The following is a 57,671-nucleotide window of genomic DNA, read 5'->3' as shown; positions in this document are numbered from 1 at the left end:
ACCAGGCCGATACCGATCAGCGCGCCCTGGATCTGGTCCATCGACTTGCGCGTGGCCTCCACCGGCGACAAACCTTCCTCGGCCATCACCCGTTCGACGTTCTCCACCACCACGATGGCATCGTCCACCAGCAGACCGATGGCCAGCACCATGGCGAACATGGTCAGGATATTGATGCTGAAGCCGAACGCCGACAGCACACCGAAGGTCCCCAGCAACACCACCGGCACCGCCAGGGTCGGGATCAGGGTGGCACGGAAGTTCTGCAGGAACAGGTACATCACCAGGAATACCAGCACGATGGCTTCCATCAGCGTATGCACTACCCCGCTGATGGACTCGGAGACCACCGGGGCGGTCTCGAAGGGGTAGACCACATCGACGCCCTGCGGGAAATACGGCCGCAAATCGGCAATGGTCTGCTTGACCGCCTTGGTGGTCTCCAGCGCGTTGGCGCCAGTGGCCAGCTGGATCGCCATACCGGTCGCCGGCTGGCCATTGTAGAGCGCGCGGAAGGCCGAGTTCTGCGCACCCAGCTCGACCCGCGCGACGTCACCCAGGCGCACCTGGGAGCCGTCACTGTCCACCTTCATCAGGATGTCGCGAAACTGCTCCGGCGTCTCGAAGCGGGTCTTGCCGATGATGGTCGCGTTGAGCTGCTGGCCGGGCACCGCCGGCGCACCGCCGAGCTGCCCGCCGGACACCTGGACGTTCTGCGCAGCAATGGCGTTGCGCACATCGATGGGCGTCAGCTGGAATTTATTCAGCTTTGCCGGATCCAGCCAGATACGCATGGAATAGGCCGAACCGAACACCTGGAAGTCGCCCACCCCACTGGTCCGGGAGATCGGGTCCTGGATGGTGGAAATGATGAAATCGGACAGGTCTTCGTTGTCCATGGAGCCGTCAGTGGAGATCAGACCGACGACCATCAGGAAGTTGGAGGATGCCTTGGTAACCCGGATCCCCTGCTGCTGCACTTCCTGTGGCAGCATTGGCGTGGCCAGCTGCAGCTTGTTCTGCACCTGGACCTGGGCAATATCCGGATCGACGCCCTGGTCGAAGGTGACGGTGATCCGCATGCTGCCGTCCGAGCCGCTCTCGGAGCGCATGTAGCGCAGCCCGTCGATCCCGTTCATCTGCTGCTCGATGACCTGGGCCACGGTGTCCTGCACCGTCTGGGCCGACGCACCCGGGTAGTTGACGGCGATGTTGACCGCCGGTGGCGCAATGCTCGGATACTGGTTGACCGGCAACCCGAGGATCGCCAGCCCGCCCATCAGCATCACCAGGATGGCCAGCACCCAGGCGAAGATCGGACGATCGATAAAATAGCGTGGCATGGGTGATTATCCTTCCTGTTCGGCAGTGGCGGGCGCGGCGGCCGGCTCGGCATTCTCGACATTGGCCGCGGGGACCGCTTCGACCTGCATGCCCGGCTGCACCATATGCAGCCCTTCGGTGATCAGCCGATCACCGACGTTCAAGCCTTCACTGACCAGCCAACGGTTACCAACCGTGCGTTCGGTCTGGATGATGCGCTGCTCCACCTTGTTGTCCGCGGTAACCAGCATGGCCACCGCCTGGCCACGTGGGTTGCGGGTCACGCCCTGCTGCGGCGCCAGGATGGCATCGCTGCGCGAGCCGGCGACCAGCTGCGCATGCACGAACATGCCAGGCAGCAGGATGCGGTCGGGGTTGGGGAACACCGCCCGCAGGGTTACCGAACCGGTACCGGCGTCCACCGACACCTCGGAGAATTCCAGCTTGCCGTCGTGCTCATACTGGGAGCCGTCTTCCAGCTGCAGGGTCACCTTGGCCGCGTTATCGCCAGCGCGTTCCAGCCGACCGGCGTCCAGATCCCGGCGCAACGCCAAGAGGTCCCGCGACGGCTGGGTCACGTCCACATAGATGGGGTCCAGCTGCTGGATAGTCGCCAGTGCCTGGGCCTGGCCGCTGCTGACCAACGCCCCTTCGGTTACCGCCGAACGGCCGATACGGCCGGAAATCGGCGCCAGCACACGGGTGTAACGCAGGTCGATCTTGGCCCGTTCCAACGCCGCATCGGCCTGCAACCGCGCCGCCCGCGCCTCGTCATAGGCCTGCTGGCTGACGGCGCGATCCTTGACCAGGATTTCGTAGCGATCAGCCAGGGTGCTGGCGGACAGCCGCGTCGCCTCTGCGCTCTTCAGCGCCGCTTCATATACCGCCGCATCGATCTGGTACAGCTGATCGCCGGCCTTGACCTCAGAGCCCTCGTCGAACAACCGCTTCTGGATGATGCCATTGACCTGGGGCCGCACTTCGGCCATGCGGAACGCCTTGGTACGCCCAGGCAACTCCGTGGTCAGCAAGAAGTCCTGAGCACTGATGGTGACCACCCCCACCTGCGGGACCTGGGGCGCCTGGGCGGTGGGTTCAGCCGAATCACCGCAGGCGCTGAGCAGCGCCGTGACCGTGAGCAGGGGGATCAGGGCAGCGCGAACTGACTTGACAGGCATGGGCGGGGCACCTCTATGGAACATAGGATCAGTTGAAAAGACGATGACAGAATACGAAACCGACTCATGGGATAACGGGTAATAATACTTACATCCACGAATGTTTGTAAGTTGTTTTCACATTGGCTAACATCTTTGGCGCTTGCGGCCTTGCTCATTTCCGAGCCTCCCCTGTCAAGCGCTACCCAGGTCAATCAGAGGGCTACATGGCCAGACGCACCAAGCAGGAAGCTCAGGAAACCCGCACCCAGATCATCGACGCGGCGGAACTCTGCTTCTTCAAGAAAGGTGTTTCCCACACCTCACTGGCCGAGATTGCCAAGACCGCCGGGGTTACCCGCGGCGCCATCTACTGGCACTTCGAGAACAAGGGCGAAGTGCTGGATGCCCTGTTGCTGCGCGCCAAGATACCGATCCAGCATCTGGAGCAAGCCAGCCGCGCCGACGATGAGCCCGATCCACTGGGCCGCCTGCAGGCCATGGTCGCGACCGTGTTTCGCCAGGCCGAACGCGACCCTTCCACCCGGCGCGTCAATGAGATCATTTTTCACAAATGCGAATATACCGACCAAATGTGCGATCTGCGTGAACATATGCGCCAGCTGCGGTTGCAATCGGACACCAAGCTGGAAAGCGCGCTGCGCAACGCCATCGCCAAGGGTCAACTACCACCCCGGATGGACGTCCCCATTGCGGCGCGCTGCCTGCATGCCTTCGTCGCCGGCACACTCGATCTGTGGCTGCTGCGCCCTGAAGACTTCTCCCTGGCCGAGCGGGCCGATCAGCTCGCCGCAACCGCCATCGAGATGCTGAAAAACAGCGAGGCCCTGCACTCGCCGCCGGCGGCACCCGCGGTGTCGCCGGCCTGACCGACGCGGAGTCCCCTTGCGTTGCCAGCGGTCTTGATTCTGCATCGCTGGCCAAAGATTATCCTGCCCGCAAGCCAAAGGCATTCCTGCCGGAAGGAGGCCGCATGACCACTCACCCGTTGCCACCCAGCCCCCGCGCCGTCGCCCTGTGCCGGGTCGACGAGCTCGCCGATCCCGGCAGCAAGGGATTTGTGGTAGCCGGCAAACAGGTGTTTGCGGTACGCCAGGGGCAGCAGTGCTTTGTCTACCTCAACCGCTGCCCGCACCGCGGCATTCCCCTGGAATGGGTGCCCGACCAGTTTCTCGACAGCTCGGGCCGGCTGATCCAATGCGCCAGCCATGGTGCGCTGTTTCTGCCCGAGTCCGGCGAATGCGTCGCTGGCCCCTGCAGCGGCCAGCAATTGGTCGCCCTGCGCAGCCACATCGACGCTGGCCAACTTTGGCTGAGCGAGCCGCTATAAAACGACCGGCAGCTGGCCGACCACGGACAACCCCTCCGGGCTGGGATGCACTGCCCAGGCCAGCACCAGCACCCCGGCGGCCACCGCTTCGCGCAGCAGTCGCCCATACACCGGATCAATTTGATCGGCTGGCTGCACGCAGCGGATGCCGCTGTGCATCACGCAAAACAGCAGGCAGGCGCGCTGCCCCGCCTGGGCCAGTTGCGTCAACTCGCGCAGGTGTTTCTGGCCGCGCAGGCTGACCGCATCCGGAAAGGCGCCCACCCCGTCCCCCAGCGCCAGGGTGACGCTCTTCACCTCCAGCACACAGGTGTCACCGGGGCCCTCCAGCAGGAAGTCGAAGCGACTGCCGCCCGGCGCCAGGGTCACCTCGCGCCGCACCATGGGGTAGGTCGCCAATGGGGGGATCAGCCCGGCCACCAGGGCGGCGGCCACGACCGTATTGGCGCGGGCGCTATGGATGCAGGCCAGCTCGCCGGGCAGAGTCTCCACCAGCTCCCAGGTGCCGGGCAGCTTGCGCCCGGGACGCTGCTCCAGATTAACCCAGACCCGGCTGCCCGGCCCGCCGCAGTTTTTCATCGACCCAGTGTTGGGGCAATGCACCGTGAGCTCGCGGCCATCATCCAGCCGGATGTCGGCGAGAAAGCGCTTGTAGCGCTGTATCAGGGTGGCGCCCACCAGGGCCGGCGCATAGGGAATCAGCATGCCGGCCAGCTGCCCAGCCCGCGGGCGATACGCTCGACCGCCTGCTCCAGGCGCTCCAGGGAATTGGCATAGGCGAAGCGGACGTGCTCGGTGGCGCGGTGATGGCCGAAATCCAGACCCGGGGTAATGGCCACATGCTCGGTTTCGATCAGGTGCTGGCACAGGCCCTGGCTATCGCTACCGAAGGCGGTGCTGTCGGCGTACAGGTAAAAGGCACCGTCGGGCGTCTGGGGGATGCCGAAGCCCAGCTCGCGCAGCGCCGGCAGCAGAAAATCCCGGCGCCGGTGGAAGGCGGCCCGGCGCGATTCGCAGATGGCCAGGCTTTCTTCGCTGAAGGCCGCCAGTGCGGCCCGCTGGGAAAGGTGGGGCGCGCAGATGTACAGGTTCTGCGCCAGCTTTTCCAATTCAGGAATGGCGTCTTCCGGGGCGATCAACCAACCCAGGCGCCAGCCGGTCATGCCGAAATACTTGGAAAAACTGTTAAGCACCCAGGCGTCCGGAGCCACTTCCAGTACCGAGGTGGCATCGCAACCGTAGGTCAGACCGTGGTAGATCTCATCGACCACCAGCTGGCCACCCAGGCGCCGGGTGGTATCGGCCAGCGCCTGCAGCTGCCCGCGGCTGAGTACACTGCCCGACGGGTTGGCGGGCGAGGCGCAGAGCACCGCCGCGCTGGCAACATCCCAGTACTGTTCCACCAGCTCCGGCGTCAATTGATAGCCCGTATCCGCCCCGGTGGGAATCAGCGTCGCCTGCCCCTCGACCAGCCGCAGGAAATGGCGGTTGCACGGGTAGGCCGGATCCGCCATCAGCACCTTGCTGCCGGGGTTGACCAGCAGGGCGCTGATCAACAGCAGCGCACCGGACCCACCCGGGGTGATCACTACCCGGCGCGGATCGATACTGATGCCGTAACGCTGCTCATAGAAGCCGGCCACCGCCTCCCGCAGGGCCGGCAGCCCCAGTGCCGGCGTATAGTCGGTACAACCCTCGGCCAGGGCCGCCTGCCCGGCCCGCACGATGGGTTCGGGGGTAGCAAAATCCGGTTCGCCGATTTCCATGTGAATGACATCGCAGCCCCGGGCCTGCAGCGCCTTGGCCCGTTCCAGCACCGCCATCACATGGAAAGGTTCGATCTCCGCGATTCGCCGCGCCCAACGCTGCTCTACCATGACATCCTCCACCGCAACCACCGGCAAAAAGGGTGATGATACCTGCCGCTGCTGACACAGGGCCAACCAAATCCCGACTATGCTGTCGAAGTGAAAATATCTTAAGTCGGCAAAAAGTAGCTTCGCAGATCGGGTTCTGGTAGTTTTGCCCGCTTGCAGGCCACCGGCCGCACCCCCCGCCGGTCAGTAGTGGTGTCGACCTGGCACAGGATGATTGAGCTAAAAGTGAGGCTGTTCACATGCCCAGCAATACCAAAGAAAAGAATGCATTGTTGATTCGCGGTTTCGTTCCGTACAAGGAAGAGAAGGGCGAGGAGTACATGAACGAGCGCCAGCTCGAGCATTTCGCCAACATCCTCAATGGCTGGAAACGCGAACTGATGGAAGAAGTGGACCGCACCGTATCCTACATGCAGGACGAGGCCGCCAACTTCCCCGATCCCGCTGACCGTGCCAGCCAGGAAGAGGAATTCAGCCTGGAACTGCGGACCCGCGATCGCGAGCGCAAGCTGATCAAGAAGATCGATCAGACCCTGCAGCGCATCGAGGATGAAGACTACGGTTTCTGCGATTCCTGTGGCGTCGAAATCGGCATCCGCCGCCTCGAAGCCCGCCCCACGGCCACCCTTTGCATCGACTGCAAGACCCTGGCCGAGATCAAGGAAAAGCAGATCGGCGGCTGATAGCCCTCAGCCCTGAGGCAGACAGCCCGCCTGCAGACTGTCTGCCCCAGCGCGATCTCCGCAAGGCCCCGCTGCCATGCCCTCCCCCTATATCGGGCGTTTCGCCCCCACCCCCAGTGGTTATCTGCACTTTGGCTCGCTGCTGGCTGCCGTCGCCAGTTACCTGGACGCGCGCCATCACCGCGGGCGATGGCTGGTCCGCATTGAGGACCTGGATACGCCGCGCAATATTCCCGGTGCCACCGAGCACATCCTGCGCACCCTCGACGCCTACGGCCTGCATTGGGACGGTGAGGTGGTCTGGCAGAGCGAGCGCCTGGCGCTTTACCAGCACGTTATCGACCATTGGCTGGCTACCGGTCAGGCTTACCATTGCGACTGCTCGCGCAGGACCATCCTTGCCCACGGTGGTGGCTACCCGGGCACCTGCCGCGAACGCGGGCTGCCCGCAGCACCCGATCACGCGGTGCGGGTGCGGGTCGAAAGCCAACCGATCGTCTTCCGGGATCGGTTGCAGGGCGAGTTCCGGCAAGCCGCAGACGATCTGTCCGGCGATTTCATCATCCGGCGCCGCGACGGCATCATTGCCTATCAGCTGGCCGTGGTGGTCGACGACATTGCCCAGCAGGTAACGGATATCGTCCGCGGCGCCGACCTGCTCGACTCCACCCCCCGCCAGCTCTGGCTCTATCACCTGCTGCAGCAACCCGCCCCGCGCTACCTGCACGTGCCGCTGGTGATGCGCCAGGACGGCGAGAAGCTCAGCAAGCGCTTGGGTTCGGCGCCGCTGGAGGCCAGCCAGGCCGCTGCTACGCTGTTCCGGGCATTGCAGGTGCTCGCGCAAGAGCCGCCAGCCGAGCTGGCGCAGGCGCCGGTCGGCGACCAACTGGCCTGGGCTGTGGCACACTGGCAACCAGATAAGCTCCCGGCCAAACGGCAGATCCCGGAGCCAAGGACCTGATCCATGTACATCTATCGCCTGGTATTGCTGCTGGTCATCGGCATCTACCTGTTCTCACCAGCCATCATGGACTGGTGGATCGAGCCCATGGGCGCCTGGTACCGGCCCTATGTGCTATGGCTCATTCTGATCATCGCCGGCATGCTGCTGCAGAGCCCAAGGGATACCGATGAGTTTTGAACTCAGCCTGCTGATACTGCTCAGCGTTGCCTACCTCGTCATCCTGTTCAGCGTCGCCTGGGCCACCGAGCGGGGCTTGCTGCCCAGCGCCGTCGTCCGTCACCCGGCGATCTACACCCTGTCCATCGGCGTCTACGCCAGCGCCTGGGCCTTCTATGGCACCGTCGGCCTGGCCTACCAGTACGGCTACGGTTTTCTCACCTATTACCTGGGGGTATGCGGCGCCTTTCTGCTGGCGCCGGTACTGCTCAACCCGATCCTGCGCATCACCCGGACCTACCAGTTATCGTCGCTGGCGGACCTGTTCGCCTTCCGCTTTCGCAGCACCTGGGCCGGCACCCTGACCACCCTGTTCATGCTGCTGAGCATGTTGCCGCTGCTGGCGTTGCAGATTCAGGCGGTTACCGACTCGGTGCAGATCCTCACCCATGATCCGCGCCAGCGCCCGGTGGCCCTGGGCTTCTGCCTGCTGATCGTGCTATTCGCCATCCTGTTCGGCGCCCGGCATATCTCCGCCAGGGAAAAACACGAAGGTCTGGTGATCGCCATTGCCTTCGAATCACTGGTCAAGCTGATCTGCCTGTCCGCCGTCGGCCTCTACGCCCTGTTCGTGGTGTTCGAGGGTCCATCGGGCCTGGAGCTGTGGCTGAGCCATAACCAGGAAGCGCTGAAAACCCTGCACAGTCCGCTGCAGGAAGGTCCCTGGCGCACCTTGCTGCTGGTGTTCTTCGCCGCCGCCATCGTCATGCCCCACATGTACCACATGGCCTTCACCGAGAACCTCAACCCCCGGGCGCTGAGCGCAGCGAGCTGGGGCTTGCCGCTGTTCCTGCTGCTGATGAGTCTGGCCATCCCGCCAATTCTATGGGCGGGCCTGTATCTGCGGGTGCCGACCAGCGCCGAGTACTACACCCTGGGCCTGGGGGTTGCCGCCGGCGCCGATTGGCTCACGTTGGTCGCCTTTATTGGCGGCATCTCGGCAGCCAGCGGCCTGATCATCGTGGTGACCCTGGCCCTGTCGGGCATGGTGCTCAACCACCTGGTGCTGCCGGTCTACCAACCGAGCGCCGACAACAACGTCAACATCTACCGCTGGCTGCTGTGGACCCGGCGCAGCCTGATTGCCGCCATCATCATGGCCAGCTACGGCTTCTATCACCTGTTGGGCACCGACCAGCCGCTGACCAATCTGGGCATTACCTCCTTTGTCGCCACGGTGCAGTTCCTGCCTGGGGCGCTGTCGGTGCTGTACTGGCCGCAGGCTAATCACCGCGGCTTCATCTGTGGCCTGATCGCCGGCATGAGCATCTGGGCCAGCACCATGTTGCTGTCGATGATTACCGGGTTCGATACCTTGCAGGTGATGGGCCTGCAGCTGCACCTGGACTCCGAGTCCTGGCACATCGCGGCGATCGCCTCGCTCACGGTGAATATCGTGGTGTTTACCCTGGTGTCCCTGTTCACCCGCCGCTCCGATGAGGAAATCAGCGCCGCCGAGGCCTGCCTGGTGGACAATGTCCGGCGCCCACAGCGCATGGAGCTGGTGGCCTCCTCGCCCCAGGAGTTCGCCCAACAACTGGCCAAGCCCCTGGGCAACAAGGCCGCGCAACAGGAGGTCGAGCAGGCGCTACGCGATCTCAAGCTGCCCTTTGACGAGCGTCGGCCCTATGCCCTGCGGCGCCTGCGCGACCGGCTGGAGGCCAACCTCTCGGGCTTGATGGGTCCGGCCGTGGCCCAGGAGATGATCGAGACCTTCCTGCCCTTCAAGCTGGCGCGCAGCGGCTATGTGACCGAGGACATCCACTTCATCGAGAACCGGCTGGAGGATTATCACTCGCGGCTGACCGGCCTGGCCGCCGAACTGGACGCCCTGCGCCGGTATCACCGCCAGACGCTGCAGGACCTGCCCATGGGTGTGTGCTCCCTGGCCGAAGACCGGGAGGTGCTGATGTGGAACCGCGCGCTGCAGACCCTGACCGGTATTCCCGCCGACAGCGTGGTGGGCTCGCGTCTGGAAAGCCTGCCGGCGCCCTGGAATGAACTGCTGGAACGGTTCGTCAGCGACGAATCGGCGCACCTGCATAAACAGAAGCTGAACAATCACGGCCAGACCCAGTGGCTGAACCTGCACAAGGCGGCGATCGACGAGCCGGGCAATGCCCGCGGCGGGCTGGTGCTGCTGATCGAGGACCAGACCGAGACCCAGATGCTGGAAGAGGAACTGATCCATTCTGAGCGCCTGGCCTCCATCGGCCGGCTGGCCGCGGGGGTGGCCCACGAGATCGGCAACCCGATTACCGGCATCGCCTGTCTGGCGCAGAACCTGCGCGAGGAGGCCGTGCAGGCAGAAACCCTGGAGGCGGCCGAACAGATCCTCGAGCAGACCCGCCGGGTCTCGCGGATCGTCCAGTCCATGGTCAACTTTGCCCATGTCGGCAGCCGCCACAACAACGCCAACGACGAGGTCGACCTGGCGGCCTGCACCAACGAGGCCATCCACCTTCTATCGCTCAACCGCCAGGGGCCCGAGGTCATCTATGTTAACCTGTGCGATACCGCTCACCGGGTAGCCGGTGACAGCCAGCGGTTGGTGCAGGTGCTGATCAACCTGCTGGGCAACGCCCGGGATGCCAGCCGCAGCGGTGACAGCGTCACCATTCGCACCTTTGCCGATGAGCACCAGATATTGCTGACGGTCGAGGACCAGGGCAGCGGCATCGAGCCCGAACTCAAGGATCGGTTGTTCGAGCCGTTTTTCACCACCAAGGAGCCGGGTGCAGGTACCGGGCTCGGGCTGGCGCTGGTGTACTCGATCATCGAGGAGCATTATGGTCAGATAACGGTAGACAGCCCCATCGATGATGCAACTCAGCGGGGAACCCGGTTCACCATTACCCTGCCCCGCTATGGCGTCTTTTAGTTTCGACAGCCGCTGACCCCGTCGGCGGCTGCCGCAAGAGGTAGATATGTCGCATATTCTGGTTGTTGAAGACGAGCCCATCATTCGCACAGCATTACGGCGGCTGCTGGAACGCCACCAATACCAGGTCAGTGAAGCTGGCGCCGTGCATGAAGCCGTCGAAAACCACAATCTGGACGATTTCGCGCTGATCATCAGTGACCTGCGCCTGCCCGGCGAGCCTGGTACCGAGCTGATTCGCCGCGCGCCCAATACGCCGGTGCTCATCATGACCAGCTACGCCAGCCTGCGCTCGGCCGTGGACTCGATGAAACTCGGCGCCGTGGACTACATTGCCAAACCCTTTGACCATGACGAGATGCTGCAGACGGTAGCGCGGATCATCCAGGCTAACCAGCAGGCCCGCAGCGCGCCGGCCAGCCCCGCAGCAGTAGCCGCCGACACCCCGGGCGAGGGCGACGACGATACCCAATCCATGGGTATCATCGGTGCCAGCCCGGCCATGCTCACGCTGTTCAAGCGTATCCGCAAGGTCGCGCCCACCATGTCCACGGTGCTTATCCAGGGCGAGTCGGGTACCGGCAAGGAACTGGTCGCCCGCGCCCTGCATGAAAACTCCCCCCGGGCCCGCGCACCGATGATCTCGGTCAACTGTGCGGCGATCCCCGAAACGCTGATCGAGTCGGAGCTGTTCGGCCATGAAAAGGGCGCCTTTACCGGTGCCGTCGCCGGGCGTACCGGCCTGGTCGAGGCCGCCGATGGTGGCACCCTGTTCCTGGATGAAATCGGCGAGCTGCCGCTGGAAGCCCAGGCGCGCTTACTGCGGGTATTGCAGGAAAGCGAGATCCGCCGGGTCGGCTCCGTCCAGTCGCAGAAGGTTGACGTGCGCCTCGTCGCGGCAACCCACCGGGATCTCAAGACGCTCGCCCGCCAGGGGCTGTTCCGCGAGGACTTGTATTACCGGTTGAATGTCATCGAGCTGCGCCTGCCACCCCTGCGCGAGCGCGGGGATGACGTCATGCTCATCGCCGAGGCGTTACTGGCCCGGATCGGCCGCAATATGGGCACCCCTTCCCTGCACTTCAGCAAGGAAGCGGCGAACTCCATCCGCCATTACCAGTGGCCGGGCAACGTGCGGGAACTGGAAAACGCGATCGAGCGGGCCGCCATCCTGTGTGACGAGGATGAAATCTCCACCGACCTGCTGGGTATCGAGCCTGACCTAGAACAGGAACGCACTTCCCAGGCCACCAGCGCCCTGGAGTCCATGCGCTCGCCCTCCTCGCCGAGCAGCGAGCCGGCTGAGGATCTGTCACTGGAGGATTATTTCCAGCACTTCGTGCTTGAGCATCAGGAGCATATGACTGAAACCGAGCTGGCCAATAAGCTGGGTATCAGTCGCAAGTGCCTGTGGGAACGGCGTCAGCGCCTGGGCATCCCGCGCAAGAAGACCGCCAGCTCCTGAATGGCGGTCCTCCTCCATATGGAGGATTCCGTTACCCCCCCCGCTACGGCAAAGTGTTACCTGTTACCTGTCATCCTCGCGGGAACTGTTACCCCTCTTCGGTGAGGGGTAACACTTAAACGGGGCATAAGGTAACGAATCCCCCCTCGCACCCCGCCCCACTTTCCCCGAAAAACCCTAAGCTATTGATTTAAAAGACTTTTAAAAAGATGGCACGACAAGTGCTTTATTACTGACACAACAAGAATAAAAACCAGGCAAGACCCATAACAAAAACAAGATAGAGCTCCACCCATAACAAGAACAAAACGTGCGAGTGCAGCAAACTGATTTTTTTGGAGAATAGGAAGCATCGCCGGCGAACCTGAGGTTCGATCGGAAGCCGAGAAAAATAAAAGTTGCTTGAAGCAACCTGCCGGTTTCGAAGCCAATTTGGCCAACGCAGCTTCCCACGCGTCCAAAGCAATCCGCTTGCTTTAGGCAACCCGGGATGGGTTTAACGGGGTGACACTGTCGCCCAGCCCAAAAGAACAAGAAATAGCTCAGATAACAACAATAAAAAAACCATTAGGGGGAGTGAAAACTCCCCTTGAGCTTTCTCCCAGCACCCCCCAGCGACATTCCACCACAGCTTCCCTACAATTCCCCCGTCATTCAAGCTAGAATGGGCGCCTGTTGATACAGGCAACACTGTATTCGAAACCGAACTTACGCCTATCCAGTGTCTTGCCCATGATATTCATGTTGACTTCGGGCTTATTGAAGCCTCTGTAAAATGTAGCAGCCAGGGACATCCAGCCGCCGTTTTTCACAGGATTCGAGGTCTGGGTTGGAGACGCAGGTGGACTACCCACTCATATGATTCGCAAGCTACTGAAGAAAATTCCCTCTCCGTTCGGGCGACCTGCCCACCGGCGCACCACGCCCGCCATTATTCCGCCCAGCCAGCATGCCCTGCAGCGCAGCCAGATCAGCCGCAATGCGGTGACCGTGGTCGAACGCCTGCAGCAGGCCGGCTACCAGGCCTTTGCGGTGGGCGGTTGCGTACGCGACCTGCTGCTGGAAATGGACCCCAAGGACTATGACGTCGCCACCAGCGCCACGCCGGAACAGGTTCGGGCGACCTTCCGCAACTGTCGGCTGATCGGCCGCCGGTTCAAGCTCGCCCACGTCTACTTCGGTCGCGAGATCATCGAGGTGGCGACCTTCCGCGCCGGCCATGCGGAGGACGATGACGGCGATCTGGGTCGCGAGCAATCCCTGCAGAGCGAGTCCGGTCGGCTATTGCGGGACAACGTGTATGGCACCCTGGAACAGGATGCCCAGCGCCGCGACTTCACCATCAACGCGCTGTATTACGATGTCTGCACCGGCAATATCCACGATTACGCCAACGGCTTGCAGGATATCCGCAACGCCCGGGTGCGGTTGATCGGCGATCCCGTGCAGCGCTACCAGGAAGACCCGGTCCGCATGCTGCGGGCGGTGCGCTTCGCCGCCAAGCTGGGTTTCGAGATCGAGCCGCACAGCGCCACGCCCATTCCCGAACTGGCCGAGCTGCTGTACGACATTCCCGCAGCGCGCCTGTTCGATGAAGTGGTCAAGCTGCTGCTCAGCGGCCAGGGCGAACGCACCTTCGACCTGCTGCTGGAATACGATCTCTTTGCGCCGTTGTTCCCGGACACCGATGAAGCCATCGAGGATAATCCGGGCTACACCTTGAAGCTGATCCGGCAGGCCCTGCGCAATACCGATGACCGCATTCATCAGGGCCGCCCGGTGACCCCGGCCTTCCTGTTCGCCGCCCTGCTCTGGCCAGCCCTGCCCCAGCGCACCCGCGAACTCGAAGACCAGGGCATCCCGTTGATACCCGCCCAGCAGCAGGCCACCCATGAACTGCTGCTCGATCAATGCCAGCACACGGCCATCCCCAAGCGCTTCAGCATCCCGTTGCGGGAGATCTGGGACATGCAACCCCGTCTGGAACGGCGGGCCGGCCGGCGTGCCGACCAGATGCTGGAGCACCCGCGCTTTCGCGCCGCCTACGACTTCCTGTTGCTGCGTGAAGAAGCCGGCGAGGATACCGGCGGGCTGGGCCAGTGGTGGACCCGATACCAGGCTGTCAGCCCGGATGAACGGCGCCGCATGATCCAGCAGTTGAGCAGCCGTGAACCCGCCGGCAAGCGATCGCGCCCGCGGCGCAAACGCAAACCGGACGGGGCGGGCAACTGATGCAGCGCTGCTTCGTCGCCCTGGGCAGTAACCAGGCCGACCCCGTGGCCCAGGTACGCAAGGCTTTCGGTGAGCTGGAAACGCTGCCCCAATCGCACCTGCGCGCCTGTTCCGCGCTCTATCGCAGCGCGCCGCTCGGCCCCCAGGACCAGCCGGCCTTCATCAATGCCGTCGCCATGCTCGATACCCAACTGGCTCCCGAGGCACTGCTGGACGCCTTGCAGGCAATCGAGCAGCGCAGCGGCCGGGTCCGCAAGGCCGAACGCTGGGGCCCCCGCATCCTTGATCTGGACCTGTTGCTGTATGGCGACCAGCGCATCGACCTGCCGCGCCTGCAGGTTCCGCATTATCATATGCACGCCCGTTCCTTTGTGCTCTATCCGCTGGCAGAATTGGCAGCGGATCTGACTCTGCCCGATGGCACGCCGTTGCAGCAGCTGTTGGCCGCCTGTCCGCCAACGGATCTCGAACGTCTGCCGGACACGGCGGGACAAGGTTGAAATATGCATTCCCTGGAGCGTCATCGTTCAAGTCAGGAAGACTATACTGCCGGAGCCGCCAGCGCCTCGGGCAGTCGGAGCGACAGTCAGCCCAGCTGCCTGCCGATCACAGCCATGTTGCCTCTTGAAGGCCGAAATACTGGAATCTGCCATGCCTGACATTACCCTGACCACGCTCAACAAGCTCAAGCAGAGCGGCGAGAAATTTGCCTGCCTGACGGCTTACGACGCGCTTTTCGCCCACCTGGAAAGTACCGCAGGTGTCGAACTGCTGCTGATCGGCGACTCGCTGGGCATGGTGCTGCAAGGGCACGACAGCACCCTGCCGGTCACCGTCGAGGATATGGAATATCACACCCGCGCGGTAAAGCGCGGCAACCAGGGCGCGCTGATCATGTCGGATCTGCCGTTCATGACCTGCGCCACGCTCGACCGCGCGCTCGATGCCAGTACCCGGCTGATGCAGGCCGGCGCACATATCGTCAAGCTCGAAGGTGCCGGCTGGCTGGCCGACACCATCCGCGTGCTGACCCGCAACGGCATCCCGGTCTGCGCGCATCTGGGCCTGACGCCCCAGAGCGTCAACGTGACCGGTGGTTACAAGGTGCAGGGCCGCGAGGAAGCCCAGGCCAAGGCGCTGCTGGCGGACTCCATCGCCCTGGCCGAGGCCGGCGCGGCGCTGCTGTTGCTGGAGTGTGTGCCCAGCGCCCTGGCCGCGGAAATCACCCGCTCGGTGAACATCCCGGTGATCGGCATCGGTGCCGGCCCAGATACCGACGGCCAGATGCTGGTGGTGCATGACATGCTCGGCCTCTCGTTCAACGGCCGCCTGGCCAAATTCGTGAAGAACTTCATGGTGGGCCAGCCGGATATCCAGTCGGCCGTGCGCGCCTACGTGGCGGCCGTGAAGGCGGTCGAGTTCCCCGCAGCCGAGCACGAGTTCTGACAGCATGAATACCTTGCATTCGATTGCCCAACTGCGCGCCGCCCTGGCGCGCGCCCGTCAGGACAACAAGCGGATCGGCCTGGTGCCAACCATGGGCAACCTGCATGACGGCCATATCGCCCTGGTGGAGAAGGCCCTGCAGCGTACCGACCATGTGGTGGTGAGTATCTTCGTCAACCCGCTGCAGTTCGGCGCCAACGAAGACCTCGACAGCTACCCGCGCACCCTGGCCGAGGACCAGCGCAAGCTGCTGGACGCCGGCGCCCACGTGGTGTTCGCCCCTAGCGTCAACGACATGTACCCCGAGGGGATGCAGGGCCACACCCTGATCAGCGTCCCGGTGGTCTCCGAAGGCCTGTGCGGCGCCAGCCGTCCCGGCCACTTCGATGGCGTGGCGACCGTGGTGGGCAAGCTGCTGAACATAGTGCAGCCGGACCTGGCCGTCTTCGGTGAAAAGGATTTCCAGCAACTGGCAGTGATCCGCAAGATGGCCCACGACCTGTGCCTGCCGGTGCAGATCATGGGCGCACCCATCGTGCGCGCCGCGGACGGCCTGGCGCTGTCCTCGCGCAACGGCTACCTGAGCGATGAGCAACGCCGCGTTGCGCCGCGCCTGTATCAGACCCTGCAGCAGATCCAGCAGCAACTGGTGGGCGGTCGCCGCGATTTCCCGGCCATCATCGAAGAAGCCCGCGTTGCGCTGACTGCGGCAGGCTTCCAGCCTGACTATCTGGATCTGCGCGATGCCCACAGCCTGCAACCGGTAACCCCGAACTGCCAGGATATCGTCATCCTGGCCGCCGCCTACCTTGGCACCACCCGCCTGATCGATAACCTGCAGGTCAGCCTGGCCTGAGGGCCAGTTCCATCCTCCGCCGCCGGCCGGGTGCTCACCCGGCCAGTCGCATCCTTTAGACCAAAGCAGGGTTGAATTGCCCCCCGTTCTGGTCGACGCTTGATGCATACCAATAAAGCAGAGTCAGGCTGTGCGCCGGCTACTGCGGTCAACAATAACAACAGAGGACCATGCCCCATGTACAAGATCGAACAGCACAAGGTTTCCGAGGCGGCCAAGCGCGACACCCACCTGGACGCCGACGGCTATGAGCGGATGTACCGCCAATCCATCGACGACCCGGATACCTTCTGGGCCGAGCAGGCCACCCGCTTCATCGACTGGATGCAGCCCTGGAGCAAGGTGCACGAAAGCAATATGGAGCGTGGCGAAGCCGCCTGGTTCATCGACGGCAAGCTGAACGTCAGCGCCAACTGCATCGACCGTCACCTGCCCACCCGCGCCGAGCAGACCGCCATCATCTGGGAGGGCGACGACCCCGGCCAGGACCGCCACATCACCTACCGTGAGCTCCACGAGCAGGTCTGCCGCCTGGCCAACGTCCTCAAGGCCCGCGGGGTGAAAAAGGGCGACCGGGTGTGCCTGTACATGCCCATGGTCCCCGAGGCGGCCTTTGCCATGCTCGCCTGCGCCCGCATCGGTGCCGTGCACTCGGTAGTCTTCGGTGGCTTCTCCCCCGACGCCCTGCGCGACCGCATCCTCAACGCCGACTGCCGGGTGGTCATTACCGCTGATGAAGGCGTGCGTGGCGGCAAGAGCGTGGCCCTCAAGCAGAATGTAGAGAAGGCGCTCAATGAATGCCCGGACGTGCATACCGTGGTCACGGTCAAGCGCACCGGCGCCGATGTCGCCTGGAACGAACATCGGGATGTCTGGTATCACGAAGCCTGCGCTGCGGTCAGCGCCGACTGCGCACCGGAGCCCATGGACAGTGAAGATCCGCTGTTCATCCTCTACACCTCCGGCTCCACCGGCAAGCCCAAGGGCGTGCTGCACACCACCGGCGGTTACCTGCTCAGCGCTGCCCTGACCCACCACTACGTATTCGACTACCACGATGGCGAAGTGTACTGGTGCACCGCCGACGTCGGCTGGGTGACCGGCCACTCCTATATCGTCTACGGCCCGCTGTGCAACGGCGCCACCACCCTGATGTTCGAGGGTGTGCCAACCTACCCGGACGCCTCCCGCTGCTGGCAGATCATCGACAAGCATCAGGTCAACGTCTTCTATACCGCGCCGACCGCTATCCGCGCCTTGATGGCCCTGGGTGACGAGCCGGTGAAGTCTACCTCCCGCGCCAGCGTGCGCCTGCTCGGTAGTGTGGGTGAACCCATCAACCCCGAAGCCTGGGAGTGGTATTACCATGTGGTAGGTGATGCCCGCTGCCCGATCGTGGATACCTGGTGGCAGACCGAGACCGGCTCGATCATGATCGCGCCGCTGCCGGGCGCCCATGATCTAAAACCCGGCTCGGCCACGCGCCCGCTGTTTGGCGTGGAGCCGGCCCTGTTCGATAACGACGGCAACGAACTGCATGGCGCGGCCGACGGCAACCTGGTGATCAAGCGCTCCTGGCCCAGCCAGATCCGTACCGTCTACGGCGATCACCAGCGCCTGATCGACACCTACTTCAGTACCTACAAGGGCGTCTATTTCACCGGTGACGGGGCTCGCCGCGACGAGGATGGCTACTACTGGATCACCGGACGGGTGGATGATGTGCTGAATATCTCCGGCCACCGCATTGGCACCGCCGAGGTCGAAAGCGCCCTGGTACTGCATGACGCCGTGGCCGAGGCGGCCGTGGTGGGTTGCCCCCATGACATCAAGGGCCAGTGCATCTACGCCTACGTGCTGCCGATGCGCGGCGTCACACCGTCCGATGAGCTGCTGGCGGAGCTCAAGGCGTACGTCAGTGAACAGGTGGGGGCCTTTGCCCGGCCCGACTTCATCCAGTGGACCCCCGGCTTGCCGAAAACCCGCTCGGGCAAGATCATGCGACGGATTCTGCGCAAAATCGCCTGCGATGAGCTGGATACCCTGGGCGACACGTCCACGCTCGCCGATCCCTCGGTGGTCGAGGAATTGATCGCCCATCGGCTGAATGGGCCCAAGGGATAGTTGTTGCGCCGGGCAGAGGTCTCTATCCTTGCAGCTGTTCCGGATAGAAGCTGAGGAAGTTATCCATGCAAGAGGTCGTGATTGTTGCCGCCACCCGAACTGCCATCGGCAGTTTCGGTGGCCAGTTCGCCGAAGTGCCCGCCCATCAGCTCGGCGCCACGGTCATCCGTGCCCTGCTCGACCAGACCGGCGTGGATCCAGCCAGTGTCGACGAGGTGATCCTCGGGCAGGTGCTGACGGCGGGCTGCGGGCAGAACCCCGCCCGCCAGGCGGCCATCCATGCCGGCCTGCCTTCGAGCGTGCCGGCCCTGAATATCAACAAGGTCTGTGGTTCCGGGCTCAAGGCCGTGCACCTGGCGGCCCAGGCCATCCGCTGCGGTGATGCCGAGATCATGATCGCCGGCGGCCAGGAATCCATGAGCCGCTCACCCCATCTGCTGCCGACCTCCCGGACCGGCCAGCGCATGGGTAATGGTCAGCTGATCGACAGCATGATCCATGACGGACTGTGGGACGCCTTCAATGACTACCACATGGGCATCACTGCGGAAAACCTGGCGGCGCGTTACGATCTCAGCCGCCAGCAGCAGGACGCCTTCGCCCTCGCCTCTCAACAGAAAGCCGCCGCCGCCCAGGCTGCCGGTCGCTTCGCCGCAGAAATCACCCCGGTGGTCATCCCCCAACGCAAGGGCGATGCGCTGAGCATCGACCAGGACGAACAACCCCGGGCGGCCACCACCCTGGAATCCCTGGGCCGGCTGCGCCCGGCGTTCAAGCAGGATGGCACCGTTACTGCCGGCAACGCCTCCAGCCTCAACGACGGCGCAGCAGTAGTTATGCTGATGAGCGCTGACAAGGCCCGGGAGTTGGGGCTACCGGTACTGGCGCGTATTGCTGCCTGCGCCAGCTCCGGCGTGGACCCGGCGGTGATGGGCATTGGTCCGGTGAGCGCGACCCAGCGCTGCCTAAGCAAGGCTGGCTGGAAAGTCGAGGAGCTGGACCTGGTTGAAGCCAACGAGGCGTTTGCCGCCCAGGCCATGGCCGTGGCCAGTGAGCTACGCTGGGATATGGACAAGGTCAACGTCAACGGCGGCGCCATCGCCCTGGGGCATCCCATCGGCGCGTCCGGCTGCCGGGTACTGGTGACGCTGCTGCATGAAATGCAACGCCGGGAGGCGCGCAAGGGACTGGCTACGCTCTGTATCGGCGGCGGTCAGGGTGTGGCCCTGGCGCTCGCCCGGGACTGAACCGGGGTCACACCAGGGCAAAGCGCTGCAGCACTTCGTAGTGCACGCTCTGGGCGCCGCCACGGCTGACGTACAGGCAGATGTGCTCAACCGGGAAAGCCGGCAATGACAGCTGAGCATACCGCTGCAACCAGGCTTGCAGAGGTATGCCCTGCCGCACCCGCGCCAGGGTGATATGCGGCGCATAGGGCCGTTCATCAGGCATCAACCCGAGCGGCAGCAGCCGCGTCTCCAGGTTCCTCTGCAACACGCGCAGCGGCGATGATTCGGCTACCCCCGCCCAGAAGATCCGCGGCTGCTCTGGCGAGCCGAAATACCCCACCCCCTCAACCTGCAGCGCAAACGCCGGGCCGGGCGCCGCCTCCAGCGCCCTGGCCATCTGCTCGGCCACCTGTGGCGCTACCGACCCGATGAAGTTCAGGGTCAGGTGCAGCTGCTCCGGTCCATGCCAGCGCGCCGCAGGGTGCTCCTCGCGCACCAGGGACAGTGCCTGCCGTACTGATTCCGGCAATTCGATACCTACAAAGAGTCGCAGCATGGATACTCCGGTCAACCTACCTGGTAAGCCCTTATAATAACGCCCATGCGCCTCGACCGATTCATTGCCAAACATACTGAACACAGCCAACAGACCGCCCGCCGGTTGATCGCTTGCGGCCGGGTGCGCGTCGACGCCCAGGTCATGCGCGATGGCCGCCAGGAGATCGACCGCTTTGCCACTGTGCAGCTGGATGAACAGCTGCTGCAGCAGCGTGAAGCGCTGTTCTTCATGTTGCACAAGCCGGCCGGCTACCTCAGCGCTACCTGCGACCCGGTCCACCCTACTGTATTGGAGTTCTTTGCCCCCGCGCTGCGCCCGCAGCTGCACATCGCCGGCCGCCTGGATCGCAGCACCACCGGTCTGCTGATCCTGACCAACGATGGCCTCTGGTCTCGGCATCTGACCGAGCCCGGGCAGCGCATTCCTAAGGTCTATCTGGTCGGCACCGCTGAGCCGGTCGCCGAGCAGGCCGCGCAACGTTTTGCCCAGGGTGTGCATCTGGCACGCGAAGCGGTCGATACCTCCCCGGCTCAGCTACAGCAGCTCGGCCCCTGCCTGGCCCGTCTGACCATTCACGAGGGCCGTCATCACCAGGTCAAGCGCATGTTTCACGCGGTCGGCAACCGGGTGACATCACTGCATCGGGAACGCATGGGCCGCATCGAGCTGGACCCGAGACTCCCGCCCGGCCAGTATCGGCCCCTCACCGCAGCCGAAATTGCCAGCGTCACCTCGCCGGCCAGCCGCTTGGTTTGATCCTGTTCTGCTTGCTACGCTGTGAGGACCAGCACCTTCGAAGGGCGAGTTCATGCATACCATCATTGCGGGACGATTCGACACCCAGGACCAGGCGGATGCCGCGCTGGCGGCGCTACAGCGTGCGGGTTTCCCCCGCGACGGCCTGGTGGCCTTTTATCTCAATCCCAATGGCCAGCACGATCTCTACCCGATCGGCGGCGATGTTGAAGAGTCACCCGGGGCCCACAAATCCGGCCCGGGAGCTGCCAAGACCGGCGGCGTTGGCGCAGCCATCGGTGCAGTAGCCGGGGCCGCCGCCACACCGATCATCGGCCCGGCGGGCATTGCCATCGGCGCCGGGCTGGGCGCCTACACTGGCTCGCTGGTCGGTGCTGTGAGCAATACCGACCAGACTTCCGAGGTCGACGAACAAACCGGCAAGCCATCCGCCGCGCAGCCCGAGGTCACAGAGCGCATGGCCGGCATGTTCGTTGCCGTACGGGTGGATGAGCAGTCGCGCCAGCGGGCGATCGATACCCTCAGGGCCGCTGGGGCGGCGGATGTGGAACATGCCGAGGGCGAGCTTAGCGGCGGCGAATGGCGGGACTTCAATCCGCGGGCAATCGTCCAGCGCGTGTGATCAACCCCCGAGCCAGGCCAGCGCATCGGCCTCCCGCTCGGGGCGAAATGACCTGACTTCCATCCCCGGGAGCATGGCTCCTTCGATCTCACCCATCCTGCGGATCCATTCCCGACCGCTGATCACCGCGCACCGGTCAAACTGGCGCACCAGCCGCAATAGCTGGGGCAGATAGGACAGCTCCACAGCAATCGCCCCCGGGGTCGGCAGGTCGATATCGCCGACCCGGATCAGCAACTGACCATGCTGAACACCATGGGCCTGGGTAAAGAGTTCACGCAGGCCGCGGCGCATACCATCACTGTCTAGCTTGCCGGAAACGTCCAGTTCAAGACGCCCGTTACCGCTACGCATTACCTGGAACATGGCACTCCCCTCGTGGCTGTGTCTGGGCAGTATAGACAATGGGTTCGGCGCAGCAGACGGACGCAAACATGGAATCTTTTGCCCCCCTCCGGCGTCAACTGAAAGACAGATAAGCGGAGGTGAATATGAGCGACGATCAACACGAGCCGGATGAGCGGGCCCTTACCGAAGCTGCCAGACGGCGGGTCGAGGAAGACTATCGCGAAGCGCCCGATGATCGCCCCATGGGGCCCGTCGGCAACGTGCCGTCCCGGGCCGAATCGGCAGAGCGGGCGGAGGAAGGCGGCCTGACCGAGGCCTCTATGCCAGGGCATGGCCCGACCGCCGATGATGCTACCCCGGAAACGCTGAACCCGGATGATGGATCACGTTCCGCCGAGGAGGCCAGCACGCCCGATACCGCCCTGGATACCGAACTCACCGAGGTAGGCAAGGCCGGTGCCGGCGGCCGCTACGGCCTGGATGAGGCAGAACTGGGGCGGGTGAAGCCGCTGGACGGCAAACCCTGGGACGGTGATCCCACCGATCCCCTGGAGCCGGAAACGGCAACTGACCGCAACCTGACGGCCGACCCCGCCAGCGAACCGGATAACCGCACCGACCAGTAGCATGGCCGCAAACAAAAAACCCCGGCACCAGGCCGGGGTTCTTTATTGCACTGCGCGAAGGCGGTGCGACAGCAATCAGACGCCGCTGTTTTCAGCCGCTTCCACATCCTTCATGGACAGCTTGATCCGGCCGCGGTTGTCCACGTCCAGTACCAGCACCTTCACTTCCTGGCCTTCCTGCAGCACGTCGGTGACCTTCTCGATCCGCTGGTTGGCGATTTGCGAGATGTGTACCAGACCGTCCTTGCCGGGCAGGATGCTGACGAAGGCGCCGAAGTCGACAATCCGCTCGACCTTGCCGGTGTAGACCTTGCCGATCTCCGCTTCAGCGGTGATACCGTCAACCCGTGCCTTGGCAGCGTTGGCGGCGTCCTTGCTAGCGGCGAAGATCTTCACGGTGCCGTCGTCGGTGATGTCGATGGAGGCGCCGGTCTCTTCGCAGATACCGCGGATGGTCGCGCCACCCTTGCCGATCACGTCACGGATCTTGTCGGAGTCGATCTTCATGCTGATCATGGTCGGTGCGTTGGCGGACAGCTCCTTGCGCGACGCCGGCAGCACTTCGTTCATCTGCTTGAGGATGTGCAGACGAGCATCATGGGCCTGGTGCAGGGCCAGCTCCATGATCTCTTCAGTGATGCCCTTGATCTTGATGTCCATCTGCAGAGCGGTAACACCCTTCTCGGTACCGGCTACCTTGAAGTCCATATCGCCCAGGTGGTCTTCGTCACCCAGGATGTCGGTCAGTACGGCAAACTTCTCGCCTTCCTTGACCAGACCCATGGCGATACCGGCTACCGGCGCCTTCAGCGGCACACCGGCGTCCATCAGGGCCAGCGACGCGCCACAGACCGAGGCCATGGAGCTGGAACCGTTGGATTCGGTGATTTCCGAGACCACGCGGATGCTGTAGGGGAACTGGTCCATATCGGGCATCACGGCCTGGATGCCACGACGGGCCAGACGACCATGGCCGATTTCACGGCGACCGGTACCACCCATGCGACCACACTCGCCCACCGAATAGGGAGGGAAGTTGTAGTGGAACATGAAGGGATCTTTCTTCTCGCCTTCCAGGGTGTCCAGCAGCTGCGCGTCACGGGCGGTACCCAGCGTGGTCACGACCAGCGCCTGGGTTTCGCCACGGGTGAACAGCGAGGAACCGTGGGTGCGGTCCAGTACGCCGACTTCGATGTTCAGCGGACGGACGGTCTTGGTGTCACGGCCATCGATACGCGGATTGCCGTTGACAATGCTCTCGCGCACGGTGCGGTATTCGATTTCGCCAAAGGCTTCCTTCACTTCACCTGCAGAAGGCTGGCCTTCTTCGTCGCCCGCCAGGGCAGCGACCGCAGCGTCACGCAGCTCGCCCAGGCGGGTATAGCGCGACTGCTTGTGGGTGATGGTATAGGCTTCGCTGATACCGGCACCGAACTGGGCCTTGATGGCATCCAGCAGTACGGTGTTTTCCGGCGCTGGCTGCCAGTCCCACGCCGGCTTGCCCGCTTCAGCGGCCAGTTCCTTGATGGCGTCGATGGCCGGCTGGAACTCCATGTGGGCAAAGAGTACCGCGCCCAGCATCTGGTCTTCGGTCAGTTCCTGCGCTTCGGATTCCACCATCAGCACGGCGTCTTCGGTACCGGCGACAACCATGTCCAGACGCGAGGTCTTCAGCTGCTCGTAGGTCGGGTTCAGCACGTAGCCAGCCACGTCGTCGAAGCCAACGCGGGCACCGGCGATCGGGCCGTCGAACGGAATGCCGGAGATGGCCAGCGCGGCGGAGGTGCCGATCATCGCGGCAATATCCGGATCGGTGGTCTTGTCGGTGGACACCACGGTGCAGACCACCTGGACTTCATTCATGAAGCCTTCGGCGAACAGCGGGCGGATCGGGCGGTCGATCAGGCGCGAGGTCAGGGTTTCCTTCTCGGTGGGACGGCCTTCACGCTTGAAGAAACCACCGGGAATGCGGCCTGCCGCGTAGGTTTTCTCGATGTAGTGCACAGACAGAGGGAAGAAGTCGCGACCGGCGTCGGCGGTCTTTGCGCCTACCACGGTGACCAGAACGCTGACTGCATCATCAATGCTGACCAGTACCGCACCGGAAGCCTGGCGCGCGATGCGACCGGTTTCCAGGGTAACGGTGTTGTTGCCCAATTTAAATTGTTTGATAACCGGTTTCACGGTGTCTTCTCTCTCTGTTTTTGCCTTTGGGGAAACTCTGGGCACAGCCGGGATTCGGACCCGGCCATGTCCAAACGGGGCTGGTCTTAGCGACGCAGACCCAGACTGCTGATCAAGCTGCTGTAGCGGCCCAGATCCTTGCTTTTCAGGTAATCCAGCAGCTTACGACGCTGGTTGACCATGCGGATCAGGCCACGACGGGAGTGGTGGTCCTTCTTGTTGTCCTTGAAGTGACCCTGCAGCTTGTTGATGTTGGCAGTCAACAGAGCTACCTGGACTTCAGGAGAACCGGTATCACCTTCACCACGTGCATACTCGGATACGATTGCAGCTTTTTCTTCAACGCTCAGTGCCATGACAGCTATTCCTCTGAGGTAACAGGCCGGAACCTCGGGTTCCGTGTTTTAAATCGAGCAATGACCGCGCCTGTTGACAGCCACCCTCGTTGCGACCCTGATGGGTCAACTACCGGCAGACGTGATCCACGTCTGCAAAAATCATTCAACCGTTGAAACGCATCAAGCGTTTGGGGGCCACCCGCGCGTCGTCGGTCATCTCGCCAATACCGATAAAGCGATCTTCGTGGTCCCGCAGCCGGACCATACCGAAGGCCGGACTACCAGGAACCCGCACCGCCTGCCCATGGTTGAGATAGAACGCGGTCTGCTCAGTCAGGCTGACTACCGGCCAATCCGCCAGGCCACTGTCGATCGGCAGCAGCAGCTGATCCAGCGCCCCGGCGCCGCCTTCGGCATGCAGCGCCTCAAGGGTCTCCAGGGTCACCGCCTGACTCAGATCAAAGGGCCCGGCGCCAATCCGCCGCAGCTCCGAGACGTGGGCACCGCACCCCAGTGCAGCGCCCAGATCCTCCACCAGCGTGCGAATGTAGGTGCCCTTGCTGCAATGCACTTCGAGGCGCAGCCGATCACCCTCAAGCCCCAGCAGCGTCAGCTGGCTTATGGTAACAGATCGGGGCTTGCGCTCCACTGTTTCCCCGGCCCGGGCCAGCTTGTACAGCGGCTGGCCTTCATGCTTGAGCGCCGAGTACATGGGGGGGACCTGCTGGATATCGCCGGTAAAGCGCGGCAGCAGCGCTTCCACCTCAGCCAGGGTCACCTGGCAGGGCTTCATTTCCAGCACCTCGCCTTCAGCGTCACCGGTGGTGGTGGTCATGCCCAGCCGTGCTTCGGTGACATACACCTTGTCGGCATCGAGCAGATACTGGGAAAACTTGGTCGCCTCGCCCAGGCACAGCGGCAATACGCCACTGGCCAGCGGGTCCAGGCTTCCGGTGTGACCGCCCTTGCTGGCGTTGAACAACCAGCGCACCTTCTGCAAGGCGGCATTGGAGGTCATGCCCAGGGGCTTGTCGAAAATCAGTACGCCGTCGATATCACGACGCTTGCTACGTGGTGCCGACACGACTACTCCTCATCATCCCCGGAACGCTGACGATCCTGCGCGACCGCACGCTCGATGAGGGAAGACAGATGCACGCCGCGGCGTACGCTCTCATCGTAGTGGAAGTGCAGCTGCGGAATGCTGCGCAGCTTCATTACCCGTCCGAGCTGGACGCGCAGGAAGCCGGCAGCGTCCTTCAGGGCAGCCAGGTTCAGGGCGATATCCTCATCGCTGGCTTCGCCCATCAGGGTAATGAAGATCTTCGCATGGGCCAGATCGCGGCTGACTTCTGCGGCGGTGACAGTGATCATGCCAACCCGCGGGTCGCGCACCTCACGCTGGATCAGTACCGCCAGCTCACGCTGCATCTGATCGGCCACCCGCTGGGTACGACTGTATTCTTTGGCCATATGAACCTCTGGCTTCAAGCCACAAGCTGTTAGCTGCACAGGTGCAACTCTGGGTAAATGCCAAGCTGGACAGACGACAAGCGGCCCTCTCGGACCGCTTATCGCTTGCAGTTTGGCGCTTGTCGCTGGGTTACAGCGTGCGTGCTACCTGGACCCGCTCGAACACCTCGATCCGGTCGCCAGCGCGCACGTCGTTGTAGTTCTTCACGCCGATACCGCATTCCATGCCGTTGCGCACTTCGCCAACGTCATCCTTGAAGCGACGCAGGGATTCCAGCTCGCCTTCGTAGATGACCACGTCTTCACGCAGTACCCGGATCGGACGGTTACGGTAGACCGTGCCCTCAATGACCATACAGCCAGCCACCGCACCGAATTTCGGCGAACGGAATACGTCACGTACTTCGGCAACACCGAGGATCTGCTCGCGCACATCGCTGCCAAGCATACCCGACAGGGCCTTCTTGACGTCTTCGATGATCTCGTAGATCACGCTGTAGTAGCGCAGATCCAGACCTTCGGTCTCGATCACCTTGCGCGCCGATGCATCAGCCCGGACGTTGAAGCCGAAGATCACGGCGTTGGAAGCCAGCGCCAGGTTGGCGTCGGTCTCGGTGATACCGCCCACGCCGCCGGATACGATCTTGACCTGGACTTCGTCGTTGCCCAGCTCGTTCAGCGAGCCCTGCAATGCCTCGAGCGAGCCGCGCACATCGGCCTTGATGACGATATTGAGCGTCTTCTTCTCGCCCTGGCCCATGTTCTCGAACATGTTCTCCAGTTTGGCCGACTGCTGACGGGCCAGCTTGATCTCGCGAAACTTGCCCTGACGGAACAGCGCGACTTCCCGCGCCTTCTTCTCGTCAGCCACCACGGTCATCTCGTCACCCGCTTCCGGAGTGCCATCCAGGCCGAGGATCGCAACCGGAATGGACGGACCGGCTTCCTTCACCAGGTTGCCATTCTCGTCGAGCATGGCACGCACACGACCATGGTTGAGGCCGGCCAGCACCACGTCGCCCTGACGCAGGGTACCGTTCTGGACCAGTACGGTGGCAATCGGGCCACGGCCCTTGTCCAGCCGCGACTCGATGACCACACCGCGGGCCGGAGCCGAGGGCTGGGCCTTGAGCTCGAGAACCTCAGCCTGCAGCAGGACCGCTTCCAGCAGATCGTCGATACCGGTACCGACCTTGGCGGATACGTGGACGAACTGGGTGTCGCCGCCCCACTCTTCCGGAATGACATCCCGCGCAGCCAGATCGTTCTTGATGCGATCCGGGTCGGCGTCTTCCTTGTCGATCTTGTTCACTGCGACGACCAGCGGAACGCCGGCGGCCTTGGCATGCTGCACCGCTTCTTCGGTCTGCGGCATGACGCCGTCGTCGGCTGCCACCACCAGGATCACGATATCGGTCGACTGGGCACCACGGGCACGCATGGCGGTAAACGCCGCGTGGCCGGGGGTGTCCAGGAAGGTGACCATGCCGCGATCGGTCTCCACATGGTAGGCACCGATGTGCTGGGTGATACCACCCGCTTCACCAGAGGCCACCTTGGCGCGACGGATGTAGTCGAGCAGCGAGGTCTTGCCATGGTCAACGTGACCCATGACGGTCACCACCGGCGCACGGCTGACTTCTTCACCTTCGAAGTGCATGGCCAGTGCCAGGCGGTCTTCCAGATCGCTTTCCTTGACGTGCTTGACCTTGTGGCCCATGTCTTCGGCAACGATGGTCGCGGTGTCCTGGTCCAGCACCTGGTTGATCGTCACCATGTTGCCGTTCTTGAACATGTACTTGATGACCTCGGCTGCCTTCACCGACATCTTCTGGGCCAGTTCGGCCACGGTGATGGTTTCACCGATTACCACTTCTCGCACTATGGGTCCTGTCGGCTTCTCGAAGCCGTGCTGATTACGTTTTTTCTGCGCCTTGAGCTTGCCGGCGCCACCGCGACGACGCGCCAGCGCGTCCTCGTCTTCACCACGCGGTGCACCACGGCCCTTGCCGGGGCCGCCAGCGCGCTTGCGGCTGCGCTCGTCTTCATCGGCCCGGGCCTTGCGACGCTGCTCTTCTTTCTTCTTCGCGGCAGCGGCCGGTGACGGGGCTGCCTCGACACTGGCCTGCTCCGCTTCGGCGGCGGGTGCCGCTACGGCCGGCTCGGCGGCCACGGCATCGGGCTGGGTCTTGGGCGCCGCTTCGGCTGCCAGACGGGCCGCTTCTGCAGCCTGTCGTGCCTGTTCTTCCTCGGCCTTGCGCTGGGCTTCCGCCTCGGCAGCGGCTTGACGAGCCTCTTCGGCGGCGCGTAGCTCTTCCAGCTCGCGCTGGCGCTCGGCCTCGAGATCAACCTCGTCACGCTTGACGTAGGTGCGCTTCTTGCGCACCTCGACGTTGACCGTCTTGCTGCCAGCGACCTTCAGAGTACTCACGGTCTTGCGCGTGAGCGTGATCTTGCGCGGCTCCGATGCGGAGTCGCCATGGTTGCTCTTGAGGAAGGTCAGCAAGCGCTGCTTCTCGTCATCCGATACCTGTTGTTCCGCACTGGTGTGCGACAACCCGGCTTCCTTCATCTGCTGCAACAGGCGCTCTACCGGCGTACCTGTTACCTGAGCCAATTCTTTGACCGTCACTTCCGCCATTCACTTTCTCCTCAGTCGGTGCCCTGCATCAGTGCAGGGTGATACTGCCAGCCGACCGGTTTATTCAAACCAGGGCGCCCGAGCTGCCATGATCAAGGCGCCGGCACGGGCTTCGTCGATTCCATCAATGTTCAGCAGGTCGTCCACGGACTGTTCGGCCAGGTCTTCCATGCTGATAATACCTTGGGCTGCCAGCTGGAAAGCCAGGGCGCGATCCATACCCTCCATATTCAGCAGGTCGTCCGCTGGCTGGGCCTCTTCCAGTTTTTCCTCGTTAGCGATCGCCTTAGTCAACAGACGATCCTTGGCCCGGGAACGCAGCTCATTGACGATGTCCTCGTCAAAACCGTCGATTTCGAGCATCTCCTCCATGGGTACGTAGGCAATCTCCTCCAGGGAGGTGAAGCCCTCGTCGACCAGGATCTGAGCCAGATCCTCTTCAACATCCAGCTCATCGATGAAATTGCGCAGCACATCGCCGGTTTCGGCTTCCTGCTTGGCGCGAATGTCGTCTTCGGTCATGACATTGAGTGTCCAGCCGGTCAGTTGACTGGCCAGCCGGACGTTCTGGCCACTGCGGCCAATTGCCTGGGCGAGGTTGTCCTCGGCCACGGCGATATCGATCGTGTGGGTGTCCTCATCCAGAATGATCGAGGCCACTTCGGCAGGTGCCATGGCGTTGATCACGAACTGGGCGAGGTTGTCGTCCCACAATACGATGTCGACCCGCTCACCGCCCAGCTCACCGGAAACGGCCTGCACGCGCGAGCCCCGCATACCAATGCAGGCGCCCTGGGGGTCGATACGCTTGTCCTTCGAGCGCACGGCGATCTTGGCGCGCGAGCCCGGGTCGCGGGCAGCGCCCATGACTTCGATCAGCTCCTCGGCAATTTCCGGCACCTCGATGCGGAACAGCTCGATGATCATTTCCGGAGCGCTGCGCGACAGCACCAGCTGCGGGCCGCGGTTCTCGGTGCGAATGTCCTTGAGCAGTGCGCGGATGCGGGTGCCGGTACGGAAGGTTTCGCGGGGAATCATCTCCTCACGGGGCAACACGGCCTCGGCATTGTTGCCCAGGTCCACGATGACGCTGTCGCGGGTAACCTTCTTCACGGTACCGCTGATGATTTCACCCAGACGATCACGATAGGCGTCCACTACCTGGGCACGCTCGGCCTCACGCACCTTCTGCACGATGACCTGCTTGGCAATCTGCGCGGCGATACGACCGAACTCGACCGACTCGATCTTCTCCTCGACCACATCACCGACGTTCAACGCCGGGTCGCGGGCATGGGCCTGATCCAGAGCCAGCTGCATGCCGGGCTCTTCGAAGTCGTCGTCCACCACCACGGTCCAGCGGCGGAAGGTGTCGTAACTGCCGGTCTGGCGATTGATCGCCACCCGCACGTCCACCTCATCTTCATAGCGCTTTTTGGTGGCCGTTGCCAAGGCCATTTCCAGCGCCTCGAAAATGACTCCGGGCGGTACGCCCTTCTCATTGGAAACGGATTCCACAACCAGCAGCACTTCTTTGCTCATCGTATGCCTCGCCTAACGCCGTCCATTGGGGCCACTGGAGCCCGAAAAATGCTCAAAACCGCGGGATGATGTTGCTTTTATCGATGCTATCGATAGGCAGCAGGTACTCGTGCTCCTCTACCTGCAGTACGACATCGTCACCTTCCACACCGCGGATGACACCTTGAAAATTCCGCCGGCCTTCATAGGGCACGCGCAACCTGATTTTGGCTTGCTCGCCAATATAGCTAGCGAACTGCTCAAGCGTGAACAGGGGACGATCCATTCCCGGAGAAGACACTTCCAGCGTGTAGTCACCACTGATGGGGTCCTCAACGTCCAGCACCGCACTGGCCTGACGGCTGATCGTCGCGCAGGCTTCCACACTGACGCCATCGGGATGGTCGATATAGACTCGCAGCAGACTGTGACGCCCCTGCGACAAAAATTCGATCCCCCAACAACGATAGCCCAGAGCTTCGACAATCGGGACCAACAGGTCCTCCAATTCGGTAACTTTGCCGGACAATTTCACCGCCTATCTTTGATGAATAAAAAATGGGCCTAAAGCCCATCCTTGGTTCCGGCCACTTCAGATGAAGTCCGGAGTTAACAAAAAGCCCCTGAAAAGGGGCCTTTGACTGGTTGCGGGGGCAGGATTTGAACCTACGACCTTCGGGTTATGAGCCCGACGAGCTACCAGACTGCTCCACCCCGCGTCGAATCTAGGGCATGAATTATACGCGCGGCCGCCTGACAAGACAACCGGGCATATTGTGCCCGAAAAAAACAAGGGGCCTGCATCGCTGCAGACCCCTGACACATGGTGCGGAAGATGGGACTCGAACCCATACACCCTAAGGCACTACCCCCTCAAGATAGCGTGTCTACCAATTCCACCACTTCCGCAAAACTGTTGGCTTACTCTACGACAGGTACATCGTCTGTCACAGGAGCCTGAGGAGCCTGCTCTTCAAGAACAGGTACATCTTCACTGATCGGCGCCACCGGAGCGCTCTGCATGACCGGAACCGGCAGGCCCGCATCACGGATCTCGGTCGCCTTGTGGCTGGCGTAAAACGCCAAGCCCAGCGAGGTGACGAAGAATACAGTGGCCAGCACAGCTGTCAAGCGGCTCAGGAAAGTTGCCGAACCCTGGCTGCCAAAAACCGTGCCGGAGGCACCGGAACCGAAGGACGCGCCCGCTTCCGCACCTTTGCCCTGCTGGATCAGGATCAACCCGACCAGACCGATGGCAACCAGCAGATGTACTATTACAACAACGGTTTCAATCATTAAGCTTGTCCCGCGGCACGAGCAATCGCACCAAATTCATTCGCATTGAGAGAGGCACCACCTACCAGCCCCCCATCGATATCCGGCATCTCGAACAACGCCGCGGCATTGGACGCCTTGACGCTGCCGCCATAGACAATCTGTACACACTGGGCCTGCTCGTCATCCAGGGTAGCCAGGCGTGCGCGAATCATCGCGTGCACCTCCTGCGCCTGCTCCGGCGTAGCGGTCAGACCGGTGCCGATGGCCCATACCGGCTCATACGCCACTACACCCTGAGCCAAGCCGCCGACCCCGAAGGTCTCCAGCACGGCCTGCAACTGCCGCCCGACCACCTCAGCGGTCTCGCCTGCTTCGTACTGCGCGCGGGTTTCGCCGACACAGAGAATGGGGCGCAGCCCGCAGGCCAACGCCGCGGCAAACTTACGACAGATCACCTCGTCGGTCTCACCGAACAGCGTACGGCGCTCGGAATGACCCACGAGAACAAATTCACATCCCGCATCACGCAGTTGAGCCGGGGAGATTTCACCGGTCAGCGCGCCAGACTCTGCCTGAAAGGCGGAACTCTGGCCAGCCAACCGCAATGGCGAACCTTCCAGCGCTTCGCGGCACTGCTGCAGATACAGCGCAGGCGGCGCGATCAGCAGGTCGACTTCGTCCGGCCACTGCTGCTCGTTCAACCCCGCGAGCAACTCATCAACGGACTGCCGAGTACCGTACATTTTCCAATTTCCGGCGACCAGCGGACGACGCATGCCTAACCTCTCAGCTCAAGCGGGCGCCAATGTTAACCAAGTTGCTCACCCGACACAACCGCCTTTTCAGTCCGCACCAAACATTTCTTGCACCTGTGCAGCGAGCGCTTCGGCTTCGCGCACAACCTGCTCTGCGTCCTGCCCTTCGACCATCACCCGGATGACCGGCTCAGTGCCGGAAAGCCGCAGCAGCACCCGCCCGGCATCACCCAGTCGCGCCTCGGCTGCAGCCACCGCAGACTTGAGCGCAGGCGCTTCCAGTGGCGAAGTGCCGCTACTCTGGTAACGCACATTGATCAGCTTTTGCGGACACTTGCTCATGCCCTCGCAGGCTTGGGCCAGGGTCTTGCCCGACATGCGCAGGGCACGCAACACCTGCAGCGCCGCGATAATGCCGTCGCCGGTGGTGGTGTGCTGCAGGCATACCAGGTGCCCGGAGGATTCGCCACCCAGCTTCCAGCCCCGCTGTTGCAGTTCAGCCATGACGTAACGATCGCCGACCTTGGCCCGGACGAAGGGAATATCCCGCTCACGCAGCGCCAGCTCCAGCCCCAGGTTGGTCATCAGGGTACCGGCTACACCGCCGTCCAGCAGACCGCGCTCATACAGGTCCAGGGTCATGATGTACAACAACTCGTCACCATCAACCGGGTTGCCCTGGTGGTCGACCATCATGACCCGGTCGCCGTCGCCATCAAAGGCGATCCCCAGATCAGCCTGACGCTCGACCACCGCCTTGCTCAGCGCCGCCAGGTCGGTGGAACCCACCCCGGCATTGATATTCAGTCCATCCGGGGTCGCACCGATCACGCTGACCTCGGCCCCCAGCTCCGCGAACACGCTGGGCGCTACCTTGTAGGTCGCGCCATGGGCGCAATCGAGCACTATCTTCAGGCCCTTGAAATTGGTGCTGGTGGGCACGCTGCTCTTGCAGAATTCGATATAGCGACCCGAAGCGTCCTCGACCCGCGCCACCTTGCCGAGCTCGCCGGAGCCGACCACCTGCATCGGAGTATCGACCAGCCGCTCGATCTCGTGCTCCAGCGTATCGGGCAACTTGGTGCCCTGGGCGGAGAAGAACTTGATGCCGTTGTCGAAGTACGGGTTATGGGAAGCGCTGATGACGATACCCGCGTCAGCCTGGAAGGTACGCGTCAGATAGGCGATGGCCGGGGTCGGCATGGGCCCGAGCAGCCGCACCTTGGCGCCGGCGGCGGACAAACCGGCTTCCAGCGCCGACTCGAACATGTAGCCGGAGATGCGCGTGTCCTTGCCGATGACCACACTGCACTGGCCGTTGTGCTTGAAGGCCATGCCGGTCGCCCAGCCCAGCTTGAGCATGAATTCCGGGGTGATCGGGTGCGTGCCGACGTGACCACGAATGCCGTCGGTGCCGAAGTAGCGCTTTTCCATGTAGGGGTATCCTGAAATTAGATTGCCGAAGTTCCTGCGGCAACGACCGCGTCCACCATACGGACCACGTCAGCGGTTTCCGCCACATCATGGACACGAATGATACGCGCACCCTTGGCTACCGCCAACGCCGCCAGCCCCAAGCCTCCGAACAAGCGCTGCTCGACGGGGCGATTCAGCGCCTGACCGATCATGCTCTTGCGCGAGACGCCGACCAGGATCGGCAGATCCGGCGGGCTCAACTGGTCCATGCGGGCAAACAGCTCAAGGTTGTGTTGCAGACTCTTGCCGAAGCCGAAACCGGGGTCGAGTACCAGCTTGCTGCGCTCGATCCCGGCATCCAGGCAGGCTTGGACCCGCTCGTCGAGAAAAGAGTTCACCTGCGCCAGCACCGAGTCATAGACCGGCGCCTGCTGCATGGTCTGCGGCTCACCCTGCATGTGCATGAGACATACCGCGAGCCCCGAGTCCACCGCAGCCTGCATGGCCCCGGCACGGGTCAGCGCGCGGATGTCGTTAATCAGGCCTGCGCCTACCGCCGCCGAGCCACGAATGACCTCCGGCGTGCTGGTATCGATGGAGACCACGGTATCGAAACGCGCCTTCACGGCCTCGACCATGGGCACCACGCGGTCGACTTCTTCCTGGACGCTGACCAGGGCTGCACCGGGCCGGGTTGACTCACCACCGATATCGATCAGGGTCGCACCGGCGGCGAGCATCTGCTCGACCCGCTGCAGCGCCGCATCACGGTTGTTGTAGCGCCCGCCATCGGAAAACGAATCAGGGGTGATGTTGAGGATACCCATGACATGGGTATGGGAAAGGTCAAGCACCCGGTCGCCACAGGGCAACCGGGTGCTGGTACGTAATGATGTCATACCGGTTTCAGTGCTCTCCAGCCGGTCCGCCAATGATGCCGTCATCACGGGGGGCATCCTGCGGGTCTACTGAATCGGAAGCCGGCGCTGCCGCGCCCGGACCACGACGGTCATCATCCGCCCAGCCCTTGGGTTCACGGGCGGGTTTGCCGTTCATGATGTCGTTGATCTGCTCGACATCAATGGTCTCGTACTTCATCAGTGCCTCGGCCATGAGATCCAGCTTGTCGCGGTTCTCCTCCAGCAGACGCTTGGCGGTGGCATAGCAGTTATCGATGATACTGCGAATTTCCTCATCGATCAGCCGCGCGGTCTCACCCGACACGTTGGCATGTTGGCTGCCGGCGCTGCGACCGAGGAAGACTTCACCTTCCTCCTCGGCATACATCAGCGGGCCGAGCTTCTCGGACAGACCCCACTTGGTCACCATGTTCCGCGCCAACTGGGTGGCGCGCATGATGTCGTTGGAGGCACCGGTAGTCACCCCATCGAAGCCCAGGGTCATCTCCTCGGCGATACGGCCACCGAACAGCGAACAGATCTGGCTGGTCAGGGCGCGCTTGGACAGGCTGTAGCGGTCTTCCTCGGGCAGGAACATGGTCACACCCAGGGCGCGGCCGCGGGGAATGATCGACACCTTGTAGACCGGGTCATGCTCAGGCACCAGTCGACCGACGATGGCATGGCCGGATTCGTGGTAGGCGGTGTTGAGCTTTTCCTTGTCGGACATGACCATGGATTTGCGCTCGGCGCCCATCATGATCTTGTCCTTGGCCATCTCGAATTCGTTCATCTCGACCAGGCGCTTGCCAGCCCTGGCAGCGAACAGCGATGCCTCGTTGACCAGGTTCGCCAGGTCCGCACCGGAGAAGCCGGGCGTGCCGCGGGCGATGGCCGAAGGCACGACGTCGTCGCCCAGCGGCACCTTGCGCATATGCACCTTGAGAATCTGCTCGCGACCGCGGATATCCGGCAGGCCGACGACCACCTGGCGGTCGAAACGGCCCGGGCGCAGCAGCGCGGGGTCGAGCACGTCCGGACGGTTGGTCGCAGCCACCACGATGATGCCATCGTTGGCTTCGAAACCATCCATCTCTACCAGCAACTGGTTCAGGGTCTGCTCACGCTCATCGTGACCGCCGCCGAGGCCAGCGCCACGATGGCGACCAACCGCGTCGATCTCGTCGATGAAGATGATGCAGGGAGCGTGCTTCTTGGCCTGCTCGAACATGTCGCGCACACGGCTGGCACCGACACCGACGAACATCTCGACGAAGTCGGAGCCGGAAATGGTGAAGAACGGCACCTTGGCCTCGCCGGCGACGGCCTTGGCCAGCAGTGTCTTACCGGTCCCCGGCTGACCGACCATCAGTACGCCACGGGGAATGTGGCCACCCAGGCGCTGGAACTTGCCCGGATCGCGCAGGAACTCGACCAGCTCGCTGACCTCTTCCTTGGCCTCGTCGCACCCGGCCACGTCGGCAAAGGTGGTCTTGACCTGGTCTTCGGACAGCATCCGCGCCTTGCTCTTGCCAAAGCTCATCGGGCCGCCGCGGCCACCGCCGCCGCCCTGCATCTGGCGCATGAAGAACATGAAGATGGCGATGATGATGAGGATCGGGAAGCTGGCGATCAGCAGCTGGGTCCAGATGCTCTGGCGCTCCGGCTGCTTGCCTTCGACGACCACGTCGTTCTCCAGCAGATCACCGATCAGGCCGTTATCCTGGATAGCCGGACGCACCGTCTTGAACACCTCGCCATCCCGGCGCTTGCCGGTGATCACGAAGCCGTCCACGGTGACCCGCTCGACCTGGCGATCACTCACCAGCTCGAGGAATTCGGTGTAATTCAGTGCTCGCGGTTCGGCAGGACTGCTGAAATTGTTCATCACAGTCACCAGCACTGCAGCGATGATCAACCACAGAATGAGGTTTTTCGCCATATCGTTCAAATTGCTATCCTCTTGCCGCCACCTGGGTGGTCAGGCCTGGCTGTATTCGTCTGTTTACTTGGCCTATCTACCTTACACCAGAATCCGGCGCGGCGGCAGTTGTGCCAGTGTAACGCCCTGTGTCATCGGCACGGGGTCAGCCCTTGAATCCCCGCGCCAACAGGTAGGTCTCCCGGGACCGATCGCGCGAGGCCCCCGGCTTGCGCGTCACCATCCTGTCGAAATGGCTGCGCATCTCCTTGAAGTACTCGTCAAACCCTTCGCCATGGAAGACCTTGATCAGGAAGTCGCCACCCGGACGCAGCACGCGGGACGCCATGTCCAGCGCCAACTCGCACAGATACATGGCGCGCGGCTGATCGACAGCGGGCGTACCACTCATATTGGGGGCCATATCGGAAATAACAAGATCCACCTGTCCGTCACCGATCGCCGCCAGGATCGCCTGGAACACCGCATCCTCGGTAAAGTCGCCCTGGATGAAGGTTACATCGGGGATGCTGTCCATCGGCAGGATATCGGAGGCGATGATGCGCCCCTTCTCACCGATTACCCGACTGACCACCTGGGACCAGCCGCCCGGCGCCGAGCCCAGATCCAGCACGGTCATGCCCGGCCGCAGCAGACGATCCTTCTCCTGGATCTCCAGCAATTTGTAGCTGGCACGGGACCGGTAACCGTCCTTTTGCGCCTGCTTGACGTAATGGTCATCAAAATGTTCTTTCAGCCAGCCCTTGCTGGTCTTTGATCTTGCCACGGAATACCTCATGCAGCGGATTGCGCCGCCGGTTATACTAGCTCCCTCTGATAAATGACTCATCAACGGGAATCAAACGGATCATTATGGCGCTCAGCTCTGAACAGAAGAAAGCCTACAAACGCATCGGCCACCATCTCAAGCCGGTGGTGATAGTCAGCGAGCAGGGCGCCAGCGAAGGCGTACTGGCGGAACTGGATCGCGCTCTGGATGACCACGAGCTGATCAAGATCCGGATCACCGTTGGCGATCGTGATACCAAGCAGGCGCTGATTGACGAGCTCTGCAAAGCCAGCAAAGCGGAGCTGGTGCAGGTCATCGGCAAGATGGCCATATTGCTGCGTCGCAACAAGAAAGCCAACCCCAACCTGTCGAACCTGGCGCGTTTCAAGGACTTCTGATCCGCTGTCAAGGCTGCAAAGCAGGAGCCCAGGGGTACGCGGCCTGAGCCGCCGCCCCCTCAGCGCTCGGTTATTTCATCCGGGCGCGGCTGCAGAATCAGCACCAGACCGGCGAAGGCCAGCACCAGGTAGCTGAACAGTTGCCAGTAGTCACCCCGGGGCAAATGGCCGACAACGTAGAACACCCCTGCCGCCAGCACTACCAGCAACAGCAACTGCCCACGCAGATCCCGCCACAGCGCCCAGCCCAGCACCGTGCCGGCTACCACCAGTTGCAACAGGGCGCACACCGCCGTAAAACCAACCAGCAGCGGCCGCATGAAATGGGCGATCTCATCGATCAGCAGTGGCGCCAGACCAAACCGCTCCAGCGCCGGCAACATGACGAAGTGCAACATCCAGACCCCGCCAACCCACAGGGTCAGCGCCAGCTGCCAGGCCACCCTGCCACTGCGTATTGCCGGCAGAGCAGCCCGCGGCCTCACAGGTGCTGGACCTCGACGATTTCATACTCGACCACCCCGCCGGGGGTTCTCACCGCGACGACCTCGCCCTCTTCCTTGCCGATCAGCGCGCGGGCAATGGGCGAGGTGACGGAGATCTTGCCTTCCTTGATCTCGGCCTCGTCTTCACCGACGATCTGATACTGCACTTCCTCGTCGGTATCGACGTTGGCAATGGTGACCGTGGTACCGAAGATCACCTTGCCGGTGGGTGCGATGGCGGTCACATCGATCACCTGGGCCGCCGACAGGCGCCCCTCGATGTCGCGGATCCGCGCCTCCACCATGCCCTGCTGTTCCCGCGCGGCATGGTATTCGGCGTTTTCCTTCAGGTCACCCAGCTCCCGCGCCTCGGCGATGGCCTGGGTGATCTGCGGACGCATCACCGATTTCAGGTGCTTGAGCTCTGTTTCCAGGGCCTCGGCACCGCGCTTGGTCATCGGATACTTCATGTCAAACTCCCTCGTGCAGGTCCTGCAGGCGGCGCACTGCGCGCTCAGGACCGAACTTCAATGCCATGCAGACGGCCTGGCCGCCGGCCAGGGTGGTGGTGGAGTACACCTTGTGCTGCAGCGCGTTGCGACGAATGGAATAGGAGTCGGCGATGGACTGGCGGCCCTCGGTGGTATTGATCACCAGCCGGATCTCGTCGTTCTTGATCATGTCGACGATATGCGGCCGCCCTTCAGTCACCTTGTTCACCCGGCGCACCGGCAGACCGGCGGCCTCGATGATCTTGGCCGTACCCGCGGTGGCCACGATCTCGAAACCCAGCTCGACCAGTTCGCCGGCCATGTCGGCCACGAACGGCTTGTCGTCCTCACGCACACTGATGAACACGGTGCCCGAGGTCGGCAGCACTTCGCTGGCGCCCAGCTGGGATTTGGCGAAGGCTTCGGCGAAGCTGTCGCCCACGCCCATCACCTCGCCGGTGGACTTCATTTCCGGCCCGAGAATGGGGTCGACGCCCGGGAACTTGGCGAAGGGGAATACCGCTTCCTTCACTGCGAAGAAAGGCGGAATCACTTCCTCGGTAAAGCCCAGCTCCTTGAGCGTCTTGCCAGCCATGACGCGGGCGGCAATCTGCGCCAGGGAACGGCCGATGCACTTGGAGACAAAGGGCACGGTACGCGAAGCCCGCGGGTTCACCTCGATCACGTAGATGGTGTCGCCCTGCAACGCCAGCTGCACGTTCATCAGACCGACCACGCCCAACTCCAGCGCCATGCGCTTGACCTGATCGCGCATCTGATCCTGCACTTCCGCAGACAGCGAATAGGGCGGCAGCGAGCACGCCGAGTCTCCGGAGTGGATGCCAGCCTGCTCAATGTGCTGCATGATGGCGCCGATAACCACGTCGGTACCGTCGGACACCGCGTCCACGTCGATCTCGATAGCGCAGTTGAGGAAGTGGTCCAGCAGCACCGGGCTGTCGTTGGAGACTTTCACCGCGTCACGCAGGTAACGCTTGAGCTCTTCCTCCTGGTAGACGATCTCCATGGCCCGGCCACCCAGCACATAGGAGGGGCGCACCACCAGCGGATAACCGATCTTGTTCGCGGCGGTGATGGCTTCGTCTTCGCTGCGCACGGTAGCGTTCGGTGGCTGACGCAGGTTCAGGCGCTCGACCATCTGCTGGAAGCGCTCGCGGTCTTCGGCGCGGTCAATGGCTTCCGGACTGGTGCCAATGATCGGCACGCCAGCCTCTTCCAGGGCGCGGGCCAGTTTCAGCGGGGTCTGGCCACCGTACTGGACGATCACGCCCTTGGGCTGTTCGACGCGGACGATTTCCAGTACGTCTTCCAGGGTGACCGGCTCGAAATACAGGCGATCGGAGGTGTCGTAGTCGGTGGAGACGGTTTCCGGGTTGCAGTTGACCATGATGGTCTCGTAGCCGTCTTCACGCATGGCCAGCGCCGCATGCACACAGCAGTAGTCAAACTCGATGCCCTGGCCGATACGGTTCGGGCCACCGCCCAATACCATGATCTTGTCGCGGCCGGACGGATTGGCCTCGCACTCTTCCTCATAGGTCGAGTACATGTAGGCAGTGTCGGTGGCGAACTCGGCGGCGCAGGTATCAACCCGCTTGTAGACCGGGAACACACCGAGCTTGTGCCGCTGCGAACGCAGGTTCTTCTCGCTTACCCCCAGCAACTGGGCCAGGCGGGTATCGGAAAAACCCTTGCGCTTGAGGCGGAACATCAGGTTCTTGTCGAGATCGGCCAGCCCCAGCTTGCTGACGCGCTCCTCGTCCTTGATCAGATCCTCGATCTGCACCAGGAACCAGGGATCGATCTTGGTCAGCTCGAAGATCCGCTCGACGCTCATGCCGGCACGGAAGGCGTCACCGATATACCAGATGCGCTCGGCGCCCGGCACGGTCAGCTCACGGGTCAAGGTGGTGGCAGCATCGCTGTCGCTCAGCTCCAGCTGCGGGTCGAAACCACAGGAGCCGACTTCCAGCCCGCGCAGAGCCTTCTGCAGGGATTCCTGGAAGGTGCGACCAATGGCCATGACTTCACCCACGGACTTCATCTGGGTGGTCAGGCGCGCGTCGGCGTTGGGGAATTTCTCGAAAGCGAAACGCGGGATCTTGGTTACCACGTAGTCGATCGACGGCTCGAAGGACGCCGGCGTGCGACCGCCGGTGATGTCGTTGGAGAGCTCATCCAGGCTGTAACCCACCGCCAGCTTGGCCGCGATCTTGGCGATCGGGAAGCCGGTGGCCTTGGAGGCCAGCGCCGAGGAACGGGACACCCGCGGGTTCATTTCGATGACCACCATGCGGCCATCGACCGGGTTGATACCGAACTGTACGTTGGAGCCCCCGGTTTCCACACCGATTTCACGCAGCACCGCCAGCGAGGCGTTGCGCATGATCTGGTATTCCTTGTCGGTCAGGGTCTGGGCCGGGGCCACGGTGATGGAGTCACCGGTATGCACACCCATGGGATCGAAGTTCTCGATCGAGCAGACGATGATGCAGTTGTCCTTCTTGTCGCGGACCACCTCCATCTCGTATTCCTTCCAGCCGATCAGCGATTCGTCGATCAGCAGCTCCTTGGTCGGCGACAGGTCCAGACCGCGGTTGCAGATTTCCTCGAATTCTTCCCGGTTGTAGGCAATGCCGCCACCGGTGCCGCCCATGGTGAAGGACGGACGGATGATGCAGGGGAAGCCAACCTGGTCGAGCACGCCGTAGGCTTCGTCCATGTTATGGGCGATACCCGAGCGCGGGCACTCCAGGCCGATGTCACGCATGGCCTTGTCGAAGCGCGAGCGGTCTTCGGCTTTGTCGATGGTATCGGCATTGGCGCCGATCATCTCGACGCCGAACTTTTCCAGGACGCCGTGCTTTTCCAGGTCCAGCGCGCAGTTCAGCGCAGTCTGGCCACCCATGGTCGGCAGCAGCGCGTCGGGGCGCTCCTTCTCGATGATCCGCGCCACCGTCTGCCACTTGATCGGCTCGATGTAGGTGGCGTCGGCCATGGCCGGATCGGTCATGATGGTCGCCGGGTTGGAGTTCACCAGGATCACCCGGAAACCTTCCTCGCGCAGCGCCTTGCAGGCCTGGGCGCCGGAGTAGTCGAACTCGCAGGCCTGGCCGATCACGATGGGACCGGCGCCGAGGATCAGGATACTCTTGATATCAGTACGTTTTGGCATAGTGTGCAATTAATCCTTGGAGATAGACCGGCGACTCAGGCGCGCTTTTTCATGGCTGCGATAAAACGCTCGAACAGCGGCGCGACATCGCCCGGGCCGGGGCTGGCCTCAGGGTGCCCCTGGAAGCTGAAAGCATCCTTGTCGGTGCGCTCGATACCCTGCAACGTGCCATCAAACAGGGATTTGTAGGTCGCACGAACATTGGCCGGCAGACTGTCCTCGTCCACGGCGAAGCCGTGATTCTGACTGGTGATCATGACCGCCCCGGTGCGCAGGTCCTGCACCGGGTGGTTGGCACCATGGTGACCGCTGGGCATTTTCACCGTACGTGCACCGGAGGCCAGGGCCAGCAACTGATGCCCCAGGCAGATGCCCAGAATCGGCGTATCGGTTTCCAGCAGCTCCTGGATGGCCTTGATTGCGTAGTCACAAGGCGCCGGATCGCCGGGACCATTGGCCAGCACCACGCCATCGGGATTCAGCGCCAGCACTTCCGCCGCCGTGGTTTGCGCCGGCACTACCGTCAAGCGGCACCCACGACCGACCAGCATCCGCAGAATGTTGTACTTGACGCCGTAATCGAAGACCACCACATGGTAGGGCAGATCAGCGGCGTCGACGTCCGGGTGGCTATCGGTCGCCAGCTCCCACGGACCGGACCGCCACTCGTAGGCTTGCTTGACGCTGACTTCTTTAGCCAGGTCCATCCCCTTCAAACCGGGAAAGCTGCGCGCCAACTCCAGCGCCTTCTCTTCAGTCGCATCCGCGCCCGCCATGATGCAACCATTCTGCGCGCCCTTCTCCCGCAGGATACGGGTCAGGCGACGGGTATCCACACCGGCGATCGCCACGGTACCGTTTTCCTTGAGGTAATCCGGCAGCGATTGCTTGTTGCGCCAGTTGCTGGCCACCAGCGGCAGGTCGCGAATAACCAGGCCCGCGGACCAGACCTTCCAGGACTCGGCATCTTCCGGCGTGGTGCCGGTATTGCCGATATGGGGATAGGTCAGTGTGACGATCTGACGTGCATAGGAGGGATCGGTGAGAATCTCCTGATAGCCGGTCATGGCTGTATTGAACACGACCTCACCGACACTGTGACCGTCGGCGCCGATGGCCTCACCGTGGAAAATACTACCGTCGGCGAGAGCGAGAATGGCGGGCTTGGACAAGAAAACCTCCGAATGACTGACACGTTTTTGCCAAACGCGGGCTGCACAAAAGCGGGAATGATGTGTTTGCCACTTCATTCCACTGCATAGGCATTGGTCAGATACGCGCTGATATAGACTGATTAGCGCGATAGCTTACCGGTTTGAGCGATAAATATCCACACCGACCATCCCCCGTCCGGCCGCCAGAAGGACCGCGTTAACACTCTGTTTCATAATCGCGATGAACATGCTAAAACTGCAGGGAGGGATTCCCGGCCAAGGAGCACGGGAAGTTCTGCCGGTACGCGCCAGCCGCTACCGGGTCAGGATCAACAACAAAAACAGGGACTTCAGCATGAAAACCTACCTGAAATACTTTCTGGTTCTGGTATTGCTCGGCTTCGCCGTCCGGGCGCCCGCCGATACCGACACTCAACTGGCGCAGAATATTCACGAACTGCGTAGCGAAGGCTACCGTGCCGCCACCTACCTGCTGATCGACAACAACCTGTTCGAGCGGGTACGCGAGCCCGGCCACCGGGAAGCCTATAATGACGCACTGGGCAAGATGGAAAAGCTGCTGCGCCTGATGGATAACCCCAGCGACCTGCGCACGCCCTTCAATAATTTTGTCAGCCTGATCCGGGAGCTGGAAAACCAGCCGGCCAGCGAAGACCAAGCCCATTACCACCTGGCCACGGTCAACCGCATCATGATGGCCCACGGCGCACTGGATAAGGCCGCTGCTGCCCAGTATTCCACCCTGGCCAGCACCATCAGCGAGCAGCTGCATGCGCTGCACCAGCAGAGCCTGGAAACCAGCCAGATTCTGCTGCTGTACCAGAACAGCATGTTCAGCTCGATCGGCATCTACTTCATCGAACCGGGCGAAACGGTATTCCAGACCATTGACGCCAGCATCGTCCAGCGCGCCCAGACCCTGAAAACCATGCTGCCCGAGCAGACCGGGACGCTGGAGAACCTGGACAAGCAGTACAGCTTCATCCAGCCACGCCTGCTCAACCACCGGTCCGACTGGGTACCGACCATCGCTGCCTTCTATCTGCAGCGCAACACCGAAACCCTCAACGCCCTGGCCCGGGAGCAGGCCCTGCAAAAGCAGGCCGGCTGACGAGCGCCCACAAAAAACCCGGCGCGCAGCCGGGTTTTGTCTACCTGAACGCTCAGTCGCGCAGCGCCAGTACATCCTGCATATCGTACAGACCGCTGTTGTGCTGAGCCACCCAGATGGCCGAGCGTACCGCGCCCTTGGCAAAGGTCATGCGGCTGGAGGCCTTGTGGGTAATCTCCACCCGCTCGCCCTCGGTAGCAAACAGTACGGTGTGGTCGCCGACTACATCGCCGGCGCGTATCGTGGCGAAGCCGATGGTATTGCGATCCCGCGCGCCGGTCTGCCCTTCGCGGCCGTAGACGGCCACTTCCTGCAGGTTGCGGCCCAGGGCATCGGCAACCACGTCACCCATACGCAGCGCGGTACCCGAGGGGGCATCTACCTTGTGCCGGTGGTGCGCTTCGATGATCTCGATATCCGCCTCATCACCCATGACCCGGGCCGCCATATCCAGCAGTTTCAGGGTCAGGTTGACGCCAACGCTGAAGTTGGGCGCGAATACCACCGGGATGCTTTGCGCCGCGTCGGCGATGCGCTGCTTTTCGTCTTCCCCAAAGCCGGTCGTACCGATCACCATGGCCTTGCCCGCCGCGCGGCAGATATCCAGGTTGACCAGGGTGCTGGTGGGATGGGTGAAATCGATGAGCACATCGAAATCGTCCAGCACCTGCTCCAGCTCACCGACAACCTGCACGCCGAGCTTGCCGACCCCGGCCAGTTCGCCGGCATCGGCACCGACCAGGCTGCTCTGGGGCCGCTCGATGGCGGCAGCCAGACTGGCTCCCTCTGCTTGCTGGATGGCCTCGATCAACGTCTTGCCCATCCGCCCGGCTGCGCCGATTACCGCTATTCTTCTCATGCTTGCCCCGATCAGAACTTCATGTCTTCAAAAAAATTCTTCACACCTTCGAACCAGCTCTTGGCTCGCGGCGACTGATTGCTGCCTTCGGCCTGCAGCGTATCACGCAGCTCGTCCAGCAGCTCGCGCTGGCGCTTGGTCAGGTTGACCGGCGTCTCGACCACCACGCGGCAGAGCAGATCGCCCGCCGAACCACCACGCACCGGCACTACACCCTTGCCGCGCAGGCGGAACAGCTTACCGGTCTGGGTGCCTTCAGGAATCTTCAGCTTGACCCGACCATCCAGCGTCGGCACTTCCAGCTCGCCACCCAGGGCCGCATCGGCAAAACTGATTGGCACTTCGCAATACAGATTCTTGCCATCACGCTGGAAGATCTTGTGCTCGCGCACCGAGACCACCACATACAGATCGCCCGATGGCCCGCCATTGACGCCCGCCTCGCCTTCGCCAGCCAACCGGATGCGGTCGCCGGTATCAACGCCCGCCGGCACCTTGACCGACAGGGTCTTGTGCTCTTCCACCCGGCCCTGTCCGTGGCAATCCCGGCAGGGATCGCTGATCATCTGGCCGGTGCCGTGGCAACGGGGACAGGTCTGCTGCACCGAGAAAAAGCCCTGCTGCATGCGCACCTGGCCATGGCCGCCACAGGTGGTACAGGTCACCGGGCTAGTGCCCTTCTTGGCGCCGCTGCCATCGCAGGTCTTGCAGCCCACCAGGGTGGGAACCCGGATGGTAACCGAGGTGCCGCGCACGGCCTCCTCCAGGTCCAGCTCCAGGGTGTAACGCAGATCACTGCCGCGCTGCACGCTGGAACGGCCGCGACCACCGCCGCCACCGAAGATATCGCCGAAGACATCACCGAAGATATCGGAGAAGTTGCCGCCACCAAAGCCGCCGGCCCCGGCACCCATATTCGGGTCGACCCCGGCGTGGCCGTACTGGTCGTAGGCGGCTCGCTTGCTGGCGTCGGTGAGTACTTCGTAGGCCTCGTTGGCCTCCTTGAATTTCTCTTCGGCATCCTTGTCATCCGGATTGCGGTCCGGGTGATATTTCATTGCCAGCCGGCGATAGGCCTTTTTCAGCTCGGCTTCACTGGCGCCGCGCTCCACGCCCAGCACTTCATAATAGTCACGCTTGGCCATATATCCTGTTTCCTTTAGAAAGCCTTACGGCACAAACAGCAACGCGGGAATAGCTCCCGCGTTGCCCTGCCGCGTTGTGTACCGGGCCTCAGGCAAGGCCCGACGCCCGGTCACGCAAGGACTACTTGTTGTTGTCCTTGACCTCTTCGAACTCGGCATCGACCACGTCATCACCATTGGCATCGCCGGCGTCCGCCGCCTGGCCATCAGCCTGGGCCGATTGGGCCTGCTCGGCGTACATCTTCTGCACCATGGGACCGGAGGCCTCGGACAGTGCATTGATCTTCGCCTCGATCAGCGCCTTGTCGTCACCCTTGATCGCTTCTTCCAGTTCGCTCAGCGCCTTCTGGATGGCGGTCTTCTCTTCCTCGGTGGCCTTGTCGCCCGCCTCGGTCAGGGTCTTGCGGGTAGCGTGGACCAGTTGATCGCCCTGGTTGCGCACGGTGACCAGCTCCTCGAACTTGCGGTCTTCCTCGGCATTGGCCTCGGCGTCACGCACCATCTGTTCGATTTCCTCATCACTCAGACCGGAAGAGGCCTTGATGATGATCGACTGCTGCTTACCAGTGGCCTTGTCCTTGGCGGACACGTTGAGGATACCGTTGGCATCGATGTCGAAGCTGACCTCGATCTGCGGTACGCCACGGGGCGCCGGCGGAATATCGGCCAGGTCGAAACGACCCAGGGATTTGTTCTGTGCCGCCTGCTTGCGCTCACCCTGCAACACGTGAATGGTCACGGCAGTCTGGTTGTCGTCCGCGGTCGAGAACACCTGCGACTTCTTGGTCGGGATGGTGGTGTTCTTCTCGATCAGCGTGGTCATCACACCGCCCATGGTTTCGATACCCAGCGACAGCGGGGATACGTCCAGCAGCAGTACGTCCTTCACGTCACCGGCCAGTACCGCACCCTGGATCGCAGCACCAACGGCAACCGCTTCATCCGGGTTGACGTCCTTGCGCGGCTCCTTGCCGAAGAACTCGGCAACGGTCTTCTGCACCAGCGGCATACGGGTCTGACCACCGACCAGGATCACTTCGTTGATGTCGGATACATCCAGACCGGCGTCCTTCATGGCGACGCGGCAAGGCTCGATGCTACGCTTGACCAGTTCTTCGACCAGCGACTCCAGCTTGGCGCGGGTCACCTTGACCTGCAGGTGCTTGGGCCCAGTGGCGTCAGCAGTGATGTACGGCAGGTTGACATCGGTCTGCTGGCTGGAGGACAGCTCGATCTTGGCTTTCTCGGCCGCTTCCTTCAGGCGCTGCAGCGCCAGCGGATCGTTATGCAGGTCAACGCCGTTCTCTTTTTTGAACTCATCGGCCAGATAGTCGATCAGGCGCATGTCGAAGTCTTCCCCGCCGAGGAAGGTGTCCCCGTTGGTGGCCAGCACTTCGAACTGGTGCTCGCCATCCACTTCGGCAATTTCGATCACGGATACGTCAAAGGTACCGCCGCCCAGGTCATAGACCACGACGGTGGAGTCGCCACGGGCCTTGTCCATGCCATAGGCCAGTGCGGCCGCGGTCGGCTCGTTGATGATCCGCTTGACGTCCAGACCAGCGATGCGGCCGGCGTCCTTGGTGGCCTGGCGCTGGCTGTCGTTGAAGTACGCCGGTACGGTGATCACCGCCTCGGTGACGGTCTCGCCCAGGTAGTCCTCGGCGGTCTTCTTCATCTTCTTCAACACTTCCGCAGAAATCTGCGGCGGCGCCATTTTCTCGCCCTTGGCTTCGACCCAGGCATCACCGTTGTCAGCCTTGATGATCTTGTAGGGCACCAGCTTGATGTCCTTCTGCACGACGTCTTCGTCGAACCGGCGACCGATCAGACGCTTGACGGCGTTCAGGGTGTTCTGGGGGTTGGTGACCGACTGCCGCTTGGCGGACTGGCCGACCAGGGTTTCCCCGTCATTGGTGTAAGCAACGATCGACGGCGTGGTACGACCACCCTCAGCGTTCTCGATCACCTTGGCCACGCCATTTTCCATGACCGCGACGCAGGAGTTGGTGGTCCCCAGGTCGATACCGATAATTTTACCCATGTGCTGTGTCTCCGAATATGCTGGCCGCGCGTTTGGTCAACGGCCCGATGTCATCTGTGTATGAGCCCTAGATGGGGTCAGCCAAAATCTTTTTCAAGCCTTCTCGTTGATCGAGCCGGAGGTGCCACCGGCACCTGCCTTGCTCACGACCACCATGGCCGGACGCAGCAGTCGGCCGCTCAGGGTATAACCCTTCTGGAAGACCTTGATGACCGTGTTGGGCTCGACATTGTCGCGCTCTTCCATGGTCATTGCCTGGTGCAGTTCGGGATTGAAGGGTTCGCCGTGGGGGTCGACCGCCACGATCTGATGGCGCGCCAGCGTATCGCTGAACAGCTTGAGCGTCAGTTCCATGCCATCGCGCATCGGCTTGATGGCTGGGTCTTCCTCACTGGACAGCTCCAGGCCACGCTCGAGACTGTCTACTACCGCCAGCAGGTCATTGGCAAACCGTTCCAGCGCAAACTTGTGCGCCTTTTCCACTTCCTGTTCGGCGCGACGACGGGCGTTCTGCACATCGGCAGCGGCACGCAGAACCTGGTCCTGTGCTGTCGCCAGCTGTTCTTCCAGGCTGGCGATCCGGGCAACCAGATCCTCCTCCACGGCAACAGTGCTCTGCTCCTGATCGATCATGGACTCCTCGTCCTGCAGATCCTGCTTCGGTTCGTCCACCATGTATATCTCCTGTCTGACAAAATAAGGCGACACGGCCTCAGGCCGGATTGAGCTTCACTGCAACCCTATATGGGGACTGCCTCTGCAGGTTCAAGGGGCGTTTTTTCCGGATGATGATCGGGGCTTGAACAGCAATATCCGACTACTGTATAAATAACCAGAACAACAACCTTCGGGGAGCGACGCCATGCTGGTGCATCTGGCGGTGAACAACTACGCAATTGTCGATCATCTCGAGCTGGAGCTGGACCGGGGCATGACCGTGATTACCGGCGAAACCGGCGCGGGCAAGTCCATCATGCTCGATGCCCTGGCCCTGACGCTGGGCGATCGTGCTGATAGCGGCGCCGTCCGGCCGGGCGCCGATAAGGCCGATATTCTCGCCACCTTCGATATCCGCGACATTCCCGAAGCCGCCCAATGGCTCGCCGAGCGCGACCTGACCAGCGATGACTCGCAGGTCATCCTGCGCCGGGTGGTCACCGCCGAAGGCCGCTCCCGCGCCTACATCAATGGCAGCCCCTGCCCGCAGCAGCATCTCAAGGCCCTGGGCGAGATGCTGATCGACATCCACAGCCAGCACGAGCACCAATCCCTGCTGAAAACCGACACCCATCGCCGGTTGCTCGACGAATACGCCGGTGCTGGCGACCTGGCCCGCCAGGTCCACCTGGCCGCCCAGCGCTGCCGCCAGACCGAGCAGGCATTGCAGCAGGCCAGCGAGATCAACGACGAGCAGAATGCCCGCATCCAGCTGCTCAGCTATCAACTCGAAGAACTGGACAATCTCAGCCTCCAGGAGGGGGAGCTCGAGCAACTGGAGGCCGAACAGCGCCAACTGGCCAACGCCGAGCTGATCATGCACTCCTGCCAGCAGATCATCAATCTGTGCAGCGAAAACGACAGCGGCAGCGTACTGCAGGCGCTGACCTCCAGCCTCAACCGCCTGGGTGGACTCAAGGAACACAGCCGCAGCCTGGATGAAGCCCATAACCTACTGTCCGGAGCGCAGATCCAGGTAGAGGAAGCCGTCGGCGAACTGACCCGCTACCTGGATCACTTCGAAGCGGACCCGCAACGCCAGCAACAGGTGGAAGAACGCCTGGGCGTGATCCATGACCTGGCCCGCAAGCACAGGATCAACACAGATGAGCTGCCCGCCCTGCAACAGCGGCTGATCGATGAACTGGAAAGCATCCAGCAACAGGACGCTGACCGCGAGCGGCTGGCCGAGGAACTCACCGCCTACCGCGAACATTTCCAGACCCTCGCCAGCCGCCTGTCGGACACTCGCCGCAAGGCAGCGACCCGCCTGGCCAAGGCGGTGACCGGGGAAATCCAGCAGTTGGGCATGCCCGGCGGCCAGGTCCAGGTCGAACTGCATCCGCTGAAGCCAGAACAGTATCCCCTGCAGGGTCTGGAGAACGTGGAGTTCCTGGTCAGTGCCAACCCCGGCCAGCCGGCCAAGCCGCTGGCCAAGGTCGCGTCGGGCGGGGAACTGTCGCGCATCAGCCTGGGCATCCAGGTCATCACCGCCCAGACCTCGCGGGTACCGACGCTGGTGTTCGATGAAGTGGATGTGGGCATTGGCGGACCGACGGCGGAAATTGTCGGCAAGCTGCTGCGCCAACTGGGTGAACGCGGCCAGGTCCTGACCGTGACCCACCTGCCGCAGGTGGCTGCCCAGGGGCATCAGCACCTGTTCGTACGCAAGGAACAGAAGCGCGATTCGACCCGCACCTGTATCGACCGTCTGGATCAGGAAGGGCGCGTGCACGAGGTGGCGAGGATGCTGGGCGGGGTGGATCTTACCGAGGAGTCTCTGGCCCATGCCCGCAAGCAGCTGGCGGGCAATCGGCCATAAGCGGCTGACGGCTTGCCCGTCAGCCTGGCTGGTCAGGCGACGCCTGACCAGCTGTCACGTCAGTCTTTCTTTTTCACATAGAGCACGAGATTGTGATCCACCATCTCGTAACCGTGTTCCTTGACGATTTCCTTCTGGCGGCGCTCGATCTCGGCATCGAAAAACTCGATTACTTCGCCGGTGTCCACACAGACCATGTGGTCGTGATGTTCACCGTCGGCGAGTTCGAATACGGCATGGCCACCATCGAAGTTGTGACGCACCACCAGACCGGCGGTCTCGAACTGGGTGAGAACCCGATAGACGGTGGCCAACCCAACGTCTTCCCCCGCCTCCATCAGCGCCTTGTATACGTCCTCGGCGCTCATGTGGCGGTCTTCGGTATTGTCCAGCATCTGCAGGATCTTGACGCGCGGCAGGGTCACCTTAAGCCCTGCCTTGCGGAGTTCGTGATTTTCAACCATGGTCAGATTCTCTCTCAACGCTTCGCAGCACCGAATCAGTCGGGTATGATTCAGGGCCATTCAGCCAACTTTCGATAGTGGATGTTACCACGCGATGCCAAATAGTCTGAACCGTGTCATTTGTATCCTCTTGTTCTGCGCTGCGGGCGCAGGTCTTACCGGCTGCGGTTTTCCCGGTGTGTACAAGATCGATGTCCAGCAGGGCAATGTCGTTACCCAGGAGATGGTGGACCAGTTGCGTCCGGGCATGACCCAGCGGCAGGTCCGCTTCATCATGGGTACTCCCCTGGTGCAGGATACCTTCGCGCCCAACCGCTGGGATTACCTCTACAGCATGCAGGCCGGGCATAACCCCCGGGAGCAAGAGCGCATCAGCCTGGTATTCGAGAACGATTTGCTGGTCGGCCTGGCGGGCGACTTTGTCCCCGGCACCAGCCGCGATGAAGCGATCATGGGTGGTGACAGTCCTGCCGAGGACCCGGCAGCAACCAGCTACCCGATTGACCTCGGCGCCCCGCTGGGTACTGGCGAGTAAGTCAAGCGGACGGTATCGCACCGTCCGCTAGCGCCTCATTCCGCTTTGCCAGCTTCCTTGGCTCGAGCGGCCCGCTGCTTGCGGACCTCCTTGGGGTCGGCGATCAGCGGCCGATAGAGTTCTACCCGCTCGTTATCACTCAGTACCCGCTCCGCCGGCTTGGGCACCAGCTTGCCGAACACGCCCATGGCGCATTGCTCCACATCCAGTCCCGGAAAATGCTCGGCCAACCCGGACAACCGCGCCGCCTCAAGCGCCGTGGTGCCCTCCGGCACGGTCAGCCGGATGATGCGTTGCTGGTCCGGCAACGCATAGGCCACCTCCACCGTGATGGCCGGATCACTCACCCGTAGAGCTCCTGCGCACGCTTGGAAAACGCCTCGACCATGGTATTGGCCGCATGGTTGAACAACGGCCCCAGGGTCGCGCGAACCAGGGCGCCAGAATAGTTGAATTGCAGATCCAGGGTGATCTTGCAGGCTTGTTCGTTCAGTGCCTGGAAGGTCCAGATACCGTTGAGCTCGGTAAAGGGCCCGTCCTCCAGACGCATCTCGATGCGCTCACCCGGCACCAGCTGATTGGTCGTGGTAAAGGACTGGTGCAACCCCGCCTTGCCCACCGTCAGGCGCGCCTGCATGGCATCGTCGGTCTCGCTCAAAACTTCGGCCTTGGTGCACCAGGGCAGGAATTCAGGATAATGCTCGACCCGGTTGACCAGATCGAACAGGCGCTCCGCCGGAAACGGCAACAGGGCCGAACGCTTGATGTGCGTCGTCATAGGTTATTCACTTGAACAGTTCGGTTTGGAAATATCATCTTCACCCCTAGGGCAAAATATAGCCTACCAGCGAACAGGGCACCGGGAACAGGCGCGATTGGCTCAATCCGCTCCCACAACCGCCGGCCAGCCATCACCCTCAGTGCAAATGTCGCTGCCCCGCCACCATCAGAGATAGCCGAAGCCAGTCCCAGCCCCTATAATACGCCGCCTATGAGCAAGCAAAAGAAACCCCAGGCCAACGGCGGCACCATCGCGCTGAACAAACGGGCCAAACACGAATACTTCGTCGAGCAGCGCTTCGAAGCCGGTATCGCCCTGTCCGGCTGGGAAGTGAAAAGCTTGCGCGCCGGCAAGGCGCAACTGGTGGACAGCTACGTACTGCTGAAGGATGGAGAAGCCTACCTCTTCGGTGCGCATATCACCCCGCTGCTGACCGCCAGCACCCATGTCATCGCCGACCCGACCCGCACCCGCAAGCTGCTGCTGCACAGCAAGGAGCTGGACAAGATCATTGCCGGCGTCGAGCAGAAGGGCTACAGCTGTGTGCCCATGGCGCTGTACTGGAAGAAGCATCTGGTCAAATGCGAGATCGCGCTGGTCAAGGGCAAGAAGGACTACGACAAGCGCGAGACCGAGAAGAACCGCGACTGGGACAGAGAGAAACAGCGCCTGGTCCGCGAGAACAACCGCTGAGCCAAATTGTTGCCAAAGGTATCTCCGCTATACGCTAGCGAACCTATGGCGTAGAATGGCGTCTGATGTAACAAGCACCAAGGTTTTGGGGCCGATCAGGATTCGACGACGGTTACAAAGCTTGAGGGGCATGCCGAGTTGGTAACAGAACTCGTAAATCCACTGTTGCAAACTAATAGTTGCCAACGACGACAACTACGCCCTAGCAGCCTAAGCGCCGCTAGCAGCCTCTAGGGGATGCCTGTAAACCCGAAGATCTGGCTGTCATATAGAACAGGATCGCCGCCAAGTTTGCTGTAGACGTAACGGCTAAAACTTATACAGCTCGCTCCAAGCACCCTGCCACTCGGGCGGCGCGGAGTTAACTAAGTAGAGATGGCTAAGCATGTAGAACCGATAGTGGCGGACTGGCGGACGGGGGTTCAAATCCCCCCGGCTCCACCAAAAACGAAGCCCCAGCTGAGCTCAGCTGGGGCTTTTTCTTTGTCCGGAAAACGGCTCGATCTTTCCCCCTTAGCTTACCCAGCCTCAAAGCTGCGCCGAAAACGTATCGCATTGCCCCATATCCCCGCTCTCGAACCCGCGCTTGAACCATGCCACGCGCTGGGCGGAGGTGCCGTGGGTGAAGCTGTCGGGCACTACCTCACCACCGCTGCGCTTTTGCAAGCGGTCGTCGCCGATGGCAGCGGCGGCCTGCAGGGCTTCCTCCAGATCACCCGGCTCCAACAGCTGGCTGTAGTTGTGCGCGGCGTGGCCCCAGACGCCGGCCAGGCAGTCAGCTTGCAGCTCCTGGCGCACCGACAGGGCATTGACCACGGCGGCGGATTTGCCCCGGCTGGTGGCGCGCACCTCCTGGCTGATGCCCAGCAGAGTCTGGATATGGTGCCCGACTTCATGGGCGACCACATAGGCCTGGGCGAAATCGCCTGGGGCGCCGAGCTGGCGCTCCAGATCCTGGAAAAAGCTCAGGTCGAGATAGACCTTGCGATCCGCCGGACAATAGAACGGACCGACGGCGGCGCTGGCCGAGCCGCACGCCGAGGCTACCCGCTGGCTGAATAGCACCAGTACGGGCTCCTCGTAACGTTCGCCATATTCAGTGAAGACCCGCTGCCAGGTCTGTTCCGTATCGGCCAGCACCACGGAGACAAATTCGGCCAGTTGCTGCTCCTCGGCGGACAGGCTGGCAGTCTGCGAGGGCGTAGGGCCGGTCAGTTGCAGCAGGTCGATGCCGAGCATGCGCGCGCCAAAGAACCCCACCACCCCCACGGCGAGCACAACGCGCCCAGCGCGGGTGCGTAGCAGCCAGGGCAGAATGCGCAGGAGCAGCAGCAACAGTCCACCGCCCCCGGCCCGCAGCGGCTGTCCCCGCCGGTCCTCGATATTGCTGCTTTGCCGCCTGCCCCGCCAGTCCATATCCTGCTCCGCTGCCCCCGTTATCCAGATGGAGCATAGATCAGCCCCACCACCGCCACAACGCAGGCGGCCGGCGGCCGGGTTGCCAAACGCGAGTCGCGTCCTATATTGAGTTATCACAACCAACCCTAGTGGGCGCCACGCAGTTAGGGGTAGCGTCATTCCCATTGATACAAGGAGCAGTCATGATCCCTTTCCGCCACTCATTGATTTTTCTCGCAACCCTCGGTGTGCTGACGGCATGCGACAATTCAGCGGATCGGGAGGATCAGGCGCAAACAGCGCCGGCCACCAACGAGTCCCAGGCTGAGCTGGCCGAGTCTGTTGAAGCCAACGCCGACCCGGTGCCCGCCCCGCCCGAAGCAAACCAGGCCGAACCAGAAGACGCCGATGCCAGCGCGCCCTTCTCCGTGACCGAATTGACCCGCTTCGATGATCCCTGGGCCATGACCTTCCTGCCGGATGGCCGGTTGCTGGTAACCGAGATGGGCGGCACTCTGCAGATCTATGACGCCAGGGAAGATGCCAAGACAACGGTCGACGGTGTGCCTGAGGTAGCGCACGCCGGACAGGGCGGATTGGGCGATGTGGTGCTGCATCCGCAGTTCGATTCCAACCAGCAAATCTACCTCAGCTATGCCGAGGCCGGCGATGGCGGCTCCGGGGCGGCGGTAGCCCGGGCCCGCCTGGTGTTGAATGAGCAAGGCGGTACGCTGGAGGACTTACAAGTGATCTGGCGGCAGACGCCGAAGATGTCCGGCAACGGGCATTACGGCCATCGCCTGGTCTTTGATCGCGATGGCATGCTGTGGATCAGCTCCAGCGAACGGCAGGAGTTTGATCCTGCCCAGGACATGAACAGCAACCTGGGCAAGATCGCCCGCCTGCATGATGATGGCAGCATCCCCGAAGACAATCCCTTTACCGATCAAGGCGAAGTGGCGGCCCAGGTCTGGTCCCTTGGCCACCGCAACATCCTGGGTATGGCCTTTGACGCCGACGGCAAGCTGTGGGCCCATGAAATGGGGCCAAAGGACGGTGACGAACTCAATCTGATCGAGAAAGGCGCCAACTATGGCTACCCCCTGGTCTCCAACGGCAACCATTATGACGATACGCCCATCCCCGATCACGACACCCGTCCCGAATTCAACGCCCCGGCGATCACCTGGACGCCCGTGATCTCGCCGGCAGGCTTCATCATCTATAACGGCGAGATGTTCCCGGACTGGCAGGGGGATGGCTTCATTGGCGGTATGTCGTCCCAATCCGTGGTGCGGGTGGAGTTCGATGGTGATACCGCCCGCGAAGCGGAACGGCTTGAGCTGCAGAAACGTATCCGTGAAGTCGAGCAGGGTCCGGACGGCGCCATCTGGCTGCTGGAGGACGGTACCCGGGAAGGGGAAGGTGCGCTGCTGAAGCTGACACCCCGGGGCGAATAAGCCCTGGATCGCTGTGCGACCGGCATGCCTGGTCGCACAGCCTCCCTGATGCTTCCCGAACGCGGACAGCGGTAATGGTGACCATGCCCCACGACGGCGGGTACAGCAGCAGTCCGTCGCCCCAGGCATTACACTGTCGCCAGGGCCACCCAGGAAGCCACCATGCAAGTTGAACTGATCGAGATACGCGACCACCTCAGCCGTTTTGCCCCCTTCGACGAATTGCCGGAAGAGACGCTGGACGAGACCGCCAGCCAGGTGCAGGTGCGCTATTACAAGGCTGGCACCTCGATCCTGGAGCCTGGCGATGACATCGCCGACCTGCATTACATTCGCAGCGGCGCGGTGGAAGTATTCCGCCGCAACGGCGAGCTGTTCAATCGACTGGGGGAAGGAGATATTTTCGGCCAGGCCAGCCTGCGCCGCGGCGGTCGGGTGCGCTTTCCGGCCCGGGCGCTGGAAGACACGCTGATCTACTTCATCCCGGTCGCGGTATTCGAGCAGTTGAGCGATAACTTCGACAGCTTCGCCGACTTCATGGATACCGAAGGATCGGGCCGGCTGCGCTCGGCGGTGGCGGCCCAGGGGCGTGCCAACGAACTGATGAAGGCACGCGTCAACAAGTTGATCAGTCGGCCGCCCGTCATGCTCAATGCTTTATCGAGCATTCACCAGGCCGCCAGCGTGATGACCGACAACAGTGTGTCTGCCCTGCTGGTTACCGAGCCGGCTGCGGACGATCCCCAGCAGCAGCGGGTGGTCGGCATCATCACCGACCGGGATTTTCGTACCCGTGTGGTATCCGAGGCCCTGCCGCCGGAAACACCCTTGCACCACATCATGTCCGCGGACCCGGTTACCCTGCAGTCCAGCGCATCGGTGTTCGAGGCGATCCAGTCCATGCTGCGGCATAACGTCCACCACCTGCCGATTCTCCATCGGCGTCGGCCGGTGGGGCTGATCAAC

52 protein-coding genes, 2 tRNA genes, 1 other RNA gene and 2 pseudogenes (2 of these 57 running past the window's edge) are annotated in these 57,671 nt (G+C 62.5%); 24 read left to right on the top strand and 33 right to left on the bottom strand.

Going from position 1 to position 57,671, the window contains the following annotated elements; genetic code table 11:
* Positions 1-1,343, bottom strand: partial view of an efflux RND transporter permease subunit gene (locus VG99_RS15310; RefSeq protein ID WP_044501303.1) — the 5' portion only. 1,789 nt of this gene lie to the left of the window's left edge; 1,343 of the gene's 3,132 nt are visible here — the first part of the coding sequence; its start codon is at positions 1,341-1,343; its stop codon lies beyond the left edge, outside the window.
* 6 nt (positions 1,344-1,349) lie between these two features.
* Positions 1,350-2,501, bottom strand: coding sequence for an efflux RND transporter periplasmic adaptor subunit (locus tag VG99_RS15305; protein ID WP_044501302.1), 1,152 nt, complete (start codon positions 2,499-2,501; stop codon positions 1,350-1,352).
* 206 nt (positions 2,502-2,707) lie between these two features.
* On the opposite strand from VG99_RS15305, the gene VG99_RS15300 reads away from it, so the two are divergent.
* The gene (locus tag VG99_RS15300; protein WP_044501301.1) at positions 2,708-3,370 is read left to right on the top strand and encodes a TetR family transcriptional regulator; all 663 of its coding nucleotides are present in this window, start codon (positions 2,708-2,710) and stop codon (positions 3,368-3,370) included.
* A 104-nt stretch (positions 3,371-3,474) separates the two neighbouring features.
* Positions 3,475-3,831 (top strand): Rieske (2Fe-2S) protein, encoded by a 357-nt coding sequence (locus VG99_RS15295; protein ID WP_044501300.1) that lies wholly within the window; start codon positions 3,475-3,477, stop codon positions 3,829-3,831.
* Here VG99_RS15295 and sfsA read toward each other — a convergent pair.
* A complete protein-coding gene (gene sfsA, locus VG99_RS15290) occupies positions 3,826-4,530 on the bottom strand; it encodes a DNA/RNA nuclease SfsA (RefSeq protein ID WP_420848307.1) in 705 nt (234 codons plus the stop codon). The genes VG99_RS15295 and sfsA overlap by 6 nt on opposite strands.
* Positions 4,530-5,708, bottom strand: coding sequence for a pyridoxal phosphate-dependent aminotransferase (locus VG99_RS15285; protein WP_044501298.1), 1,179 nt, complete (start codon positions 5,706-5,708; stop codon positions 4,530-4,532). The genes sfsA and VG99_RS15285 overlap by 1 nt, the downstream gene beginning before the upstream one ends.
* Before the next feature lie 239 nt (positions 5,709-5,947).
* Between VG99_RS15285 and dksA the strand changes: the two genes are divergently transcribed.
* From dksA to VG99_RS15230, 11 genes are all read left to right on the top strand, one after another.
* Entirely contained in the window at positions 5,948-6,391 is a 444-nt protein-coding gene (gene dksA / locus VG99_RS15280) for an RNA polymerase-binding protein DksA (protein ID WP_036993098.1), read from the top strand.
* Between the two features lie 76 nt (positions 6,392-6,467).
* Complete coding sequence (gluQRS, locus tag VG99_RS15275) at positions 6,468-7,352, top strand: tRNA glutamyl-Q(34) synthetase GluQRS (protein WP_044501297.1); 885 nt, start codon at positions 6,468-6,470, stop codon at positions 7,350-7,352.
* A gap of 3 nt (positions 7,353-7,355) precedes the next feature.
* Positions 7,356-7,532, top strand: coding sequence for a hypothetical protein (locus VG99_RS16150; RefSeq protein ID WP_044501296.1), 177 nt, complete (start codon positions 7,356-7,358; stop codon positions 7,530-7,532).
* The gene (locus tag VG99_RS15265) at positions 7,522-10,452 is read left to right on the top strand and encodes a sensor histidine kinase (RefSeq protein ID WP_044501295.1); all 2,931 of its coding nucleotides are present in this window, start codon (positions 7,522-7,524) and stop codon (positions 10,450-10,452) included. The genes VG99_RS16150 and VG99_RS15265 overlap by 11 nt, the downstream gene beginning before the upstream one ends.
* A gap of 46 nt (positions 10,453-10,498) precedes the next feature.
* Positions 10,499-11,917, top strand: a complete 1,419-nt coding sequence (locus tag VG99_RS15260; RefSeq protein WP_044501294.1) for a sigma-54-dependent transcriptional regulator — start codon at positions 10,499-10,501, stop codon at positions 11,915-11,917.
* Positions 11,918-12,775: 858 nt separating this feature from the next.
* A complete protein-coding gene (locus VG99_RS15255; RefSeq protein ID WP_044501293.1) occupies positions 12,776-14,149 on the top strand; it encodes a polynucleotide adenylyltransferase PcnB in 1,374 nt (457 codons plus the stop codon).
* Positions 14,146-14,649: a 2-amino-4-hydroxy-6-hydroxymethyldihydropteridine diphosphokinase gene (gene folK / locus VG99_RS15250; protein ID WP_044501292.1), complete on the top strand. Its 504-nt coding sequence runs from the start codon at positions 14,146-14,148 to the stop codon at positions 14,647-14,649. The genes VG99_RS15255 and folK overlap by 4 nt, the downstream gene beginning before the upstream one ends.
* A gap of 151 nt (positions 14,650-14,800) precedes the next feature.
* Complete coding sequence (panB, locus tag VG99_RS15245) at positions 14,801-15,595, top strand: 3-methyl-2-oxobutanoate hydroxymethyltransferase (protein WP_044501291.1); 795 nt, start codon at positions 14,801-14,803, stop codon at positions 15,593-15,595.
* Between the two features lie 4 nt (positions 15,596-15,599).
* Positions 15,600-16,451 carry a pantoate--beta-alanine ligase gene (gene panC / locus VG99_RS15240; protein WP_044501290.1) on the top strand — a complete coding sequence of 284 codons (852 nt, stop codon included), beginning with the start codon at positions 15,600-15,602 and terminating at the stop codon, positions 16,449-16,451.
* 177 nt (positions 16,452-16,628) lie between these two features.
* Complete coding sequence (gene acs, locus VG99_RS15235) at positions 16,629-18,575, top strand: acetate--CoA ligase (protein WP_044501289.1); 1,947 nt, start codon at positions 16,629-16,631, stop codon at positions 18,573-18,575.
* A gap of 65 nt (positions 18,576-18,640) precedes the next feature.
* Complete coding sequence (locus tag VG99_RS15230; RefSeq protein ID WP_044501288.1) at positions 18,641-19,822, top strand: acetyl-CoA C-acetyltransferase; 1,182 nt, start codon at positions 18,641-18,643, stop codon at positions 19,820-19,822.
* A 7-nt stretch (positions 19,823-19,829) separates the two neighbouring features.
* Here VG99_RS15230 and thpR read toward each other — a convergent pair whose 3' ends face one another.
* Positions 19,830-20,360, bottom strand: a complete 531-nt coding sequence (gene thpR / locus VG99_RS16145) for an RNA 2',3'-cyclic phosphodiesterase (RefSeq protein ID WP_044501287.1) — start codon at positions 20,358-20,360, stop codon at positions 19,830-19,832.
* Positions 20,361-20,405: 45 nt separating this feature from the next.
* Between thpR and VG99_RS15220 the strand changes: the two genes are divergently transcribed.
* Together VG99_RS15220 and VG99_RS15215 are read left to right on the top strand one after the other, a co-directional pair.
* Positions 20,406-21,119 (top strand): pseudouridine synthase, encoded by a 714-nt coding sequence (locus tag VG99_RS15220; protein WP_044501286.1) that lies wholly within the window; start codon positions 20,406-20,408, stop codon positions 21,117-21,119.
* Between the two features lie 52 nt (positions 21,120-21,171).
* On the top strand, positions 21,172-21,741 hold the full coding sequence (locus VG99_RS15215; RefSeq protein ID WP_044501285.1) for a hypothetical protein: 570 nt from the start codon (positions 21,172-21,174) through the stop codon (positions 21,739-21,741).
* On the opposite strand, the gene VG99_RS15210 is transcribed toward VG99_RS15215, so the two are convergent.
* Positions 21,742-22,107 carry a SpoIIAA family protein gene (locus tag VG99_RS15210; protein WP_044501284.1) on the bottom strand — a complete coding sequence of 122 codons (366 nt, stop codon included), beginning with the start codon at positions 22,105-22,107 and terminating at the stop codon, positions 21,742-21,744.
* 125 nt (positions 22,108-22,232) lie between these two features.
* Between VG99_RS15210 and VG99_RS15205 the strand changes: the two genes are divergently transcribed.
* Complete coding sequence (locus VG99_RS15205; RefSeq protein ID WP_052508829.1) at positions 22,233-22,715, top strand: hypothetical protein; 483 nt, start codon at positions 22,233-22,235, stop codon at positions 22,713-22,715.
* A gap of 75 nt (positions 22,716-22,790) precedes the next feature.
* On the opposite strand, the gene pnp is transcribed toward VG99_RS15205, so the two are convergent.
* The 15 genes from pnp to rlmE form a co-directional block, all read right to left on the bottom strand.
* A complete protein-coding gene (gene pnp / locus VG99_RS15200) occupies positions 22,791-24,899 on the bottom strand; it encodes a polyribonucleotide nucleotidyltransferase (protein WP_044501283.1) in 2,109 nt (702 codons plus the stop codon).
* Between the two features lie 86 nt (positions 24,900-24,985).
* Entirely contained in the window at positions 24,986-25,255 is a 270-nt protein-coding gene (rpsO, locus tag VG99_RS15195) for a 30S ribosomal protein S15 (protein ID WP_036993120.1), read from the bottom strand.
* 145 nt (positions 25,256-25,400) lie between these two features.
* Entirely contained in the window at positions 25,401-26,321 is a 921-nt protein-coding gene (gene truB / locus VG99_RS15190) for a tRNA pseudouridine(55) synthase TruB (protein WP_044501282.1), read from the bottom strand.
* 2 nt (positions 26,322-26,323) lie between these two features.
* Complete coding sequence (gene rbfA, locus VG99_RS15185; protein WP_044501281.1) at positions 26,324-26,710, bottom strand: 30S ribosome-binding factor RbfA; 387 nt, start codon at positions 26,708-26,710, stop codon at positions 26,324-26,326.
* Positions 26,711-26,840: 130 nt separating this feature from the next.
* Entirely contained in the window at positions 26,841-29,351 is a 2,511-nt protein-coding gene (infB, locus tag VG99_RS15180) for a translation initiation factor IF-2 (RefSeq protein WP_044501280.1), read from the bottom strand.
* Positions 29,352-29,411: 60 nt separating this feature from the next.
* Positions 29,412-30,893: a transcription termination factor NusA gene (gene nusA / locus VG99_RS15175; protein ID WP_044501279.1), complete on the bottom strand. Its 1,482-nt coding sequence runs from the start codon at positions 30,891-30,893 to the stop codon at positions 29,412-29,414.
* Between the two features lie 52 nt (positions 30,894-30,945).
* A complete protein-coding gene (gene rimP / locus VG99_RS15170; RefSeq protein ID WP_044501278.1) occupies positions 30,946-31,401 on the bottom strand; it encodes a ribosome maturation factor RimP in 456 nt (151 codons plus the stop codon).
* Between the two features lie 113 nt (positions 31,402-31,514).
* Positions 31,515-31,591, bottom strand: a tRNA-Met gene (locus tag VG99_RS15165).
* Positions 31,592-31,696: 105 nt separating this feature from the next.
* Positions 31,697-31,781, bottom strand: a tRNA-Leu gene (locus tag VG99_RS15160).
* Between the two features lie 12 nt (positions 31,782-31,793).
* Positions 31,794-32,168, bottom strand: a complete 375-nt coding sequence (secG, locus tag VG99_RS15155) for a preprotein translocase subunit SecG (RefSeq protein WP_044501277.1) — start codon at positions 32,166-32,168, stop codon at positions 31,794-31,796.
* Positions 32,168-32,926, bottom strand: a complete 759-nt coding sequence (gene tpiA / locus VG99_RS15150; protein ID WP_044501276.1) for a triose-phosphate isomerase — start codon at positions 32,924-32,926, stop codon at positions 32,168-32,170. The genes secG and tpiA overlap by 1 nt, the downstream gene beginning before the upstream one ends.
* 66 nt (positions 32,927-32,992) lie before the next feature.
* Positions 32,993-34,339, bottom strand: a complete 1,347-nt coding sequence (glmM, locus tag VG99_RS15145) for a phosphoglucosamine mutase (RefSeq protein ID WP_044501275.1) — start codon at positions 34,337-34,339, stop codon at positions 32,993-32,995.
* A gap of 17 nt (positions 34,340-34,356) precedes the next feature.
* Positions 34,357-35,220, bottom strand: coding sequence for a dihydropteroate synthase (gene folP, locus VG99_RS15140; RefSeq protein ID WP_044501694.1), 864 nt, complete (start codon positions 35,218-35,220; stop codon positions 34,357-34,359).
* 7 nt (positions 35,221-35,227) lie between these two features.
* Positions 35,228-37,162 carry an ATP-dependent zinc metalloprotease FtsH gene (gene ftsH, locus VG99_RS15135; protein ID WP_044501693.1) on the bottom strand — a complete coding sequence of 645 codons (1,935 nt, stop codon included), beginning with the start codon at positions 37,160-37,162 and terminating at the stop codon, positions 35,228-35,230.
* A 145-nt stretch (positions 37,163-37,307) separates the two neighbouring features.
* Positions 37,308-37,928, bottom strand: a complete 621-nt coding sequence (gene rlmE / locus VG99_RS15130) for a 23S rRNA (uridine(2552)-2'-O)-methyltransferase RlmE (protein ID WP_044501274.1) — start codon at positions 37,926-37,928, stop codon at positions 37,308-37,310.
* An 86-nt stretch (positions 37,929-38,014) separates the two neighbouring features.
* On the opposite strand from rlmE, the gene yhbY reads away from it, so the two are divergent.
* On the top strand, positions 38,015-38,329 hold the full coding sequence (yhbY, locus tag VG99_RS15125; protein ID WP_044501273.1) for a ribosome assembly RNA-binding protein YhbY: 315 nt from the start codon (positions 38,015-38,017) through the stop codon (positions 38,327-38,329).
* Between the two features lie 59 nt (positions 38,330-38,388).
* On the opposite strand, the gene VG99_RS15120 is transcribed toward yhbY, so the two are convergent.
* From VG99_RS15120 to carA, 4 genes are all read right to left on the bottom strand, one after another.
* Positions 38,389-38,727, bottom strand: a complete 339-nt coding sequence (locus VG99_RS15120) for a hypothetical protein (RefSeq protein ID WP_420848306.1) — start codon at positions 38,725-38,727, stop codon at positions 38,389-38,391.
* Between the two features lie 83 nt (positions 38,728-38,810).
* Positions 38,811-39,284 (bottom strand): transcription elongation factor GreA, encoded by a 474-nt coding sequence (gene greA, locus VG99_RS15115; RefSeq protein WP_044501271.1) that lies wholly within the window; start codon positions 39,282-39,284, stop codon positions 38,811-38,813.
* A 1-nt stretch (position 39,285) separates the two neighbouring features.
* Entirely contained in the window at positions 39,286-42,501 is a 3,216-nt protein-coding gene (gene carB / locus VG99_RS15110) for a carbamoyl-phosphate synthase large subunit (RefSeq protein WP_044501270.1), read from the bottom strand.
* A gap of 35 nt (positions 42,502-42,536) precedes the next feature.
* Positions 42,537-43,673, bottom strand: a complete 1,137-nt coding sequence (carA, locus tag VG99_RS15105) for a glutamine-hydrolyzing carbamoyl-phosphate synthase small subunit (RefSeq protein WP_044501269.1) — start codon at positions 43,671-43,673, stop codon at positions 42,537-42,539.
* A gap of 337 nt (positions 43,674-44,010) precedes the next feature.
* Here carA and VG99_RS15100 point away from each other — a divergent pair, with 337 nt between their 5' ends.
* The gene (locus VG99_RS15100) at positions 44,011-44,787 is read left to right on the top strand and encodes a hypothetical protein (RefSeq protein ID WP_044501268.1); all 777 of its coding nucleotides are present in this window, start codon (positions 44,011-44,013) and stop codon (positions 44,785-44,787) included.
* Positions 44,788-44,839: 52 nt separating this feature from the next.
* Here the strand turns inward: VG99_RS15100 and dapB are convergent, their stop codons facing one another.
* The 4 genes and pseudogenes from dapB to grpE all read right to left on the bottom strand — a co-directional run bounded on the left by dapB (position 44,840) and on the right by grpE (position 49,510).
* Complete coding sequence (gene dapB / locus VG99_RS15095) at positions 44,840-45,646, bottom strand: 4-hydroxy-tetrahydrodipicolinate reductase (RefSeq protein ID WP_044501267.1); 807 nt, start codon at positions 45,644-45,646, stop codon at positions 44,840-44,842.
* Positions 45,647-45,657: 11 nt separating this feature from the next.
* Positions 45,658-46,791 carry a molecular chaperone DnaJ gene (dnaJ, locus tag VG99_RS15090; RefSeq protein WP_044501266.1) on the bottom strand — a complete coding sequence of 378 codons (1,134 nt, stop codon included), beginning with the start codon at positions 46,789-46,791 and terminating at the stop codon, positions 45,658-45,660.
* 121 nt (positions 46,792-46,912) lie between these two features.
* Positions 46,913-48,844: pseudogene (gene dnaK, locus VG99_RS15085) on the bottom strand (molecular chaperone DnaK); the annotation flags it as partial.
* Between the two features lie 84 nt (positions 48,845-48,928).
* Positions 48,929-49,510: a nucleotide exchange factor GrpE gene (gene grpE, locus VG99_RS15080; protein WP_044501264.1), complete on the bottom strand. Its 582-nt coding sequence runs from the start codon at positions 49,508-49,510 to the stop codon at positions 48,929-48,931.
* Positions 49,511-49,697: 187 nt separating this feature from the next.
* On the opposite strand from grpE, the gene recN reads away from it, so the two are divergent.
* A complete protein-coding gene (recN, locus tag VG99_RS15075) occupies positions 49,698-51,374 on the top strand; it encodes a DNA repair protein RecN (RefSeq protein WP_044501263.1) in 1,677 nt (558 codons plus the stop codon).
* Between the two features lie 59 nt (positions 51,375-51,433).
* Here recN and fur read toward each other — a convergent pair whose 3' ends face one another.
* The gene (gene fur, locus VG99_RS15070) at positions 51,434-51,838 is read right to left on the bottom strand and encodes a ferric iron uptake transcriptional regulator (protein WP_044501262.1); all 405 of its coding nucleotides are present in this window, start codon (positions 51,836-51,838) and stop codon (positions 51,434-51,436) included.
* A gap of 94 nt (positions 51,839-51,932) precedes the next feature.
* On the opposite strand from fur, the pseudogene VG99_RS15065 reads away from it, so the two are divergent.
* A pseudogene (locus VG99_RS15065) lies at positions 51,933-52,337 on the top strand (outer membrane protein assembly factor BamE); the annotation flags it as partial.
* Between the two features lie 71 nt (positions 52,338-52,408).
* On the opposite strand, the gene VG99_RS15060 reads toward VG99_RS15065, so the two are convergent.
* Both VG99_RS15060 and VG99_RS15055 read right to left on the bottom strand, forming a co-directional pair.
* Positions 52,409-52,720 carry an RnfH family protein gene (locus VG99_RS15060; RefSeq protein WP_044501261.1) on the bottom strand — a complete coding sequence of 104 codons (312 nt, stop codon included), beginning with the start codon at positions 52,718-52,720 and terminating at the stop codon, positions 52,409-52,411.
* Positions 52,717-53,151, bottom strand: a complete 435-nt coding sequence (locus VG99_RS15055) for a type II toxin-antitoxin system RatA family toxin (protein ID WP_044501260.1) — start codon at positions 53,149-53,151, stop codon at positions 52,717-52,719. The genes VG99_RS15060 and VG99_RS15055 overlap by 4 nt, the downstream gene beginning before the upstream one ends.
* Before the next feature lie 213 nt (positions 53,152-53,364).
* Between VG99_RS15055 and smpB the strand changes: the two genes are divergently transcribed.
* Positions 53,365-53,847, top strand: coding sequence for an SsrA-binding protein SmpB (gene smpB, locus VG99_RS15050; protein ID WP_044501259.1), 483 nt, complete (start codon positions 53,365-53,367; stop codon positions 53,845-53,847).
* Between the two features lie 87 nt (positions 53,848-53,934).
* Positions 53,935-54,291: a transfer-messenger RNA gene (ssrA, locus tag VG99_RS15855) on the top strand.
* Positions 54,292-54,375: 84 nt separating this feature from the next.
* Here ssrA and ypfJ read toward each other — a convergent pair.
* The gene (gene ypfJ / locus VG99_RS15045) at positions 54,376-55,263 is read right to left on the bottom strand and encodes a KPN_02809 family neutral zinc metallopeptidase (RefSeq protein WP_044501258.1); all 888 of its coding nucleotides are present in this window, start codon (positions 55,261-55,263) and stop codon (positions 54,376-54,378) included.
* Positions 55,264-55,448: 185 nt separating this feature from the next.
* Here ypfJ and VG99_RS15040 point away from each other — a divergent pair, with 185 nt between their 5' ends.
* Complete coding sequence (locus VG99_RS15040; RefSeq protein ID WP_076939771.1) at positions 55,449-56,705, top strand: PQQ-dependent sugar dehydrogenase; 1,257 nt, start codon at positions 55,449-55,451, stop codon at positions 56,703-56,705.
* A gap of 162 nt (positions 56,706-56,867) precedes the next feature.
* Positions 56,868-57,671 carry the start of a DUF294 nucleotidyltransferase-like domain-containing protein gene (locus VG99_RS15035; protein ID WP_044501257.1) on the top strand. 1,080 nt of this gene lie beyond the right edge of the window, so only the first 804 of its 1,884 coding nucleotides appear in the window; the start codon lies at positions 56,868-56,870; its stop codon lies off the right edge, out of view.

The organism is Pseudomonas saudimassiliensis, assembly GCF_000939975.1.
Taxonomy (GTDB): Bacteria; Pseudomonadota; Gammaproteobacteria; order Pseudomonadales; family Pseudomonadaceae; genus Halopseudomonas; species Halopseudomonas saudimassiliensis.
This window is presented reverse-complemented; position numbering and strand designations above follow the sequence as displayed.

Excerpts from the sequence above, each read along its gene's own strand:
- VG99_RS15305 (WP_044501302.1), bottom strand. The coding sequence starts at position 2,501 with ATGCCTGTCAAGTCAGTTCGCGCTGCCCTGATCCCCCTGCTCACGGTC.
- VG99_RS15300 (WP_044501301.1), top strand. The coding sequence starts at position 2,708 with ATGGCCAGACGCACCAAGCAGGAAGCTCAGGAAACCCGCACCCAGATC.
- VG99_RS15295 (WP_044501300.1), top strand. The coding sequence starts at position 3,475 with ATGACCACTCACCCGTTGCCACCCAGCCCCCGCGCCGTCGCCCTGTGC.
- VG99_RS15285 (WP_044501298.1), bottom strand. The coding sequence starts at position 5,708 with ATGGTAGAGCAGCGTTGGGCGCGGCGAATCGCGGAGATCGAACCTTTC.
- dksA (WP_036993098.1), top strand. The coding sequence starts at position 5,948 with ATGCCCAGCAATACCAAAGAAAAGAATGCATTGTTGATTCGCGGTTTC.
- gluQRS (WP_044501297.1), top strand. The coding sequence starts at position 6,468 with ATGCCCTCCCCCTATATCGGGCGTTTCGCCCCCACCCCCAGTGGTTAT.
- VG99_RS16150 (WP_044501296.1), top strand. The coding sequence starts at position 7,356 with ATGTACATCTATCGCCTGGTATTGCTGCTGGTCATCGGCATCTACCTG.
- VG99_RS15265 (WP_044501295.1), top strand. The coding sequence starts at position 7,522 with ATGAGTTTTGAACTCAGCCTGCTGATACTGCTCAGCGTTGCCTACCTC.
- VG99_RS15260 (WP_044501294.1), top strand. The coding sequence starts at position 10,499 with ATGTCGCATATTCTGGTTGTTGAAGACGAGCCCATCATTCGCACAGCA.
- VG99_RS15255 (WP_044501293.1), top strand. The coding sequence starts at position 12,776 with ATGATTCGCAAGCTACTGAAGAAAATTCCCTCTCCGTTCGGGCGACCT.
- panB (WP_044501291.1), top strand. The coding sequence starts at position 14,801 with ATGCCTGACATTACCCTGACCACGCTCAACAAGCTCAAGCAGAGCGGC.
- panC (WP_044501290.1), top strand. The coding sequence starts at position 15,600 with ATGAATACCTTGCATTCGATTGCCCAACTGCGCGCCGCCCTGGCGCGC.
- acs (WP_044501289.1), top strand. The coding sequence starts at position 16,629 with ATGTACAAGATCGAACAGCACAAGGTTTCCGAGGCGGCCAAGCGCGAC.
- VG99_RS15230 (WP_044501288.1), top strand. The coding sequence starts at position 18,641 with ATGCAAGAGGTCGTGATTGTTGCCGCCACCCGAACTGCCATCGGCAGT.
- thpR (WP_044501287.1), bottom strand. The coding sequence starts at position 20,360 with ATGCTGCGACTCTTTGTAGGTATCGAATTGCCGGAATCAGTACGGCAG.
- VG99_RS15220 (WP_044501286.1), top strand. The coding sequence starts at position 20,406 with ATGCGCCTCGACCGATTCATTGCCAAACATACTGAACACAGCCAACAG.
- VG99_RS15215 (WP_044501285.1), top strand. The coding sequence starts at position 21,172 with ATGCATACCATCATTGCGGGACGATTCGACACCCAGGACCAGGCGGAT.
- VG99_RS15210 (WP_044501284.1), bottom strand. The coding sequence starts at position 22,107 with ATGTTCCAGGTAATGCGTAGCGGTAACGGGCGTCTTGAACTGGACGTT.
- VG99_RS15205 (WP_052508829.1), top strand. The coding sequence starts at position 22,233 with ATGAGCGACGATCAACACGAGCCGGATGAGCGGGCCCTTACCGAAGCT.
- rpsO (WP_036993120.1), bottom strand. The coding sequence starts at position 25,255 with ATGGCACTGAGCGTTGAAGAAAAAGCTGCAATCGTATCCGAGTATGCA.
- rbfA (WP_044501281.1), bottom strand. The coding sequence starts at position 26,710 with ATGGCCAAAGAATACAGTCGTACCCAGCGGGTGGCCGATCAGATGCAG.
- infB (WP_044501280.1), bottom strand. The coding sequence starts at position 29,351 with ATGGCGGAAGTGACGGTCAAAGAATTGGCTCAGGTAACAGGTACGCCG.
- nusA (WP_044501279.1), bottom strand. The coding sequence starts at position 30,893 with ATGAGCAAAGAAGTGCTGCTGGTTGTGGAATCCGTTTCCAATGAGAAG.
- secG (WP_044501277.1), bottom strand. The coding sequence starts at position 32,168 with ATGATTGAAACCGTTGTTGTAATAGTACATCTGCTGGTTGCCATCGGT.
- tpiA (WP_044501276.1), bottom strand. The coding sequence starts at position 32,926 with ATGCGTCGTCCGCTGGTCGCCGGAAATTGGAAAATGTACGGTACTCGG.
- glmM (WP_044501275.1), bottom strand. The coding sequence starts at position 34,339 with ATGGAAAAGCGCTACTTCGGCACCGACGGCATTCGTGGTCACGTCGGC.
- folP (WP_044501694.1), bottom strand. The coding sequence starts at position 35,220 with ATGACATCATTACGTACCAGCACCCGGTTGCCCTGTGGCGACCGGGTG.
- ftsH (WP_044501693.1), bottom strand. The coding sequence starts at position 37,162 with ATGGCGAAAAACCTCATTCTGTGGTTGATCATCGCTGCAGTGCTGGTG.
- yhbY (WP_044501273.1), top strand. The coding sequence starts at position 38,015 with ATGGCGCTCAGCTCTGAACAGAAGAAAGCCTACAAACGCATCGGCCAC.
- VG99_RS15120 (WP_420848306.1), bottom strand. The coding sequence starts at position 38,727 with ATGTTGCACTTCGTCATGTTGCCGGCGCTGGAGCGGTTTGGTCTGGCG.
- greA (WP_044501271.1), bottom strand. The coding sequence starts at position 39,284 with ATGAAGTATCCGATGACCAAGCGCGGTGCCGAGGCCCTGGAAACAGAG.
- carB (WP_044501270.1), bottom strand. The coding sequence starts at position 42,501 with ATGCCAAAACGTACTGATATCAAGAGTATCCTGATCCTCGGCGCCGGT.
- VG99_RS15100 (WP_044501268.1), top strand. The coding sequence starts at position 44,011 with ATGAAAACCTACCTGAAATACTTTCTGGTTCTGGTATTGCTCGGCTTC.
- dapB (WP_044501267.1), bottom strand. The coding sequence starts at position 45,646 with ATGAGAAGAATAGCGGTAATCGGCGCAGCCGGGCGGATGGGCAAGACG.
- dnaJ (WP_044501266.1), bottom strand. The coding sequence starts at position 46,791 with ATGGCCAAGCGTGACTATTATGAAGTGCTGGGCGTGGAGCGCGGCGCC.
- grpE (WP_044501264.1), bottom strand. The coding sequence starts at position 49,510 with ATGGTGGACGAACCGAAGCAGGATCTGCAGGACGAGGAGTCCATGATC.
- recN (WP_044501263.1), top strand. The coding sequence starts at position 49,698 with ATGCTGGTGCATCTGGCGGTGAACAACTACGCAATTGTCGATCATCTC.
- fur (WP_044501262.1), bottom strand. The coding sequence starts at position 51,838 with ATGGTTGAAAATCACGAACTCCGCAAGGCAGGGCTTAAGGTGACCCTG.
- VG99_RS15055 (WP_044501260.1), bottom strand. The coding sequence starts at position 53,151 with ATGACGACGCACATCAAGCGTTCGGCCCTGTTGCCGTTTCCGGCGGAG.
- smpB (WP_044501259.1), top strand. The coding sequence starts at position 53,365 with ATGAGCAAGCAAAAGAAACCCCAGGCCAACGGCGGCACCATCGCGCTG.
- ypfJ (WP_044501258.1), bottom strand. The coding sequence starts at position 55,263 with ATGGACTGGCGGGGCAGGCGGCAAAGCAGCAATATCGAGGACCGGCGG.
- VG99_RS15040 (WP_076939771.1), top strand. The coding sequence starts at position 55,449 with ATGATCCCTTTCCGCCACTCATTGATTTTTCTCGCAACCCTCGGTGTG.